We start from the raw sequence: 57,671 nt of genomic DNA, 5'->3' as shown, positions 1-57,671 counted from the left end.
TCAGCATCTAAGCAAATAATTTTTGCTTGAGTTTCTAGTAAATCTTGCAGCAAAGATTGCTGAGTTAATAATACTGGTGTTTGGGTATCTTGCAGGATAAATTGTAAGCGTTCTGATGGATAGGTTGGATCTAATGGTACATAAGCCCCACCTGCTTTGAGAATAGCAAGAATACCAATAGCCATTGATAAAGAACGCTCTACACAAATTCCTACGAATACTTCTGCTTGAACACCTAATTTATGTAGATAATGAGCTAATTGATTAGCACGTTCATTTAATTCACGGTAGGTTAATTGCTGATTGTTAACTACTACAGCAATATTATCTGGTACGCTTTCTGCTTGCGCCTCAAATAGCTGATGAATTAATTGAGAGCGATTGTAATCAACTTGGGTATTGTTAAACTCAAACAGTACTTGTTGAAGTTCGCAATCGTTTAGAATTTCTAATTCACTAATCGCAGCATCGGGATTATAAATAACACTAGACAATAGTTGCTGAAATTGTGCTGCTAAACGTTGAATATCCTCTAATGGGAATAACTTAGCATCATAATACAAGTTAACAACTAAATCATCTTGTTGACGAATACAAGATAGTTTAAGTTTGAACCTATCAATACAAGCATACTCTTTGTATAGATTAAATGTTAATGTATCGACAGATGCTTGCTGTGCTTGCTCTGTAAATTCAAAACAGTATGGCAAGAAATCAATAGCCAAATTCTTGCTATACTCTTGCCAAGAAAAGTAATCTTGCCATTGATGAGCTTGACTAACCGATTCTTGAACTTGTTGCCATAATTGCTTAAATAATAAATCTGGCTGTAAATGAGATGCAAGCGGTAAATATTTAGCAAATAATCCAATAACCGCTTGTAATTCCTGATGTTTGCGACCATCATATAATCTCCCGACAACTATGTCAGGTTTATCAAGATTTCGCCATAAAACAATTTGCCAACAAGTTAATAAAAAATCAGCTAATGAATCAGTTGGTTTTTGCAATATATTCTGAATATCAACTAAAAAATTTTTACCAAGTTCTAGTCTAAAAGTTTTTGGTTCAAATACTACAACATCTTCAGCAACTTTTTTCTCAAAAGGAGGCCTAATATCAAATAAATTAGGAAACTCTTGTTGTTTCCAGTAAGCTTTGCCTAAATTAACATCTTCTGCTGTTAGTAATTCATGTTGCCATTCAGCAATATCGGCATATTGTAACACTTCATCAGATGATTGTTGATTATTTATATTAGTTGTATAGGAGCGGCTAACTTCATGTACCCAATTACGAATACCAATTGCATCAGCAATCATGGCTGGTAAACTTACAAGTAATATATGCTGATTAGGTACTGATTTAATTAAATCTATTTGTGATAAATTGGAATTATTAAATTTATGCCGAGTCAAAAATAAGTCTATTTTATTATCTTTTTCTTCAGCATCAAAATCACTACCATCATAATAATTAATTGAAATATCCTGGCTATCAGCTATTACCTGTAACGGAATTGCCATTCCAGGTAAACATTGAAAACTCGTGCGGAGAATTTCATGTTGATTAACAACATCCTGTAAAGACTTCTTAAGAATCTCCACATCCAGTTTGCCATCAATAGAAACAGCACACTGAGCAATATAATGATTATCTTGAGTAATGGACTTTAATCTCCATAAATGCTCTTGCTGTGGCGACATTCGATAACCGACGACATTTTCTATTGGCGATGTATTGTTGAGTATTTGCATAACTATCAATTTATTCCTGATAAGTAATTGTTTGGATTTTTTGTAAAGAACCGCAGAAACGGAGAGAGAGAAGAAAGGGAGATTTTTATGAATATCTTGGTATTTTTATATTTGGATTAATGAATGGATCAGCCATTCCCACCACAACTTTACGTGAACCAAAAAATGGTGAGCGACCATGAGCAATTGACATATTATCTAACATTAATAAATCTCCTTCTTGCCAAGAAAATAAAACCATTTCTTGCTGATAGACTGTGCGTAATTCTTCTAAAACCTCTGGTTCAATGCTTGAACCATCACCATAATAAGTATTATTAGGTAAATCTTCTTCTTTAAACTCTGCTAATAAAGCCTCTCTAAATGTAGGTTCAAGAGTAGAAATATGGAAGAAAGTAGCATGATTAAACCAAATTAATTCCCCAGTTTTTGGATGTTGTGCTACAGCTTGACGTATTTGACGAGTCCGTAAGCGATCGCCTGCTTTCCATTCAAATTCAATACTGTTTCTACGACAATATTCTTCTACTACAGCTTTATCTCTAGTTTGAAAAACAGTCTGCCAAGTTAGCCCAAAACCATCATTATAGTTACGAACATATAATACTTTTTTTTCGATAAACTTTTCCCGAATTTGGGGTTGAATGCGTTGAAAAATATTACGACAGTCAGCAATGGGTGTTTCCCCGCCTTGTTGTGCTGCAATTAAACAGCCAAAGTAAATTTTAAGTGGCCAAGTTAACCAATAAGTACCCTCATTATGTAGGAAAATACTTTGCTCGGCAGGGTAGTCTGTTGATGTGTAAATTTTATCACCAACTTCATGACGTGGTGAAGAACGATCACGGTATTCTAATAACTCACCACTAGAGCTAACATTAACAAATTGATTAAATAATTCTGGCGTATTGATATGGAAGTTACGGAATAGCAACGCTCTGTACTTGAGCAAATTTTCATCAATAAACTTGCGGTGATTCTGCGCCCAAGTGATTAAATTTAAACCATCAACTGTAGGTTGAATCACTAACGGCAAAAGTTGTCCAGATTGCAAAAAATCTACTTTAACTAACTCTGCTGGTGATAGAATAATCGATTTACGGCTGATATTACTTATACTAGGTCTTTTAATAGACATTTTTACCCCGAAATAACCTTACGTTTGGCAAACTTTAATTTTTGAAGACTAGATGTTGCTAATTCTTGCTCTTTTTGCTGCTGTTGTTGTTTTTCATCTGCATCTAGTATTGCTAATAACTTGCTCAATTTAGTAGTAGGTTGTTCTATGATTTTTTGCAATAGTATTTCTAGGTGTTTAAAAAGCTTGGTAATCGTTTTAGCTTCAAAGCGATCGCCACTATAAAGAATCTGCAATAGCCACTCAGTTTCTATCCTCACTCTCAACGTTAAGGGATAGTTATTTCTCGAAACCGCAACACGCACATTTCCCAGTGTTACATCTGTGAATCCTTGACGTAAGGAAGGAGATAAAGGGTAGTTTTGGAATACCACAATACTCTCAAACAAAGGTAAGTTCTGCGGTATATCGCTCCATTTGTGGATTTTAACTAAAGAACTGTGTTCGTACTGGCGCACTTGTACTTGTTGATTTTGCACCTGCTGCAAGCAAGAGAAAAACAACTCATCAGCTTTTAGTTGTACTCTGACTGGCAAAGTATTAATAAATAGTCCGACTATCGATTCTGCACCCTCCAATGTAGTTGGACGACCGGAAACAGTAGAACCGAAAACTACATCCAATTCACCGCTATAGTGGCTTAGTAATAAAGCCCAAGTTCCTTGTATAAGGGTGTTTAAGGTGATTTGATGTCGACGTGCTAGAGTTTGGAGAGCGTTTGATGTAGTTGTTGAGAGACGGATTTCCTGCAACTTATAGCTACCATCTGGGTTGGAAGTTTGGTATTTGGGTAAAACTGGTGTAGGCGTAGTAAATCCTTGCAGCATCCCTCGCCAAAAAGCTTCTGCTGGGTGCATATCCTGCTTTTGTAACCAAGCGATGTAATTGCGGTAGGTGCGGGCTGGTTGTAAATTTATTTTTTCAGCGTGATTTATAGCCTGATACAGTTCAAAAACTTCTTTGAGCAGTAACGCCGCAGCCCATCCATCCATAAGAATGTGGTGATGGCTCCAGATAAAGTAGTGGGTATTATCAGTAACTTGAATTAGCGTCAGGCGCATCACTGGCGCAGCAGCAAGATTAAAGCCGATGTGGCGATCGCTTTCTAAAAATTTCTCTAGCTGTTGTGTTTGCTCACTAAGCGATAACTTCCGCCAATCGTACTGTTGCCAAGGTAATTCTACTTGTCGCCGGACAATTTGCACTGGTTCATCAAGACTTTGCCAATTAAACACCGTCCGCAATACAGGATGACGCTGAATCACTTGTTGCCATGCTTGCTGCAAAGCGGCTAAATTCAAATTACCATGCAAGCTGCAACTCCACTGCTCGAAATACATCTGCGACTCTGGTACATACAAGGTGTGAAATAGCAAACCTTGCTGAATCGGTGAGAGGGGATAGATATCTTCAATGCGGTGATAGTCACTACCAATTAACTGATCGAGAGTTGCTTGATTGAGTTTGACAAGGAGAAAATCGGCAGGAGTATAACCGCCTGCTGTTGGTAATTGACAGTGAGCAATGAGCGATCGCAACGCCGATAAGAATGTTTGGGCTAAATTTTCTACAGTCGATGGCTGGTGTACTGCTGTGCTGTATGCCCAACTCAACTTTAATTTCCCTTGACTGACAAAGCCATTCATTATTAATAAATGACTGCGTTTATCTCTCAAACTGCGAGTATTGCTAACCGCGTCAAGTACTAATTCAAATATCGATAATTCAGTGAGAGTTGCATCAAGTTGACCTAAATAGTTAAACAATACTTCTGCTTGCGGCAACGCAGCAAATTGGGCTTGAATTTCAGGTTCAGTGCTAAGGTAGCGCATTACCCCATAACCAATGCCATTGTTAAGTATTTGACGCAATTGCTCTTTGACTGTCTTTAAAGCCCCTCCGGGTTCCAGAGATGCACCTAAATCTAGACGCACGGGGAATAGAGATGTAAACCAACCAACAGTTCGGGACAAATCTACATCTGCAAAGAGCATTTCTCGCCCGTGTCCCTCTAAATCGAGTAACAGAGAATATTCACCAGTCCACTCACCAAAAGCTTGCACTAAGGCGGTAAGCAACACATCATTAATTTGAGTTTTGTAGACTTTAGGAACTTGCTGCAATAAAGCTTGAGTTTCTTCAACAGTTAAAGAAATAGTAGTAGTACAAGCTGAGTCCGCTGTATTATTGCCATCAGCATAATCCACTGGTAAAGGCGAGACAGGTTGCTGTAATGCTGTTAACCAGTAATTCATTTGCTGCTTAAGTTCCGATGATTGGACATATTCTTGTAAGCGATAAGCCCAATTTTGAAAAGAGGTAGTTTTAGCAGGAAGAGAGATTAATTCATCTCGGCTAAGTTGTTGATAAGCAGTTTGCAAATCTGTGAGTAAAATTTGCCAAGAAACTCCATCAACTGCTAAGTGGTGAATAATAAATAACAAGCGACTGGGCTGTTGTGCGCCACAATCAAACAACGCTACCCGCAGTATCGGCCCTTTATCCAGATTTAGACTAGCTTGCAGTTGTGTCGCTGCTTTTTCCATTGCCAATAATTGCTCACTGGCTGGTATTGCTGATAAATCTGTGTAGAAAAATGGCACAACTTCATCAGGTGCAGCGTTAACTTGTTGCCAACCAGATGCAGTGTCTTCAAATCGCAAGCGTAAAGCATCGTGATGTATTAACAATTGCTGCACTGCTTTTGCTAATAATGTAGGTTCCAGTTTTTGTCGCAACTTCAGTAATACAGCCTGGTTCCAGTGATGAGAGTCGAGTAATTCCTGGGCAAAAAACCAGTGTTGAATTGGGGTGAGAAGAACCGCACCTGTAACGGCACCTGGTTCGATTTGCTGGGTTGGGGTGGTGTTCACAACAACTGCTAATTCAGCAATGGTTGGATAATCGAATAACTGTTTGGGAGTTAGTTGAATATTAGCTTGTTTTGCTTTTGCGATCACTTGAATGCTCAAAATTGAATCGCCACCCAACTCAAAGAAATTATCGTGAATTCCTACCTGTTCTAGCCCTAATACCTGTAACCAAATTTCGGCTAAATTAGTTTCTATGGCGGTGCGAGGAGCCATAAAAGTTTCTGGTAAATCGGGACGTACTGTACCTGGTTCTGGGAGTTCTTTGCGATCTACTTTACCATTAAATGTAAGTGGTAAATCTTTTAATACTAAAAAAGCAGCCGGAACCATGTAATCAGGTAGCTTTTCTTCCAGATAACGGCGTAATTGTGGTACTAAATTAGTCGCTAATTTTCTTTGTAATGGATTATTAGCGTAAGCATCCCAAGATTTAAGAACAATAGATTTCTCAGGAGAAACAGGAATAATAGTTGGTGATTCTGCCCTACGATTTACCAGAACTACATCGTAACTGCCATCAATACTAAAATTTGACCACTGAATATTAATGATATAAGCTAATTCTTCGCCCAATGACCAAAATTCTTCTGGATTTATACCAATATGAGGATTTTTATCTAAAATCGCTTGCAACTCACCAACATTATTAAATTCTTGAGTTAGTAATTCTAAAACTTGAATATCCCCAATAACACGCGCATTCGGAACATTACGCAATCCTAATATTTTTGGTTTGCTTGTTACTAGTAATTGGCGGATATCATCTATAGTTAATTCTGCTTGCTGCCAATCTAGCCAATAAATTGCTTGTATTCCCCTTTCTAACTTTGCTTCATCAGCATGAATATACAAAGTCACATCATAGCGAAACTTGGTCATTTCGTTGCAATTCTGACCACGCTTTATTTGGATTTGTACATGACTAATTTGGGGTAAATGCTGTTGCAAAGCTATGAAAAATGCTGGCTCAATTAACAATTCTTGTTCTTGGTCAATACGATTTTGAACCCGATGTTTAAGTTCAGTGACAGATAGTGAAGCTGGAGATTGATACAGTTGTACAGATGTATGGAAAGCTTCTAAAAGCAGTAGATTCCGCACATCGCCTAGAAAAATAAAGCCACCTGGAGCTAAAGTTTCAACTGCTCCTGCAATCACCCGCAGCAGATAATCAATATTAGGGAAATATTGAACAACAGAATTTAAAACTATTGCGTTAAAAGAACCAGCTTCTATGCCTTCAAAGTTATCGGCGGTTCTTTGCTCAAGCTTCACCTGCGGTAGTTGGAGATGCTGACTAATATAATCTAAACCAGTTGATGCCAGGTCTGTACCATAATATTGCTCGGTATGAGGAGCAATTTGAAATAGTAACAAACCAGTTCCACAACCAATTTCTAATACTCGTTTTGGTTCCCAGTGCAAAATGCGCTCAACTGTTTGCTCTAACCATTCGCGCATCTGGTTGATTGGAATTGGCTGGTTTGTGTAACTGCTATTCCACCCGAGAAAATTAAATATTGATTCAAGTTCTTCAGATGTTTGATTGTATGTTTTATCAAAAACTGTTTTCCATTGCGAGACTTGATCGTTGTTAACTGTTAGTAATAGTGAGTTTAAGCTGTCAGTTTGGGAATTCGGAACTACATAAGCAACTAAACGTTGATTTTTAACCTCATCCTCTCGCGCTACTACAACGTTTTGTTGTACTGCTGGGTGCTGTGATAATACTGCTTCAATTTCTCCCAGTTCAATACGTAAGCCTCTCAGCTTGATTTGGTAGTCAATACGTCCAAGAAACTCAATAGTACCATCCGGTTGATAGCGGGCTAAATCACCAGTTTTGTATAGTTTTGCGTCTGGGCGATCGCTAAATTGATGAGGTATAAATTTTTCTGCGGTGAGTTCTGGGTGGTTAAAGTAACCCCGTGCCAAACCTACGCCACCAATGTACATTTCACCGGGTACACCCACCGGCACTAACCGCAACTGAGCATCTAATATGTAAATTTGAGTATTAGCAATTGGCGAACCGATGGGAACGATTGCTTCCCTACTATGACGTTGACAAATCCAAGCTGTAACATCAATTGCGGCTTCTGTCGGGCCATACAAATTGTACAGTTGTGCCTGCAAACGTTCAAAGAAACTTTGTTGTAAATCAAAGGGCAACGCTTCCCCACTAGAGAACACCCGTTTCAGAGAATCACACTGGTCTAATTCCTGTTCTTGTAGGAATAGTCGCAGCATCGAGGGGACAAAATGCAGTGTAGTAATTTGCTCTCTGGCAATGAGTTGAACTAAATAGTTACTATCTCTGTGACCTCCTGGTTGGGCGACTACTAAACACGCACCTGCTAACAACGGCCAGAAGAACTCCCATACAGAGACATCAAAGCTAAAAGGAGTTTTTTGTAATACCCGGTCATTAGCAGTTAATTGGTATGTATTTTGCATCCACAACAAGCGGTTACACACCCCTGCGTGAGTATTCATCGCACCTTTGGGCTGACCTGTAGAACCAGAGGTATAAATCACGTAAGCTAAGTTATCTGATGCAATATTCGTAACTAAATTATTGTTAGCTTCTTGAGCAATGATTTTCCAGTCGGTATCTAAACAGATAACTTGAGCTTGGTGTTCAGGTAGAGAAGCTGGGAATTTCTGTTGAGTTAGCAGCACAGTGGTTTGACAGTCTTGCAGCATAAAGGCTTGCCGCTGTTGTGGATACTCTGGATCTATTGGTACATAAGCACCACCAGCTTTGAGAATCCCCAGCAGTCCCACAACCATTTCTAAGGAACGCTCAACACAAATACCTACTTGTACTTCTGGTTTGACACCTAGTTTTTGTAAGTATTGTGCTAGTTGATTAGCACGGTTATTTAATTCTTGGTAAGTAAGTTTCTGATCGGCAAATACTACTGCTACTGCGTTCGGTGCCTTTTCTACTTGCGCCTCGATTAACTGATGGAGACAAAGATGTAGGGGATATTCTTTTTGGGTATTATTCCACTTTACTAAGCACAGATGTTGCTCAGTCTGGGTTAACAAAGGTATATCTTTTAACTGCTGTTCTGGATTTGCAGCCATGCCTTCTAGCAAAGTTTGCAAATGTCCTAGCATTCTAGTAATGGTAGCATCATCAAAGTAGCGGCGATCGCAAATTATCTTCAGCAGTAATTTTTCATCAGGTATTACAATGACGCTCAGAGGATAGTTAGTCCGATTAACTACGCTAAAATCCGCAATCTCTAAGGATTTGTTTCTTTTACGCAATGCTGCATCTACAGGATAGTTTTCAAAGGCAATCAAGCTATGAAATAAAGGCACGCCCTTAGGTAGTTCACTCCATCCTTGAACTTGCACCAGAGGACTATACTCATATAGACGTGCCTCGGCTTGTTGAGCTTGGAGTTTTTTTAACCAAAGGATCAGGAAATCATCCTCATTCACCTGTACCCGTACTGGCAAGCTATTAACAAATAAACCAACTCCTGATTCTACTCCTGTTAAATTTACCGGACGACCAGAAGTATTAGCCCCAAAAATAACGTCATCTTCTCCACTATAGCGGCTTAAAAGTAAAGCCCAAGCTCCTTGCACTAAGGTATTAAGAGTTAATTGATATTGCCTGGCTACAGATTTGAGTTTCTCTGTATTTGCTAGAGATAATTCAATCTGCTGCTCACTATATTCCTCAATATTAGATATATTGCTAATTAATTTATCAACTACTAACGGTGTTGGTGCTGTTACTCCTTGAAGTGACCGCTGCCAGAATGCCTCTGCTTCAGATAAATTTTGCTGCCGCAGCCAAGCAATATATTTCCGGTAAGGAAAAGCTGGTTTTAAATTAATTTGATTACCATTATTTAATGCTTGGTATATTTCTAAGACTTCGTTGAATAAAACAAACCGCGACCAGCCATCAAAGAGGATGTGATGGTTACTCCAGATAAATTGGTAAACTTCGTCAGCCATCCGAATTAAGACAAGGCGCATTAAAGGTGCTTCGGAAAGTTGATAACCACGACTTCTATCTGCTGTTAAAAAAGCCTCTAGTTTCTGTTCTTGTTCTACTGAATTTATTCCCCGCCAATCATATTTTTCTAATGGCAGTGCTACTTGTCCATACACTACTTGCATCGGTTCTTCTACTTCTTCCCAAAAGAATGAAGTACGCAAAACCGAGTGTCGCTTTGCTACTTGCTGCCAAGCTTGCTCAAAAGCTAAGGGATTGAGATTTCCTTTGAAAGCAATTCTATATTGATCGCAATATATACCCGAATCAGGAGCGTAGAGGGTATGAAAAAGTAATCCCTGCTGTGTAGGTGAGAGTTTATATATATCTTCGATGTTCTCTACTTTCATAATTTCTACCTACTCATTTGGCTAATTTTGGCAAGCAGCTTGTCAAGTTCGGGTTGGCTGAGTTCTGCTTCTGGGAAATCTGAAGGTGTATATCCCCCTGCTTCTTGTGATTGGCAATGGGCAATTAAGCGGCGCAGTTCTTGTATAAAACTTTCAGCCAAACGTTCAATAGTGGTGGAGTGATGAATGTTTTGGCTGTATGTCCAAGTCAATTGCAACTGTCCACTAGTCACCATCCCATCAATTTCAATTAAATGGCTGCGGCTTCCTTGCAAGCTACGGTTTGGGCCAGTTGTTTGGGCTGCCAGTTTAAAAATAGAAGTATCTGATAATACTTGGTCGAATTGCCCCAAATAGTTGAATTTTAACTGCGGTTGCAGTGTAGCTTGGAGGCTGCTATTTTGAATTAAGTATTTTAAAAAACCATAGTTGATGCCATTTTGAGGAATATTACGTAACTGCTCTTTAATAGTTTTTAAAGCATCTCCGGGGGACAAAGCATCGCTTAAGTTCAACAAAACTGGAAACTGGGCAGTAAACCAGCCGACTGTGCGCGATAAGTTAACATGAGGCAAAATGTCTTCTCGTCCATGTGCTTCGAGGGTAAGTAACAGTGAATTATCTCCTGTCCACTGGGCGCAAGGCTGAACTAAGGCTGTTAGCAAGACATCATTGATTTGGGTTTGATAAGCCTTTGGTACTTCTTGTAACAAAGCTTGAGTTTCTGTGCTGCTGAGAGAAATTGATACAGTTCTTGCAGATGCTACTGTATTTGCATCTTGATAATCTATTGGCAAGTTAATAACTGGTTGCTGGGTTTGATTTTGCCAGTATTTGAGTTCCGATTGTAACTCTGGAGTGTGAGCATATTCATTTAACTTTTCTGCCCATTGCTTGAAGGCTGTGGTTTTTGCAGGTAGCTGAATTTCCTGACCTTGGCTAAGTTGCTGGTAAGCTGTCTGCAAGTCTTCTAATAAAATTCGCCAAGAGACAGCATCAACTACTAAGTGGTGAATGATAATTAACAGTCTAGGTGGTTTATCTTGTCCAAGGTCAAAATAAGCAACCCGCATTAAAGGGCCATTAGAGAGGTTAAGGCTAGTTTGTAATTCAGATGCAATAGATGTAATGGCTTTTTCTTGTTCTGCGTCTGATTTATCTGATAAATCTAGTTTGGTAACTGATACTATCTCGTCAGGTGCAGCATTAACTTGTTGCCAACTATTTTTTGTTTGTTGAAAACGCAACCTTAGCGCATCGTGATGTTGTAGTAATTGCTTAATTACTTGTTCCAATATCTGAAAGTCTACATGTTGCCGTACCTCTAGCAATACTGACTGATTCCAGTGGTGAGGATTAGGTAAATTTTGGGCAAAAAACCAGTGTTGTATCGGTGTGAGGGGTACTTCTCCAATAACTAAGCCTGTTTCTGTCTTGATAGACTCAGTTGTTTGGGCTACTGCTGCTAACTCTGCGATTGTCTGATGTTCAAACAATTGCTTGGGAGTCAGTTGCAAACCTGCCTGATTCGCTTTGGATATTACCTGAATGCTGAGAATAGAATCGCCGCCTATCTCAAAAAAGTTATCGTCAATGCCTACTTGCTTTAAACCAAGAACTTCTGCCCAAATTTTTGCTAACTGTTCTTCTTGTGGTGTGCATGGTGCGATATATGTTTTTTCTAGTTCTGCCGCAAGTTTTGGCGCGGGTAATGCTTGATAGTCTACTTTGCCGTTTGCAGTCAGGGGAATGGTATTGAGGATGACAAAGGCAGTGGGAACTATGTATTCAGGTAACCTTTCTTGCATAAATTGCCGCAAGTCGCTAGTAGAAGTTGGCTGGGAAACCACATAAGCAACTAAGCGTTCCTCGCGCACAGTGGCCACAGCTTGCCTAACGGCTGGGTGTTGGCGCAAGATAGCTTCGACTTCTTCTAGTTCGATGCGGAAACCATGAATTTTTACTTGGCGATCGCAACGTCCTAAAAATTCGATGTTACCATCTGGCAGATAGCGAGCTAAATCACCAGTTTTATACAAGCGACTTTCTTGTACTTGATTAAAAGGATTGGAAATAAACCTTTCTTTAGTCAACTCAGGACGGTTGAGGTATCCCCGTCCTAAGTTTGCGCCACCAATGTACAGTTCCCCAGGTACATATATGGGAACAGGTTGCAGATATTCATCAAGTAGGTAAATTTGGGTGTTAGCAATGGGACAACCGAGAGGTACTGTTTTTGATTGAGTGGCTTCTTGTTCGACTTTATATGTCAGCACCCCAATAGTAGCTTCTGTTGGGCCATAGTGATTTAAAATCTGACAACTCGGTTTTAGCTGCTGAATTTGTGTTACCAAATCCCAGCTTGCGGCTTCACCACCAAGAATCAGTAATTGAGATGGCAAAATTTCTTCAGGGTTAGCAGTAGTTAACAGTGCATTTAAATGAGAAGGAACTATCTTGAGACAGTCGATAGGATGGCGGCGACAATATTCAGCTAACGCCACGGGGTTAGTAGCGCGTTCTTGAGAGATAATGTGCAGACATCCACCTGTATACAAAGCTGAAAAAATAACTGTGTTACCTAAATCTGCTGCAAAGGTAGAGACAGTTGCAAAACTCGCAGTATCAGGTAAATCTAGTTTTTCTAAAATGCCGTGGACATAATTGCATAGTTGGCGATGTTCAATTGCAACACCTTTTGGTGTTCCTGTAGAACCAGAGGTATAGATAACATAAGCTAAATTTTCATGGGTGACACTGCTAAGAGGATTTTCAAAGCTGTTTTGGTCGGCTTCCCAATTATCTAAACATACAACTTGCGCTGTATATGCAGACAATCTAGAAAGTAATTTTTCTTGAGTCAACAAAACTTGTACTTGGGCATCTTGCAACATTAAACCCAAGCGTTCCTCTGGAATATTTGGATCTAAAGGCAAGTATGCACCACCTGCTTTGAGAATTGCCAACATAGAAACAATTGATAAATGGGATTTTTCTAAACAAATTCCCACTAATACATCAGATTTTACACCCAAGTGTTGCAGATAATTAGCTAATTGATTAGCGTGATTGTTAAGTTCACGGTAACTAAGTTGTTCATTTTCAAAGATCACAGCAATATTATCTGGTGTCTTAGCTGCTTGTGCTGCAAATAGTTGATGAATGCACTTATTTTGTGGATAATCAGCTTGTGTTTGATTGAAATCAATTAGTAGTTGCTGTAACTGATTATCAGGAAGAATTTTCAGATGACTTATTACCAAATTTGGATTGGCGATCACACTGGCTACTAAAGTATAGAATTGTTCAGACAAAAGAGTGATCGCATTAGATGTAACCTGTTTTTTATTGTAATAAATTCTCAGGTTTATACATTTATTATTAGCAAAAGCAGAAAGCTTGATATTGAATTTATCAGCACAATTGTACTGCCTATAAACTGAAAAAATTACATTATTGAGGTAAAATTTTTCAGGTAAATCGATAAATTCAAATAATATTGGTAATCCGTCAGACAAGCTTTCTATTTCTTCATTAACAAAATATTCTTGCCACTCCTCAGCATTTTGTTTAGCTTGTCTCACCTGCTTTATAACTTCTTTAAAGCTTAAGTCTGGTGTAAGGCGGTTAGCAATTGGGAGATATTTAGAAATTAAACCAAAAGCATTTTGTAATTCTTCGTATTCTCTACCATGACAATTCTTACCGATGATAATTTCTGATTTTTTTAACAGCCCCCACAGTAAAATATTCCAGCATGAAAACAAAAATTCATCTAAAGAAAAGTCTGTTTTTATCTTATCAGTAATTTGGTCATTAATTAGAAACTCAAAATACTCCGGCTGAAATTCTCCTGGATTGTTGCATTTATCTTGAAAAGGAAAGTGTAGTTTAGATATAGCCGAAAAATCTTGCCGAAGCCAATAATCTTTAAAGTTTTTTGCTTCTGGTTCTATTAATAATTGATTTTGCCATTCTGAAAAGTGAGTATACTGTACAATTTCTGTGTCTGAGCCATTAGCATAAAAGTCGCTAATTTCTATAAACAGATTTTTCAACGTTTCACTATCAGCACATAATGCTGGTAAAGAAATCACCAAAATATGTTTGTTTACTGACAGTTTAAGTAAAGATGCTCGTAAAAGTGGTGCTTCCTCTAAATTAAAAGGCTTTTTGATTTCATCCCGACAAGCCAATTCAATTGCAACTGCTTCCGTTTCACAATTACTTAAATCTAGTTCTTGCCATGCAAAAATACAGCTATCTTTTACTACCATGATTGGCAGTTTCAAGCCAACTACTTTACAAAAACTGCTTCGTAATATTTCATGGCGCAATATAATTTTTTGTAAAGCAGCTTTTAAAGCTTCTTTGTTCAAATCACCTTCTAGCAGAATAGCTGTTTGAGCAACATAAGCACTGCTTTCTTGTTGTAACAGCCACAATCTTTTTTGCTGAGGAGAAAGTCGAAAACCATTAATAGTTTCAGTTAGCATATATTTCCTCCGTCGTTGGCTTGGCAATATTATTACTATGGATCATTTCTCCCATTGCTACTACAATTTTGCGTTGTCCGATATAGGGAGAACGTCCATGAGCGCATAACATATTATCTAGCATGAGGATATCTCCTTTGCACCACAAAAAGCTGGTCTGAGAGTGATGATAAACTTGATTAATTTCCGCAATTACATTATCTTCAATAGGAGTACCATCACCATAATAAACATTACGTGGTAATTGTTTCTCATCAAATAAAGATAATAAAGAATCTCTAGTTTTTACATCCAAATAAGCAATGTGATGTAATTGAATTTGATTAAAAAATACCGATTCGCCAGTTCTAGGATGTACTGCTAATGCTGGACGAACTTGGCGAGTGATTAAACTATCGTCTCCGTACCATTCAAAGTTAATTCCTGCTTGGCGACAGTAATCTTCTACCACACTTTTATCGGAAGTACGGAAAAAATCTTGCCAGCTAACATCTAAATTATTCATATAGTTACGAACGTACATGAATTGTTTTGCGGCTAATTTTTCTCGTAATTGCGCTGGGAGAATTTGATAGGCTTTGCGACAGTCTATAATTGGTGTCTCTCCACCTTGTTTTGCAGGTTGAACGCAGAAAAACCAGATTTTCAGAGGAAAACAATGTAAATGAGAACTTTCGTTATGAAAAAGTATGGCTTTGTCGGCTGGGTAGGGAGTAGAACCATATACTTTGTTACCTTCACCAATGCGGGGTAAATCGCCATAGTCACCAAATAAATTTGAACAAACTACGCCAGCAAAATTTTCAAATTCTGTGACTGTATTAGTTTTAAATCCTCTAAATAAAATAGTACCATGCTTTAATAATTCATTTTCTATAAATTCACAACTACTTTTAGCCCAATCTACTAAATCAACATCATCAGATGAAGGTTGAATTACTAAAGGAAAGGTATTTCCCTCTTGCAAATAGGTGGTTTTAACGAAATTTTTAGATGATAAATTGATACTTGTAGGAGCAATTTTAATAAATTTTTCTCGATTAAAAGCTTTGCGTTTGTTGTTTTGCATATCTTGTTGTTTCTTTTCAGATTCAGTCAATATTTCTAAACTATTAATTCTGCTATTAGGTTGCTGAACGATACTATTTAGTAAAGTCTCAAAATGGCTTGCCATGCGAGCGATTGCACTTTCTGTAAATAGTTCACTATTATACCGCCAAGTGCTAGTAATTCCTTGAGGAGTTTTGGTCAAAAATATGGCTAATTCAAACCTGGCTGTATCGTTTCTCCAAAACCATTCTTTTAATGTTAATCCTGGTAAATCTAAAGAGGGCATAGGAGTGTTTTGGAGAACAAATAAAACCTGAAATAATGGCGATGTATTACTTAAATTACGTTCAGGTTGGAAAGCTTTAACTAATTCTTCAAAAGGCAAATCTAGATGAGCATAAGCTGCTAAAGTGACTTGGCGTACTCTTGCCAGTAATTCTTGAAAACTAGGGTTGCCACTTAAATCTGTACGTAACACTAACAGATTCATGAAAAATCCAATTAATGATTCTGTTTCTGTCTGGTTACGATTAGCAATATCTGTACCAATAACAATATCTTCTTGTTTGGTATATTGCAACAATAATACCTGAAAAGCTGCTAATAAAGTCATAAAAAGACTAACACCTTCTTGATGACTTAATGCTTGAATTGCTTGTGCTAAGTTAGAGGGAATCACAAAAGATTGACTAACACCACGATTAGTTTTAACTTCTGTGCGCGGACGCACTGTAGATAATTGCAGTACGGGTAGATTATGACCAAGTCTTTCTTGCCAATAAGATAGTTTTTCTGCTAAAACTTTTCCTTGTAAGTACTTTCTCTGCCAAACAGCAAAGTCTGCATACTGAATTGTTAGTTTTGGTAATGGAGAAGGTTGACCATTATAAAATGCGCTATATAGGGTGTTTAATTCCCGAATCAACACTCCTATAGACCAGCCATCCCAAACAATATGGTGTACGGTGAGCAATAATATATTTTCTTGGTTGCCAAGCTGGAGAACTGTGACTCTAATTAGTGGTAATTGTGCCAGATTAAAAGGTAACTGTGCTTCTTGACGAGCAAATATTTTTGTCTTAGCTTCTCGCTCAATTTCTAATAAATTGCTGAAATCTACTACTGATACTTTAACATTTAAAGTTGGAGCAATTACTTGTGCAGGTTGACCATCTATTGCAGTAAAGGTAGTACGCAAAATTTCATGACGGCGTACAATTTCGTTGATGCTTTGTTCGAGTACTTCTAGATTGAGATAACCAAGTAAGTGCAAAGCAACTGGTTCGTTATATGTGAAACTATCAGATTGTAATTGTTCTGCAAGCCACAATCTTTGTTGAGCAAAAGATAAGGGTAGCGGTTGATTTCTTTGTACAGGATGAATTACATCATCCTGACGTAATATTTGCAAAATCTCTGCTTTATGTTCCCGTATTTGAGTTAGTAGAGTAGATGTAATTATACCTTTGGGCGCGTTATAGTGTAACTTCTCTCCTTCTCGCCAAAGTTTTACGTCTAGACTTTCAAGCTTAGATAAAAACTGTTCGATAGTTTTCATAGCACCCCTTGTTCACGATCACTTGTTTCTAAGTGATTTTCATCATTAAGTAAAACAGGGATTGGTGACTGTTTTTGACAGTATTCAGCTAATTCTGCCACAGTTGGCGCTTCAAATAATGCTGCAATTGGAATAGTTTTGCTCAATTTTTGTTGGAACTTATTAATCAAAGTGACTCCAGTTAAAGAATCTCCACCCAACTTAAAGAAATTATCGTGAATACCAACTTTTTGAACGCCGAGTAATTCTTGCCAAAGATTAACAATTTCTTGTTCTATTAGATTGCGAGGAGCAGAATAAGTATTGTTTAAATTCGATCTAAAATGCCTTGAAGATGAATTATTTTTTTGTTCTATCGAGGCAAAATTAGCCCATTCCTTAATTCTTATTTCTAAGTTTCTGGTAGAAACAACAACCTGTCCAAGTTCATCCCAAGGTAAAACTCTATTAAAGACTTCCACATCATCTTCTGGTGTCATTGTCAACTCAGGATTCAGGAAAGATATAGATTCATTTTTAGCTTCTAAAAATGGCACTCTTCCATCCCAGTTAAGACTCACCCAAGGAATAGAATTTATCTGATTATGTTGGGCAACAAAAGCATCCATGAATAGGTTTGATGCTGAGTAAGCACTATGTCCAACTCCACCGAAAATTGATGCTAAAGAAGATACTAAGAAACAAAATTCAAGCTTTTTACGCTGCAAAACTTGTTGTAATACTAACAAACCGTAGACTTTTCCTTGAAATTCGCGATCGCATTCTTCTTCGGTAATTTGCTCAATCTGTCTCATTCTCTGGGTTAAGCTAGTTGCCACGGAGTGAATTACACCATTAATTGCACCAAACTTTGTCTCTGCTTTCGCGATCACTTGTTGCATTTGCTCTAGGTTAGCGGTATCCGCCTGTACTACTATCACCTCAGCACCAAGGCTTTCCAACTCCAGCAGTTTCCGAATTTTACTACTCGTAGCGTCATCTTTCATTAGCCATTGAGGCCATTGATCGGGCTGCGGAAAATTAGAATGTCCTGTTAGAATTAGTTTGGCTTGAAAGTTCTTTGCTAGATATTCTGCTAATACTAATCCCAGGCTTCCCAACCCACCGACAATTAAATAAACTCCTTTTGTTTTGAGTTTTGGTTTTTTGGTAATTGCTGGTAAATGCTCTTTTTTAAAAGTTCGTACCCAACGATATCCACCTCTATAAGCAACTATGTGATCGCTTGATGGGGCTGTAAGTTCAATTAGCAGTTTTTCTGTGAGTTTCTCTTCTTGCCAGCTACCTGATGTCGGCAGATTGATATCAATACTACAACAGTGAATATTTTGATATTCTTGACCGATTACCTTTACTAATCCAACTATAGTAGCCTTTTGAGGACAAAGAATTTCATCCGGGCTTACCGCCTGCATATTATTAGAAATGACTTTAATTTGTAGTTGATTTGAGTTATTTTCTGCTCCCAAGCCTTTCGTAAGAAAGAGTAAACTGTAAAATCCTCGCTCTTGAGCAGCTTGCACATCTGCACTTGTTAATTCTGTCTCATTTACAGGGGTAACACTCCATAAATGCACAATTTTTGTAGGTCGGAAATTCCGAGTCCGCAGTTCTTCGATTAGCCTAGTATAGTTACTCCTGTGTCTAGGGTTAATTATATATGAGCGATCACCTTGATTTTCTGTAGAAGCAAATTCCTCTCCTAAACGAACAGTAATGATATTTTGTCCTTGCAGTTTTAATCGCTGTACGATGCGATCGCCTAAACCACAATTATCTACAAATATCAACCAGTTTTCTTGTTTTTCATCATTTATCAGTTGAGCATGAGGTGGTAAAGAACGTTGCCACAATGGAATGTAAAACCAGTCAGCTATATCTAATTTGCCATCTTTTGATTCGGTTGCTGATAGAGAAGCCTGAGCCAAAAAAATATGTTGTCCAAAAGCTTCCGTTTCGGAAAAATTTGCTATTCTAACAAACCCATGAGCGCGTAATATTTCTTGCCACTTTTGTTTGGATAAAAAAGGATTTCCTTGGCTACGTTTTTCATCCTCTAATGGAGGCATCAACAGACCATCAGTAATATCAAATTCTAACTGGGGTTGGGTAATTTCTTGAATTAGAAGAAAGCCGCCAGGTGCTAATAGTGAAAGTACACTATCAATAGTTTTACCTAAATTTTGAGTAACGTGAAAAACGTTAACAGCTATGACGATATCAAAGCTATGGGGCGTATATCCTTGTTCCGTCAAAGATTTCTCAATATCTAAAAATCGATATTCGATAAATGGATAGGCGTTAAACTTCTTCTTTGCTTCGTCAAGGAAAAAACCACCTACATCGGTGAAAGTATATTTAGTTCTGTGAGATGGCAATAAAGGTAACAATTCCGCAGTAGCAATACCAGTTCCACCGCCAATTTCGAGAAATCTTAAGTTAGTCTCTACTGGTAGCGATCGCACTAACTGTTCTACAGTTGCCTTGGTAATGCTGTTGTAATATATATCCGCAGGTGAGTTTTCTCTAGCAATTTTTCCGTCCTTAACTAAGGTAGCAAAATGCAACTCTAACGGTTCTTTTTCACCGATTAGTAAAGCTGCGAGATTGTCACCATAATTTTGAATGAGTTCAATTGCTTGCTGTGTATCTGTCCATTTGGTTTTGATTTGTGCTACTAAATTATTAACTTCTGTTTTAAATATAGGCAGAAGATTGCTAAAACGACCTGCATCCTGCTGTAGATAGCCCCGTTCTACTAAAACTGTTAGCCAACGACACAATAATTGTCGATAATAAGGTAAGATTCTGCCTTTTACTAACAATTCGTCTAAAGAATATTTCTCAGATGTGTTGCTGAAAATGCCTAAATCTTGCAAAGCAAGATTCATATAGGCACTACATAAATCTTCTAAGCGATTTTTGTTCGCTGCATAAGTTTTTTGGTCAAACGAGAAAATTCCGCGAACAGACTGGACTTGACCAGCCTCTATTAAAGATTGCCAAAAATCTGGTAATTTTAGCCCTCTGCGAGACTGTTCAACAGAACTTTGTTGACTGTGCCAATAGCGCTGGCGTTCAAAGGAATAAGTTGGTAAAGGAATACGCTGACGGCGTTCGTTAGCATAAAATCCAGACCAGTTTATTGAGACTCCTGATAGCCAAAGGCGACCTAAGTTATTCAGCAAAAAGACAACATCTGATTGCTTTTCTTGAGGATGAGCCAAAGAGGAAATTATTAGCTTATCAGATGAATGTTGCTTGGACAAAGTACACAATGTTTGCCCTGGACCAACCTCTAAAAAAATGCGATTTGCTTCTTGGACTAATTCAGAAATACCTGGAGAAAAGTAAACTATTTGACGTAAATGTTTTACCCAATAATTAGGATCTGTTGCTTCTTGATTTGTGATCCAAGTGCCTGTAATGTTGCTAATAAAAGGCATCTTTGGCGGATGCAGTTTAACTTTAGTCACTTCTTGCCGAAATGGTTCTAATATAGATTCCATCATTGACGAATGAAAAGCATGGGAAACATGGAGACGGCGACAATTTATGCCTTTTTCTAACAGCTTTTGTTTCAAGGTATTAATAGCATCATGGCTTCCCGCAACCACACAAGCAGATGGTGCATTACTAGCAGCTATAGATAATTCTTCATTGAGTAAAGCTTGTACCTGTTCCTGGGGTAAGGAAACAGCTAGCATAGAACCAGCAGGCATTTGCTGCATCAACCGTCCTCTAGCAGCGACTAATACCAAAGCATCTTCTAAAGAGAATACGCCAGCTAAACAAGCTGCTACATATTCCCCAATGCTATGACCGATCGCAGCTTGTGGACGCACACCCCAAGACATCCATAACTGAGCTAACGCATATTCAATGATAAACAATGCTGGTTGAGCAATATGAGTCTGTTTGAGTTGCTCGATTGCGACTTCACAATTTTGGGGATAAATGAGCGTTCTTAAATCTAAATCTAAGTGGAGTTTTAATATTTCACAACAGCGATCAACTTGTTCACGAAATACTGTTTCGGTCTCATATAGTTCTTTACCCATGTTTGCATATTGAGCGCCTTGTCCAGGAAACATAAAAGCGATAGATTCCTGACATGGTTCTTGGAAATGTGTCAGAACTCTTTGAGTATCTTGCTGACTCAAGGTTTTGATGGCATCTTCGATATCTTCACATACAAGGATGCGACGATAGTTGAATTCTTTACGCCCTACTTGCAGTGTATAAGCTACATCTGCCAACTTCAAATCAGGATGCTGTGTGAGGTATTGAGCGAGATTTTTAGTTGCAGTTTCTAAAGCTGAATCAGTTTTAGCTGAAAGAACTAACAACTGATAATTTCTCCCCTGCGCCCCTGCGTCTCTGCTCTCCTGCTCTCTTTCTTCAAGAATTACATGAGCATTAGTTCCTCCCATACCCAAGGAACTGACACCAGCACGGCGAGGATTTGCGCCTGTTTGCCATTCACTCAACTTAGTATTGACATAAAACGGACTACTGGCAAAATCAATTTGAGGATTGGGTTGTTCAAAATTTAAGCTGGGTGGAATTAACTGATGTTTGAGAGCTAAAGCGGTTTTAATTAGTCCAGTCACTCCCGCTGCTGCATCTAAGTGACCAATGTTAGTTTTGACTGAACCAATGGCACAGAAACCTGTTTTATCAGTAGTGCTACGAAAAACTTGTGACAGTGCAGCGATTTCAATCGGATCGCCTAAAGCTGTACCCGTACCGTGAGTTTCAATATAACTAATTGTTTCTGGCTCCACATCAGCCAGCATCATTGCTTCGGCGATCGCTTCAGCTTGACCGTCCACACTAGGTGCTGTGTAGCCAACTTTACCAGAACCATCGTTATTAATTGCTGAACCTAAGATAGTGGCATAAATGAAATCACCATCGGCGATCGCATCCTGAAGCCGTTTAAGTACAACAACTCCTACCCCATTACCAATAACTGTGCCTTTGGCTCTCGCATCAAAGGCGTAACAGTGACCGTCAGGAGATAAAGTACCGCCTTCTTGAGATATATAACCTGTTTTTTGGGGTGTATGAATCGAAACCCCTCCCGCCAAGGCCATGTCACATTGATAGTTCAGCAAACTTTGGCAAGCTAAAGAAACTGCTACTAATGAACTAGAACAAGCAGTTTGAACTGTAATACTCGGTCCTTTCAGATTTAATTTGTAAGATACACGAGTACTCAGGAAATCTTTATCATTACCAATCAATGTTTGATAGGATGTCGCTGAACCTACGTGATCGCTATTGAAATCAAAAGAACAATAATTACTAAGACTCGCTCCAGCATAAACTCCAATGCGATTGTTACATCTTTGGCTGTCATAACCAGCATTTTCCAAAGCTTCCCAAGCAGATTCTAAAAATAAACGGTGTTGGGGGTCTGTAATTTCAGCTTCTTTATGATTAAGTTCAAAAAACGCAGCATCAAACAAATCAATATCGTCTAACACACCACCAGCTTTGACATAATTGGATTCATTTAGTAAAGTCGGCTCCACTCCAGCAGAGATTAACTCTTCCTCTGAAAACCTAGAAATTGACTCGACACCATCTTTTAAATTCTGCCAAAAATGTTCTATATTTTTTGCCCCTGGAAACTGCCCAGCCATACCAATAATGGCAATTTTTTCTATTGATTCTTGTGTTTCTGTACTAGCCATAATTCTCTATTTTCTATTATTTTTTATAGAATTACTTAAAAACTCTTGTTTCCTTTTGACAGCATTTTTTTGTTTTTGAGTACGTTCGCGTATTGCTTGCCAACGCGAATCTTTCTCTGAATCTTGACTTAAATATTTTACTAAAGATTGAATAGTTGGATTTTGAAATAACTCAATAATAGATAATTCTTTATTCAATGCTGCATCTAGCTTTTGCTTTACCTGAACCATCAGCAAAGAATGACCACCCAGGTCAAAAAAATTATCATTTATACCTACTTTTTCTAATTTTAAGACTTCTTGCCAAATAATTGCGATCACTCTTTCGATTTCTGAACTCGGAGCTTTGTAACTAACTTCTATTGTTGGACGCAAATCTGTAGGAACTGACAAAGCGCTACGATTAACTTTACCATTTGGCAACAATGGCATCGCATCTAGTAGCACAAATAAACCCGGAAGCATGTAATCAGGTAAAGTTCCTTTTAAATAATTTCGCAGTTCATTACTACTGGGTGTCTTTCCATCTTTAGGAACAACAAAAGCTACGAGTTGCTTTTCTAATGTTAAAACTATAACTTCCCGTACTGCTGAATGTTCGATTAATACCTTTTCAATTTCGCCTACCTCAATCCGAAAACCTCGAATTTTAACTTGATAATCAATGCGTCCCAAATATTCTAAATTACCATCTGGTAAATACCGAGCTAAATCCCCAGTCTTATATAAACCTGTATTAATTCCATTATTAAAAGGATTAGCAATGAAGCATTCATTAGTGACTTCTAATCTGTTGAAATAGCCTCTAGCTAAACCAGCACCACCAAGATAAATTTCCCCTTTTACTCCAATTGGCACTGGTTGTAAATTGGCATCAAGTAGATAAATTTGGGTGTTGTTAATAGGGCGACCGATAGTAACAATTTTATCTTGTTTCTTGACTAAACTAAATGTGGAATAAGTTGTATCTTCGGAAGGCCCATAAAGGTTGAAAACTCTTTGAATTGCATCATTTTGGTAAATCTGTTGCACCAGCTGATGCTGAAGTGGTTCACCAGCCAGGTTTACCGTGCGTACTGAAGCAGGTAAACCATTAATTCGCAATAATTCACTTATGATACTCGGAACTGTATTTACTAAGCTTACTTCTGTAGCAGCAGGTAAGTTAGGTAGATGCAAAGCGTTCTCTACCAAAATTACCTTTCCACCCCAACTTAAAGGCACAAATATTTCAAATACCGATAAATCAAAGCAAATAGAAGTTGATGCTAATACTCCTGCAAGTTCATCATCGGTAAATACTTGTCTTGCCCAGTTTAACAAAGCAATGCAACTACAATGTTCAATCGTAACGCCTTTGGGTTTACCTGTAGAACCAGAAGTATAAATAATGTAAGCTAAGTTCTTTGATGTTACTTCAATAAGCAGATTCTCTGTATTTTGTTGTTCTATTAACTGCCAATCTCTATCCAAACAAATACTATTAATATTACCTGTAAAACATTGAGTCAAATGTGTTTGAGTCAGCAATATATGAGCTTGGCTGTCTTCTAGCATGAACGCTAAACGTTCTTGCGGATATTTAGGATCGAGTGGTATATAAGCACCACCAGCTTTGAGAATTGCTAACAAACCAATCACCATTTCTGGTGAACGTTCCATACATATTCCAACAAAAGCTTCTGGCTTGACTCCTAATTTTTGTAAGTAATGTGCTAGTTGATTAGCTTGATTGTTTAACTCACGATAGGTTAGTCTTTGATTTTCAAATACTAGTGCAACAACATTTGGTGTAAGCTCTACCTGCTGTTCAAATAATTGATGAATACATAGATGTTGTGGATAGTCTATTTGTGTCTGATTCCAATCAACTAGGATTTGTTTTCTCTCGAATGCAGTTAACAATGGGAATTCTGCAATACTCTGATCGGGATTGGCAACAATACCCTCTAGTAATGTTTGTAAATGTCCCAGCATCCGATTCATTGTATCTGCATTGAATAAAGCCGTGTTGTACTCTAAAGTTGCAATCAATCCCTGTTCTCTGTCCTCTATAAACAGAGTTAAATCAAACTTAGCCGTGTCGTTAAAACCCTCTATAATAGTTATATCCATATCTAATAAATTGGGCTTTGGTAGTGGCACATTTTGCAGAACGAACATTACCTGAAATAAAGGATTGTAGCTCAGATGGCGTTCTGGTTGTAGTGCTTCTACTAATTTTTCAAAGGGTAAATCTTGGTGAGTGTAAGCTTCTAAGGCTGTTGCTTTTACCCGTTGCAGTAACTCTCTAAAATTAGGTATCCCATCAAGCGAAGTACGCAAAACTAAAACATTTACAAAAAAGCCAATTAATGATTCTATTTCGGCTCGATTGCGGCTCGCAATTGGAGAACCTACTAGGATATCTGTTTGCCCAGTGTAGCGATATAGAAGGGTTTTGAATGCTGCCAGCAAGACCATAAATAGGGTAACACCTTCTTGCTGGCAAAGGTTTTTCAATTCAGCACTCAAGCTAGGTGAGATAACGAATTTCGCTTGAGCGCCGTTGAAGCTTGGAAAAGCCTTTCTTGGAATATCTGTAGGTAAATCTAATACTGGTAAGTTCCCGCCTAACTGTCGCTTCCAGTAGGTAATCAGAGTGTTTAATCTTTTGCCTTGCAAACATTGTCTCTGCCAATAAGTAAAATCTAGATACTGTATTGGTAATTTTGCCAGTGGTGAGAGTTTGTCATTTACAAATGCTTCATAAATTTCAGCCAGTTCACCAATGAGGATACCAATAGACCAACCATCAACAATAATGTGGTCTAGAATTAAGACTAAGTGATATTCTGTTTCTTCTAAACGCAGAAGTTTAGCACGCAAAAGAGCTTGAGAAGATAAGTCGAAGCTTTGTGTTGCTAACTCTTTATTAAAACGCTGGGCTTCTTGATCGCGCCTGTTTTCTGGGAATATTTGTAAATTTTCAACGGGTAATTTGATGTTGAGTTCTGGCTGAATAACTTGCACAGGTTGCCCTTCTATAAGAAGAAAATTTGTACGTAGTATTTCATGGCGTTTGATAATTTCGTTTAGGCTTTGTTCTAGAACTGCAATATTAACGCGTCCTTGAAAGCGGATAATTAAAGGAATACTGTATGCAGGTGTATCAGGTGCTAGCTGATGAATAAACCAGAGTCTTTGTTGAGCGAAAGATAGGGGATGAAATTCGCTATCTTTGTGGGCTGGAAGAATTGATTCTGAGGGAATTGGAGATGTGTTGAGTTGAGCAAGTATTTTACAAGAGAGCGATCGCACACTCAAGCCTGTAAAGAAGTCGGCTATAGATAAAGTAATCTCTAAATCTGTTTCAATTCGGTTTTGTAGTTCAAAGGCTTTCAAGGAATCTAGCCCCAAACTGCTGAAGGCTTGTTCTGGTGTAACTTCAGGTAATGTGATCGCTAATACCCGTGCTACTTGTTCTTGAATATATACTTCTAGTATTGACTGGCTCTCATTTTTACTTAAACTCAACAAAACTTGGTGTTGCAATCTATTTTCTTTAATTGCAACCTCAGTACTTCTTGCGATATTGCTGGCAACTATCGCTAGGTTATTTGCTATAAATGCTGCCTTAGTTGCACGGCGTTGAATTTTGCCACTAGAGGTTTTAGAAATAGTGCCGGGTTTAATCAAAACTACTGCATAGACTTGTATCTCATGTTCTTCTGCAACCGCCTGACGAATAGCGCTAATTACTTCCTCATGGTTGGGTTTGGCACGAAATTCCAATTCTTGCACTACTACCAAGCGTTCTTCATTGTCTGTTTCAATCGCAAAGGCAGCACAACTACCCAAACACAAACAAGGATGACTTCGTTCTGCTGTTAACTCAATATCTTGTGGGTAAAGGTTACGGCCACGAATAATAATTAAATCTTTAGCCCTACCTGTAATCAAAAGTTCACCATTATCTAAAAAGCCTAAATCTCCAGTTCGTAAAAATGGCCCCTCACCTGTGTCTTTAAGGTAGGCGTGGAAGGTTTGTGCTGTTTCTTCTGGCTTTTGCCAATAACCCTGAGCGACACTCGCTCCTGATACCCAAATTTCTCCAACTCGGTTAGGAGGGCACAATGTCAGCGATTCTGGATCAACAATGACAATTTTGGAATCTAGCCATGAGTGTCCACACCCTACCAAATGCCTAATATTTTGGCTATTTTCCGAGACTTTAACAATCTGGTTCTGTTCTAAAGCATCTGTTTCGATTGCACGGTAAACTGGCTCGTCTTTGACACCACCACCTGAAACCATCAAGGTAGCTTCAGCCATACCGTAACAGGGATAGAAAAAGCTGGGCTGAAAACCGCATGGCTCAAAAAAGGTTGCAAACTGCTCTAAAGTTTCTCGTCGAATTGGTTCTGCTCCACTGTAAGCGGTATGCCAACTACTTAAGTCAAGGGTTTGTCTTTGTTCTGAAGTAATCTTGTTAACACATAGCTCATAGGCAAAGTTAGGCCCTCCACAATGGGTTGCTTTATAGCGAGAAATTGCCTCAATCCAGCGAATTGGTCGCTGAATAAAGGTTCCCGGCGGCATCAATACACCAAGAAAACCTGTGTACAAGGGCTGGAGAATGCCGTCGATAAGTCCCATGTCATGGAAGCTAGGTAGCCAAGTGACTGACACACTTTCTGATGTCAGTTCAAAGGCTTGCTTGATGTATTCGCAATTGTGCATTAAGTTTCCATGACTTACCATGACTCCCTTCGGTGTACCTGTGGAACCGGAGGTGTATTGGATAAAGGCTAAAGCATCTTGCTTAATAATTGATACTTGCGAAGTCGTTTCTAGTTCCCAACTTAAGTTGTCTGTAACTAACCACTGCAAATTTCCCAGTAGGCATTGCATTTTTGGCAAGAGGTTGCTTGTCGTCAGACCAATCGCCACCTGTGCATCTGCGATAATGGCTTGAATTCTGGGGGTGTTGCGTTGGTTGTGTGGTGGGTAAGCGGGAACTGCTACCACCCCAGCGTATAAACAACCCAAAAAACCAGCTAAAAAGTCCAGCCCTGGTGGATACAGCAGTAACGCACGTTCGCCAGCCATCCCCATTGATTGTAGTTGAGATGCGATCGCCCGCGAGCGTCGATCTAGCTCTTGATATGTGAGTGTGATTACTGTATCTTCTCCATCTTGCAAAAAGCTAAAAGCCTCTGTGTGCGGCTGAGATTCAGATCTGGATTGCAGAATCTCAACCAACGTCGAACAGCCACAGCCAATATCTTTCAAGTCATTAAAAGGTTGAAGCATTTTATTCTCAAGAGCTAGATGCCAATCCTGGACTGAATTGCAAGCAAATGCGATCGCAGTCATCTGATTATTTATCAATAGCCAAATGCCACCGATTTCTATCTCAGCTATTGCTACTAATTTTTGATTACTTTAATTACACTAATGCAAGTCTTTCGATCTTACAACCCCTTATATATAATAAATACTTATATTATTTATTAGTTTTATTGATTGTTAGTTGCAAAAAATATTTATATCTTAGGATAGATGCAATTAAAATTAGAATATTTTTGCTATTACCTCTATTCATTGCCCTATATGGAAAATAGCAAAGGATTAAGAGAAATTTTTCAGTAAAGAAAAAATTTCGCCACGAGGTTAGAGTTTGCTGTATCCTAATCATTTGAGAAAGATTTGCAAAAAAAATATTTGGTATAGGGCTTTACATATTAAAAATTACTTGCAATAATATGGACAAGATTATTGATTACAACCTGCGAGTTGCGATTGGGCATGAAACTAGAGCGAATACTGCCAAGCTTATTACTGATAAGTTGTGTTGTTGTGTGGAACACCACTGCTGTTTTGAGTGCAGAAGTCTTAGAGGCAAATCAGACAATTGAAAATCTCAAATCAACTAAAAAAATCTCAAAATTGAGTGAAATTAAGCGTTCCTTGAGGTTAGCTCAGTCTTCTACCCCCACTTCGCCGCCTGTAAATCAAGTTATCGAGATTACGGGAGTCAAGATTAATGCTACAGCAACAGGGATAGATTTGATATTAGAGACTACTTTGGGCGAAAAGTTACAAATAACACCGCAAATTGACGGCAAAACTTATATTGCAAACATTTCTAATGCACAGTTACGCCTCTCTAGTGGCCAGACATTTCGCCAAGAAAAGCCAGCCGCAGGTATTGCAGAGGTAATTGTCACTAATCAAGATGCGAATAATATCCGGGTGACGTTGATAGGCGAAGAAATAGCACCCAAAATTGAACTGTTTGATAGTGATGAAGGTTTGATTTTTGGGGTAGCATCAGAGATTGCTTCTATCCAACCGCAACAGCCACAAACACAAATACTAACCCAACCAACACAGCCATCTTCCCAACAGCCTCCGAAAACACCATCAGCACAAACTGATGAACCAATTGAATTGGTGGTCACAGGCGAAGAAGACGGATATAGAGTCACAGAATCTTCAACTGGTACGAGAACAGACACACCTATCCGCGATATTCCTCAATCAATCCAGGTGGTTCCACGGCAAGTATTAGAGGATCAAAAAACTATACGCCTGGTTGATGCACTACGAAATGTGAGCGGTGTTTTTAGCAGTAATAATTTTGGCGGTACTATAGATAGTTTCAATATTCGGGGGTTTGACGATGCCAGTATCCTGCAAAATGGCTTTAGACAAACCAACACAGAAGGTAATTTCTCATTGCGAGATACAGCAAGTATTGAGCAAGTAGAGGTTTTAAAGGGGCCTGCTTCAGTTCTGTATGGCAATGTTGAGCCAGGAGGCGTGGTCAATGTAATCACTAAGCGACCTTTAGCTAATCCTTTCTATAGTGCAGATTTATCGATTGGGAGCCAGAGTTTTTATCGTGGTAGCTTAGACTTATCTGGGCCGTTAACTCCAGATAAAGCCTTTCTTTATCGGCTGAATCTGGCTTATCAAAATGCAGGTAGCTTCCGCGAGTTTGTCAACAGTGAGCGAGTTTTTGCTGCACCTGTCTTTGATATTAAGTTAGGCGATCGCACTAATTTATCTATTAACACTAGCTATCTCTACGACCAACGCACTGTTGATCGGGGGATAGTTGCGATCGGAACCGGAATTGCGGATATTCCGAATAGCCGCTTTTTAGGCGAACCTGGAGACTTTCGGCGTAGTGAGCAGTTTGGGATTGGTTATCGTTTAGAACATGAGTTTAACGACAATCTCAAATTCCGTAATGCCTTTCAATTTTTACAAAACAATGAAAAAGTATTCAACACCAGCTTCACACAACTAGATGAAGAGACTGGCACTTTATTCCGTGATTATTTTGATAGTACCAATGAGTACAAGATATATTCGATGCAAACTGACCTCATGAGTAAATTTCAAACAGGTTCAGTCAACCATCAGCTGTTATTTGGCTTTGATTTACAAAGAAATACATCAGAAGGTTTCTTTAGAACGCCATCTGATGCTTTTAATACCTCAATAGTAGATCGCCAAACACCAAGTATTAATATTTTTAATCCCATCTACAATGTACTTCTGCCAGATATTTCAACCTTCATCTTGCTCCGAGATGACAAAACTACAACTGATAGCTTAGGTTTTTTCTTGCAAGATCAAATTGCACTGACAGATAATCTTAAACTTTTAGTTGGTGGTCGATTTGATACTGTTACACAAGAGCGTGATGACAAGCTAGAAAACATTGAAAGTAGCCAATCAGATGAAGCATTTAGCCCGCGTGTAGGTATCGTATATCAACCCATTGAACCGATTTCACTCTATGCTAGCTACAGCCGATCTTTTGCTCCTAACAGTGGTGTGCGTGTTGATCGTTCATTATTGGAACCAACACGCGGAACGCAATACGAAGCAGGTATTCGATTTGAATTCAATCCTCAACTGGCTGCTAATCTGGCATTTTACGAAATTACAAAATCTAATATTGCGACTACAGATCCAATCAATCAAGCATTTAGCATTGCTGTTGGCGAACAACGTAGTCGGGGTATTGAATTTGATGTTTCAGGAAAAATTTCACCTGGGTGGAACATAATTGCTTCTTACAGCTATACCAACGCTGAAATTACAGAGGGTTTTGATGCTGCACTAACTGGTAACAAAATCCCTAACGTACCTCACAATAAAGCCAGCTTATGGACAACCTATGAGTTTCAAAACGGTGGTTTCAAAGGCTTCGGTTTAGGAATGGGATTGTTTTATGTAGATGCTCGACAGGGTGATTTAGAAAATAGCTTTGAATTACCAAGTTATATTCGTACCGATGCAGCGATTTACTACCGAGAAAACAATTGGCGAGCCGCAATTAACTTCCAAAATTTATTTGATGTTCGCTATTTTGAAACCAGCGAACTTGGTCGAACAACGGTAATTCCAGGCGCACCGCTGACTGTTATTGGCTCATTTACTATTGAGTTTTAATAGCTTGTCAGTTGTCATTGGTTATTTATTATTTCTTTGCGTCACCGCAGTCATAATATGAAACTTCGTCATCTGGCTTTCCAGTTACATCGTTATTTGGGATTAGCCGCCGGACTAATTATTATAGTTGTTGGGTTGACAGGTAGCCTGCTGGTTTTTAAGGAAGAAATTAGCCATTTTCTGTTGGAAGTTCAGTTTGGAAAAATTACACCTCAACAGCAGCAAGTTTCAATATTATCTGTTATTGATAATGTTAAAGCAGTTTATCCTGATCCCAGCCTGAGTGTGAGTTTCTTGGAATTACCCCAAAAAGCTAATGAACCTATACACGCCGAATTGCAATCCCCAAAAAAACCGACTTTAGAGGTAATTGTCAATCCATACACAGGCAAAATTATCGGCGATCGCTTGAGTGAATATACCATCATAGCTATAATCGACAATCTTCACTATTCGTTATTAGCCGGGGATACTGGGGTTGCAATTGTCGGTGTTGCGGCTCTGTTAATGTTCATCCTCAGCGTTACAGGAATTATGCTGTGGCCTGGTTGGCGAAAACTATTTACAGGTTTTAAAATTAAATGGAACGGTCATATCAAACGGACAAATTTTGATATCCATAAAGTAGCAGGGATCATTACAGCAGTATTTCTGACAATCACTGCTTTTACCGGGTTTTGTTGGAATTTTTATTCTTATCTTGAACCTGTAATTTATGGTGTGACTTTTTCCCCTAAACCGATAGATCCGCAATCCACACCCATACCTAGTAAATCGTCATTAGGTTTAGTAGAAATTTTGGAACGTGCTGATGCTGCTTTACCAGAAGCTGTTATTACTTATATCGCTTTCCCAACCAGTCCAGAGGGGGTATTTTTGGTGGGTAAACGATTTTATGAAGAAAAACAAGTTTGGCGCAGCGGAGTTTATTTAGACCAATATACAGGGAAGGTATTGCGCGTTCGTAATTCACGATCGCTTTCTATTGGTGAGGAAGTGATAGATGCTTTTAACCCCCTGCACTTTGGTACTTTTGGCGGACTACCAACGCGAATTTTATATATTTTTGTTGGTCTTGCTCCCACAATTTTGTTTATCACTGGTTTTGTGATGTGGCGTTATCGTTATCGCTCAAAATTACTGAATGGAGATCGCGTGCATCATGCAAATTTAAAAGCGTAGTAATACCTCAAAATGCAAAATGCAGCCCAAAGCCAGAGTTGAATAAATTACTTTATCTAATAAAGTAGTGATTAAACTAACTCTTTCTGTACAAAAACCAGGAATAAGAATGTAATAGTAAATCTCTCGCACAGTTATGGAAGGAGGTAGAGCATCTAATTAATCTTGGCTCAATCCTTTGGGACATTTTTTAGAGTTGCTGTCTGCTCACAAGAGGTGATGACATCGCAGTTATCCAGTTTGACCAAGGGTCTTTTCACAAAGCGAAAGCTCTCGATTGTCCAGATAACATTATCCCTATTTTTCAACCTCCTCACTCTCCTGAACTCAACCCAATTGAGCGGTTTTGGGAATTTCTCAAATCTAAACTTCAAGCTTGAAAATTGTAAAACCCTCACACAACTACAGCAGAAGTTAACTGATGTCCTTAAAGCAATTACACCTGAGATGATTGCCTCTCTGACTTCTTACGACTTTATCCTTGAAGCCTTATTTAGCGCAGCTTCATAAAGAATTGGTATAACTAATTTATCGTAGTCTCCAATAACTTTGCCTTTTTGCATGGATGTTTTTCAAGTTTGATGCTTACGAAATACGGCATCACACTCAAGTTTTTTAATAGCAACTAAGTCGGTGTAATGAATTAAATTTATCCTTGAGGATTTGTACTCGCAGGGTCACAGTAGTATTTATGATGTTTGCTTGCTCGTCTTAAAGAAAGTATTTCATGAACGAGTAAGCTTTTCCTACCTAAGAATTTTTTGGACAGCCCGCGCATCATCGCCCCATCCATGAAGCTCTGTCTGATCCAGGAGCGATCGCTCTACCTACCCACTCACTGTTCATTAATTAAAAGTTAAAATCCTTACCTCATAAAGCTTATAGCTTTTCTTCGTGCCATTCGGACAAGAGCTATTAGGGGAATTTGAATTAGTTGTGGATAGCTATGAACAGTCCAGAGAAAGACCTAGAGACAAATTGGTTAAAATTGCATGACCTCTATGAGGGTTGGCAGCTTGCGAGAGAAATTTAACAGGAAAAGTCAGGTTTAAGGACAGTTAGTAACCCAAGTTGCTAGTTATAGATTAGGCGATCGCAAGGTGTCATTTAAGCAATACAATCCCCTTCAGGAATAAAAATCGGAGGGGTATATGCTAAATGAAATAATTGCGATCTATGCGCTTCCCTGATGACTTGTTAAAGGCGATTGGACATGATGAATATTGTCGTCGTCATATGACTGATGCAGAAATTATTACAACAGCATTAGTTGCAGCATTATTCTTTAACGGCAATCACAGTAGAGTTTGCAACTATATGAAAGAAGCTAGAAGCATTTACACTTTAAGAATACTTTATAAAATAAGTTTGATTTAATACTTAACTTTTTCAAATACTGTACTTTTCCTCTTAGTCAAAGCAGTGATTGCGCCCAGCGCAATCACTACTTTGGAGTTTGCAATTGCATTCAATAGTTTATTTGTATTTGATAACCCGCAACTTGGGTTAGTAGGAGACTATTGACCTCAGAATATTTTACGTTCTTCTAGATGGGCAAAAATATCTGAGCGATCGCGCCACACAGAACGCAACTTTTTCTTGGCGGACATCTGTAACTGGTCGCTAATGTGGGGCGATCCCGGTTGAGTTGCATTGCCGTAGCTAATTATTGCCATTGCCCGTACAGGGTTGGAAAATTCAATTGCAGCCACATAGGAATCACCTCCAACGGCTTGGAACGTTTGCTCTGCTGCGGGAGAAAAATTGAGTACACGAAAAATTCCTAGCTTGCCATCCCCACCATTGGCAGCTAAATCTACATCACCCAACCGTAGCCTAAAAACCTTACCCCACGGTACATCAAGCGCCCCATAAGTCTTTTCTACTTGTGCTGCGACTGCTTGCAGAGTTACAACTGCACTTTCAGAATTAGCTAAACCATCGGGTGTAGTGCGTGGAGAATTTTCATTCCAGGGTTTACTAAACGCCTTATCTAAATCCATCTGTTGTACCCAAAAGGCAAATAATACGGCCCCGCGACTATCTGTATTGGCTTGCCGATCCCAGGCTTCCAAGACATTAGCTGCTTGCTGCCCTAAGTCCTTACCATACTTGCGTGCAGCCGGAATTAAATCATCCAAAATTCGATCAGCCAGTTCCATGCGGGTAGAGTACTTGTCTGCAACCATTTCATCAAAAGAGATTTTGTCATCCTCAGCTAACATCTTTACAGAACGTTGTGAGCGGAAATCCATGAAACGAGGAGCCATGTAAGGCGGGTAATTATCTGCTTTAATGGCGGCTGGAAATGTAGTTGTCCAAGGTGGGTCATTTGTATTTTGCAACCAGCCACTCTTAGGGTCAACTATACGCGGTAAATCTTGGTAAGGATGAATTTTTGCCCACAAGGTTTTAGATGTATTTCCTGGGATTATGCCTTGCCAATATTTAAAATCACCCCTAGAGCGCACTGGAACTTGACCGTTGAATAGGTGCATGATATGCCCTTCTCTATCTGCATACATCACCGTAAACATTGGCAGTTGCAAGCGCTTGAGTACTGTTTGAAACTGGGTAAGGTTTTTTGCTCGTGCCATATCCCACCACTGCTGGAGTACACCTGGTCGGTCAAGACCTGCAACTCTCAGCGCCAGGGTTTTACCATTTTTCTCGGCTACTATAGGTCCGTGGACAGAACTTTTCACTACTAATGGTTGCTCTTGCAAGGAGCCATCTTTCTGTTTCACCTTTAAGGAAAGAGTTTTTGTCTCGAAGGTATGAACCTTGTCATCAAAGCGATACCCATTACCTGCTAGTGTGAGTTCATAAACATCCCAACCATCATAGGTGTTAACGGTGTGAGTCCAACCTAAGTTGTTGTTAAATGCGATCGCTAATACGGGAATACCTACAAGTGTTGCCCCATAGGCATCAATCCCTGGTGCAGTGATTTGGGCTTCATACCACAAAAATAAATCTGACCAAGGTAGGTGTGGGTTTGCTAGCAACATCGCCTTCCCATTGGCAGAATGAGTTGGTGCGATCGCCCAACCATTAGATCCTGTTGGCAATTTTTGTTTGCTTAGGTCTAATACTTCCTCTGGATTGACCACAAAGGTGAAATTGAGTACCCGATGTAAGTGAGCCATAACATCTTCTGCCTTGACTGGTAGCACCGCCTCAATTTGATCGTCAATCAAGTTAGGATTTTGTTTTGCATAAGCATTGATCCCAGTAGCAAAAGCATCGAGATAACCACGAAAAGTTGGACTCTGTGCTTTGTACCAAGAACGAGCGCGTTCTGGTACTCCCGTAGTCTGTACCCAACGATCTGAATCTAGGTATTTCTCTCCCCAATATTCGGCTGCGCGTCCCCGTGCTTGACCATAGAGACGCAAAAGCAAATCTCCATGACTTTGCATTTGTGCCCAACCAAAGGCATAAAATGCACTTTGGTCATCTTTTCCGTAAATGTGCGGCACACCATAGGTATCCCATAATATCTCTGTGGATTTTGTTGGCACAGCTATAGTGCGGCTTCCTACAAACAAAACCAGTATCAAACTGAGTATTAAGGGTAAAACACGACGTATTGATTTTCTTTTGTAAACCTTGAGTAAAATATCAATCCTCATTAACACCACTATGTCCAGATATAACGCCTAGTGACTTAAACTGCTATTGGGCATTGGGGAGCCAGCGCCGTGGACGGGTTTCCCGACTTGAGGCGACTGGCGTCATTAGGAACAGACAAGGGAGTGACTTTTTCAATAATTCTCCTTTGTCCCCTTTGTTACTATGCTCTAGTAACTAGTAGAGCACGCCGTAATATCTAGCTACCATCTTAACTCTCTTTTGTCACTTTCGGCAGATAATAATCTGTAACCCTTGCCCAGATAAGATTTTACCTATAGAGCTTTGTTTAGAGGTTTCTATTAGTTTGCGATCGCTAATCTTCTCACTAAATCTAGGTTTCATCATTTAGCCTCGATTTTTCTTTCCCCAGAGTGACAAAAGAGGGTTAATCAACCAGACAAGGAGGGGTTTAAGCCCCTTGGTAAAAGTAGGAGTAGGCAAACTGACGCCACAAACTACTAGTTCCAAGTCTCCAGTCCCCAGTCCCTAATCCCCTTTTCCGTAACAATGTCGCAAGTGACTTTGACAAAGCAGATTTAAGTTCATATAATAACACCACTTTATTGATAAATAATATCGGTAGTGTTCAAGATGTAATGATACAGAAGTAGAGTTTGTTGGTGTTCTCCTTCCCATGCCTACCTGCCCCATTTGTGTATCTTCCCAAACGGTCAAGAATGGCCGCATCCATAACGGTAAACAACGGTTCAAATGCCATGACTGCCGACGATAGTTCGTCGAACAATCGACCAAAAAAGTGATCGACCAAGCCACACGGGAACTGATTGACCGATTGCTCCTGAAACGCATTTCTCTAGCTGAAATCTCTTGTGCAGCCTAGGTTTCTGAACAATGGCTGCAAACCTATGTCAATGAGAAATATGCTCTGATGCCTCGAAGCGTACAGGTGGTAGCCAAAAAAAGGGGAGACTAACGATCCAATGCGATGAATTATGGTCATTCATGGATAACAAAGGGAACAAGCTGTGGCTCTGGTTGGCTCTTGATGCAGACACTCGTGGCTTTTACTGCTGTTGAAGTGCTTTCTCAAACGGGTGCGGCGGGTGTGATGGTGGGACGCTGGGCGATTGGGAATCCTTGGCTTTTCAATCAAATTCGCCAGGCTTTGCGCTTCGAGACGATCACGCCTGTTCCTTTAGTAGAGGTACGCAACTATATTGATCGTTTATGGCAAACCCCCGCAGCAGCATCTATGCCAGAGCGGGCGCGCATCGGCTACCTAAAAATGTTCCTCAACTACATTGCCCTAAGCGTTGACGCTGAAGGTGATTTCCTGCGGCTGATGCGAAAGACCTCTACCGAAGTAGAAATGTTTAACCTCTGTGATCGCGTTCTCCTTGCCGATTTGACGAAAACTTTAGCCCTAAAACCCTCAAGGAGCCTGTAACTGTGAACAACAAATCTGAGGTAATAAAAGAGACTAGTTTAAAATAGAGATACTGCTTTACTCTTGCGCCTCGGTAAGCCTTTGCTGATATTCTTTATACTCTTTGTTTTTATGCGTTTTTATGCTGGCAATATTTCTCAACTGTTTCTGATGCTGCGATGTCTACGACGGGCTACGCTTACGCACTATCATATTCATCTCCACCTTCGCTTAATAATCGCTGTTTGGTTTGCTTTCGTAAGTCAGAGACAACTTTGCCATTAACTTTACGCGTTTTTGACCAATCTAGAATCACTTTAGGAGAGTTACTAGTTTCAATGTATTTCTCCTGTTCAATCTCTGGTAAACTATAGCCTCGTAGTGACGGTATCCAGTGGTAAATGAAGTCTCCTTGAGGATCTTTTTCGGCAATATTCTTCGATGATGTAAGACGAGAATACTCAAACAAGTCCATCCCAGATAGCGATGGCTGATTTCAAACGGATCATGGAACTTATGGCGGAATGGGGGAATAGCGGTGAGGATAATAATAAATAAAAGTGTTAACAATATACTGGATGTAACGATTGATATAGGATCGCTGGATGTAGCCATTGATAGAGGATCGCTTGGGTTTCCCAACTGCTGAAATACATCAACAATTAGCCAGAGAAAACCCCAAGTAGCACATGAGGCGTGAACCCCACCGATGTAATGAACGCCACTATTAAGATAGTATTTGCCATAAACAATTTTTACCGAAGTCCATACTGCCAAACGATACAATAAATGCAAAATCAGTTCATTACGAACTAAAACAGCTATTAGTATATTGCTGACACTAAAAATTGCTGTTGAAATGTCATTTAAATATATTGTTTCGTAAAAAATAACTAAAAGTAAAATATTGACGCTAGAAACCAAAATCCACCAAAAAATGTGCATATTAAAGTTTTGCTTGAACATAAATCTGTCTCCTGAAATCAAGTTCAAATTTTCTGATTATTAATTTCACCAATTGTCTATTAAGCCAGTATGTCACTTGAGCAACTAATAGAGACGGCAATAAAACTTCCATAAAAAATGCAAAGTTTGTGAAAGGTGGATTACTGTTGATTTTCATGTAAATACAAAAATATTTTTGCATGAAAAATGATTAAAGTTTCTCAAAAGAGAGGATTTTTTTCAAATCTATCTTTTGATAGAGGGTTTTTAGATTATTTATTCATATGCAAACTATCTAACTACAAAAAAATCAAAACAAATTCCGTACTTTTAAAATAAATTCATTGACAGCATTCTGATACTGCACTCCCCCTTGACTCAACTGGGGTATAAGTAGCATTCGCCCAGAAAACCGGGTTCAGAGATATTACATAAGTAATACAAGCATATTTAAAAGCTGAAACCCTTATTTTCTCATTCAGTAGTGACTCGATGATAAGCAGAGCGTCAATGACCTTAGTTCTGGATAAAATCCTTATTTAATAAGGCTTTCAAGCTTATCTCGGTTTTCGGTTCGCCTGCTACTCAAGTCCCGAAGGAAGAAGTTTGTTTACCATCTGGGTGATTTGGGTTGATTTTTGGAGCTAATCAATAAGCTCATCTTATCATTTCTCGCAGATGAGCAGCTTTTTTTTATTCCTCAAAAAACGGTATCAGACACTACTATTTTTAAGTGATCGCAGAAATCTTCAGTTTACTGATTTTGTTTAACGTCTTCCACAACCAAACATTCCTTGTTGCAGCACCAGAAAACCTAGTTTTTGGTTATGATTCTGAATACTGAATCGATGTTCTAGAGGGGGGGTTTGGTGATAGATTAAGGATATTCAATAACTTCTTGTTTATTTGATTGTAAACATCCGATAGGAATAGCTATATAACCCCTTCTCTGTACATCTTGATCCCAAACTATTAACACAGTCATTGGTATACCAGTTTTAGACCTGTAATATCCGACAAGATTATGCATACCAAATTTTGGCGTCGTTCTTGTTTGAATTCCAGTATCAGGACTAAAAGCCGCACAATTCCTTATAACCTTAACGTTTTTAGCCAAAGCTGGCGTAACAGAAAAACCAAAAGTTACTACACTAACAGTAGTAACAGTCAAGATAAGATTAGCAAAGTTATTAAACATTTGAACATCCCTTTTACTTTTAGTAAAAATTATCGTAAGGCTGTTTCAAACCATTTACTCACTTGAGAATAGAGAGCGGAATGATTGGCTTTAATTGGCAGGACAAAATCGGCTTTTTTGTCGATAATCTTTTTGGCAATTTCGCTTTATATCCCCATTGCATCACTGGAAATGATATATGAATCTGGTTTGATTTCTGAAATTACTTGCGTAGGGAGGGAATAGGGAAGAGAAAAGAAGGCTCTTTGAGGTGTACTGAGTTTTTTCAAAAATCAAATATGAGTTCTATAGCTCCTGTGATATCTATAGCAATCCGAATTGAAACGTGAGAAACTACGGAGATTAAAAGTACGTATGTATTTATAGGCTTTTCATAGATTTTCGTTTTCACAAATGATTTAGGATTGCTATAGTAATTCTAATAATGCAGGAATAGTCGTAATCTCGTTGGATTTATTTTCTACTTTTATTTGTGCTAACACCAGATGTTGTTCACGTAGACCTTGCACTAATGATATGAAGTGCAGATTTGCCTTGATTTCAGTCGTATGCACCTCTTACATTCTTACCATCTATACTCATTATTTTCTTTCGTGACTGCAAATGAATAAAGGTGAATTTAGATAATTGAAATCAAAATCATCAGTCTCTCGATTTGAGTCTGCAAATGATAAAACGTGACATGAACAGCTCCTGCAATGCCTTCTTATTTTGTGATTCGGCTTCTGGAGGCTACATTTATATATAAGATAGGTTTTTGCAACCTATACACTTCGGTGCGTGTCGCTTGATGCCAATAAGTAAAGTAGATTCTCAATAGATTCAAAAGCAATGTCATTAACCCTTGCTTATTGCTAAGATTTTAGGCGTAGACGTTCTGCGGCTTGCCGGAGGCATAGCTTTGGGGGTTAAAAAATAATTAGACACGAACCCTCTTGTTCTGGTCAATATTTAATTCTGTAACGCTCACAAGATATATTCTGACAACGGCGGATTTTTAAGAGCAGTTCTACCACTTCTTTAAAAGTTCTCACACGTCGCAGATTGTTGTACTCATTCCACATCGGTTTGCCGCAACTGGGACAATTCTTTTGCACGCATTCTAGTACTGAGTGAAGATGTCGCTTTTGGTTGAGGGCTTTTTCTTGCCATTCATACACCACATGTTCTATGCGTTTCCTAGTTTACCTGAATATCTGACCTTCTTTAGCAAACTTTGCGGTTCTAGTTTTTTTGAGGCTATACACTTTTGAGTAATTTGACCAATACCTTCGCCAAAACAAGAGTAAATACAGGCAAAAGCAAAATGCTCTCAAAGATAAGCACAGCCTGTCTTCTAATTTTTGCGATAGGTCGCTTGTACTAAGTTTTTTTACCATTGCTAGCTGGACGGGCAATTGACTGATTGCTTTTGCATAACCCGCACTGAGATAGGAGTGATAGTGTTGTTGATTCATCAGATACGTCTTAAAAAAAGCGACATTGAGTGCTTTAATATACTGATGTATAAGTGCAGGATTAGTCCCAACAAGGAATGGAAGAACCGGAACCGCCTCATTTGGAGAGGAAGCGAGCGCAGAAAAATGAGTTGCACCCGTCATCATGACTAGATATTTTTTAGGTGTTGTAAGCCAAGTAAAAGGTTGAATTTGTTCGGGTAAAGCGGGCGCGAGCATATCTGCACTGCTCGCAACAATCATCGTTGGCACTCTAATCTGACTCAGCCCAGCTCGCCCAAAGATTGCACTATTAAAAGAGTTGATTGCGATCGCGGCTTTAATTCGAGGATCGGACAAATGGGAGGGCAGTTGAGGGAGTTGTGCTGCCTCGCATTTCAGCAACAGCGACGGATTCAGCGAATCTTGAAACGTTTGACACCGTGCTTTGAGATTTTGCATTTGAAGCGTTGCACCTGCAAGGATTAGAGCCGTGTTTCCTCCAAATGACTGCCCAACAATCCCTACGTTTTGCAAGTCTAATCGCCCCTGAAGGTTAGGATCGATGTGAGATAACTGCTCCAACTTGTTCAGCAACTTGCTCACATCTATTGGGCGATCAACAAATTCTTGTGGCGGAATGATATCTTTCGCTTTTCCTGCTAGGAATATTGCTAGCTGATTTGAATCACTCCCAGAATGTTCTGGAACGACAACAGCGAATCTATAAGAAGCGAGATGTTCCGCTAGGTAAACAAAGCTGAAGCACCATGTGCGCTCAATCTAATTACCTCTGCTCTGTCTTTTACCTTCTGGGGTACATGTGGTGTTCTCAGGTTAAAAAGAGTCCTATCTTGCTCTATAGTCAGAAATACCCTTAAACGGCTGCCCATATCTCTGTTACCTTTATAAAAAAATTCTACGTATTTATTTATCTTTACATAGTTTGGTTTTTTCACCTCGTCGTACTTACATCTTTTATAGCAGTTTTATTATTTAAGTGGCATCATCATATCAATCAGTAAGATATAGACGAATTTTTTCAGCAAACAAGCTGCTTTTTTTTATTTTTTATTAGCAATTAATTCAGTTTTAGCTTCTTTAAAAACTTTATCTAAAGAATATTCTCTAATTAAATTAGCAATATCTTGTATATTATCAAATCCATTATTTTTTCTGTTAACTAAGGGTTATTAAGTAATTTTATAAGCCTATTTTCTAAAACCTCTAAAATTCGACACAGGACAATATCCAAAAAATTTTCTAGTTGAAAAATACGCCGTGCTTTACTCCATTCTATCCCCCAAAGTTTAGCAATATTATCTAAAGTTGCATTCTCTTGGTAATAAAGTCGCAATCCTTCTATAGCAATCCGGAATCATTTGTGAGAAAATACGTAGAAGGGTGCAGTAATGTGGATGCGATCGCTAGATGAGTTTATCGAAAATAGCCAAGATAAGCGTGAAGTTCAACGAGCGATAGCAGTTAAGATGTTGTTGTGTGGATACAAGCATGAGCAGATAATGTCGGTCTTGGGAGTGTCCAGTGGTTTTATAAGTAAGTGGAAAAAAGCATTTTTTCAAAATGGGGTAGAAGGTTTAAAACTCGCTCATCGAGGAAGTGTTGGGCTATTAAGCCCAGAGCAGCGCTTATTTATAATAGAGTGGCTGTTAACAAAAGATAGATGGACTTTGAAGGAGCTAGAGTACGAGATCAGCTACCAATACGGCGTTACTTTCTCCTCAAAGCAAAGCTATTATGATTTATTAGACTTGTCGGGAAATAAGAGAGAATAGACAGCAGTCGTAGGGAAGGATCATGCTGAATATTGAGGGTGCGCTGAAACAAGACAGACTGTTGCGGGCATTAACTGGGTTAAACCGGAAAGCATTTGATACCCTACTGCCCACTTTTAACACAATGTACCTTGATACTCAACAGACCAAGCAGCGTCAACAAGAAGGGAGTAGGGGTTCTAATAGGGAGTAGGGAGTAGGGAGTAGGGAGTAGGGAAGAAAGAAGAGGGAGCAACGCGAAAAAGTGAGATCGGGGTTTAGTTCTCAATTATACCTCTATATTCTCAACAAAACTTGGTTTTTTAGTTGCGATCGCATCCCGAAACAAGCTATATACGTCCCAGGTTGCAGCACCTCACAAAATCGCGTTGCTCCCCTTCTTTCTTCCCTACTCCCTACTCCCTACTCCCTACTCCCTATTAGAGCGATACAACGCTGCCAGTGTTATTTATCGTAATCGGATTGAAAACTTTGATGATCACTTGATGCTGACCGCAGCAGGATTATGGAACTTCTACTTGATGGCTGCTTAAGAAAATCTGGTGTCGCAAGATCACCATTGCCTCACTCATCTTTTATTTCCCGACAACTCTAATGTAAATTTTCAGTAATTTCACTATAACTTTAAGATAAATTAATTATCATATAATTCCCTTTTTCGTAGGATTAAGAGTAAGCCTAACTATAAACAGCAGTATCTTGATGATGCCAATCCACGATATAAGGAGTAAGCTTTGTGGCATTTGCGACAAATAAATTATTAAAGTTCTCAATCAAATATTTACCAGCAATTGCCACCAAACTAGCAATTACAACTCTAATAGCAGTTCTCCCATTACCAGTTAAAGCAGTACATTAGTAACTAGTCGTGCTACTTTTGGAAGCAATGACGGAATTGATTGGTTAAGTTTGGGTAAAGTCTTCAATCCCTTTGTTCCTGATCCTTCGGCTTTTTTGCCTAACTCCTTTTCAGCAGTATCCGAAGGCGGTTTAGCTCTAGGTGAACATCTCGCGACTCGTTTTCAGCACTTCTGAGTCAAATAGGGCTTTCGCCATCAACAAGGTGAGCATTATTGCAGTTCCTGAACCAAATTATCCCGTGGCTATATTAGCTTTCGGTGTTTCAGGTGCTATTTTGAGAGTCCGTCAACGCAGGTAAGAATTATTGCTTCAAAAAGCTAGGAATCAGAATATAGAACTCTTATTTAATTGCGTGAAAAGCAAAAGTGACTGAAAGCTTTCCACAGAAAAGTTTCTTTCTTAGTATACTTAGCAAAATTCAAGTAGGAGCTAACTTTCTCAGTCGAATAATTGCTGTAAGCTGTGGAAATTAACATCTGAGTAAGCATTCACAATTAAATCTGCCCTTGATAAATTCTGCTTATTATGAGATAAATTAAATTCTCGGCTGAGATATGTCCAGAATGTCTGACCATCAGAACCCCTAAATTTGTCTAGGATGTTTTCTGTTAACTCGAAGCCAATTTCACTACAAAGCTTTATTAGAAAAATATCACTTAGCGGTTCGCTATCCAGCAAAGTACCATCGATATCAAATAATACAGCGTCCATAATTTTGAAAATTCATCACTTATTTGGAATTAGGTTAAAGATTTTACCCTCCAATACAGTTCAGTTAAAGCCAAAAACCAAAACCAGGGGACGATTTATGTTTGCAGTTCGCTACATCTACCTTCAGAATATTCTTCTTGTTCTCTTATTATGTTTGCAGTTCCTTACACATAGCTACCGGGATTGGGTTTATGGCTGATCAATTGTGATCAGGTTCGTAGTGGGTTGCTTAAAGTAGTATTTAAAGGCTGGCCAGCTTTCTGACAAGGGTCGCTTGATGCCTTTGCAGAGATAAATCGGTAATGTGCTTCTGAGTCCAACAATTTTCTCATGAGTCACGATCACGACGGTTTCAACGCTGTTAAAGGTTTGACGGAGGAAGGTGAGATTGCCACCAAGACTCAGGACGACGTTGCCAGAATAGTCCCGTGGTCCCCAAAAGTAGTAGCCTGTATGGCCACTGATGGCTTTTGGCAAGTGGTAGGCTGGCCCGAAAAAGTCGATTGCGCCTGCGTTGTCGTAGCTCCAAGCCAATATGGCGCATTCAGTCCGATCTCGTGGTAAAAGTTTCTGATAAGCCTGGGCTACTTGGGCAACTGTGTCTTCCCAACCCAGCATTAACCGAAAATGCCAAGGGGCTTGGGCAGAGTTATCCTGAGCAAATTTAGAGAGGGTGGGAGGTCGGTAGATGGTATTGGAGTAGCGAATCAAGGGTTTGATCGGGAGGATGGGCAGTGCGATTGGTAACAGCACCAGTCCACTGGCAATCAGGGCAATTAGGGTGGTGTATTTCCAGGCTGGGTAGTGCTACAATCTTCGTTCTAGGAAGACGGCTCCGGCAGCGAGGAACATGGGATAGATCGGCAGTAAATAGTAGAATCGACCTTCAAATAAGAGGAACCAGCCCAGAATGATGATATAGGACCAGCCCAGGGCGCGATAGGGTTTTCCAAAACGGGTGAACAGGTAGTAGTAGAGGCCGCATCCCCAAAGGAGAACTGCACCGGGGTTGGTCAGGATGATTTGTTGTAGAATTAAGTCGATCGCGGATTGGAGCAGTCCTTTTTTCTCGTAGAGACTGGATTCACGCTGGTGTTCGAGGAAGGGCCAGTGGTGGTTGATTTGCCACAGTATAGTGGGGGTGCAAATGCTGATCGCCAGGATGCTACCGATAATGATCCAGCGATTGAACAAGAGTCTGCGGGCAGGCGTGATCAAGATCCCAAGCACTAGGCTGAGGATGAAGAAAAATATGGAGAATTTGTTCATCAACCCAATGCCAGCCACCACGCCTGCGATAGACCAAAGAGAGATGCGTTCGGTTTTGAGGATGTGGATGGTGAGATAGCCGCATAATGCCCAAAGCAATGGCTCAAAGGCATTCATTGTCAGGATGGTCTGGAGAAACAGGTATCCCGGTGCCAGGATAACGGCGATCGCGGCGATGACTTGGGCGAAGCGGCCTCCACCCAGATCACGGGCGATCAGTCCAGTGAGGATAACAGTGCAAGCTCCGGCGATGGCAGGAAAGAGACGAATGGCAAAGAGGGAGTCTCCCAGCATCCACCGACTGAGATTGGCGATCGCGGGGGTGAGGGGAGGGCCTTGGGCAAAGCCCCAGTCGAGGTGTTCGCCAGCAGCCATGTAGTAGAGTTCGTCTCCAAAGTAGCCGTATTGCTGATTGGTGCAGAAATGGAGCAAGAGTTTGAACAGACCAAAGTAGCAAAGGATGGCGATGTCGTTGCTAAACCATTGATGCTTTGCCGATTGGGGTGTTGAGGGGGCTGAAACCATATTCGTAAAACTCTAGATGGGTTAAGGATAGCGAAGCTACAACAAAGTGCGACGCGACAGCTAGAATCTTTGTAGGTAGTGTAATGGTTTTAGATACAACAAACAAGCATTTAACTAAAGAGTGCAAGGACTTTTTGCTGGGTGTGCGATAAAAAGTCTGCTTCGACATTTTATCTTAGTCAGGACTTACGCAAAATCATGATAAAACGAACCGCATACTCCGCAGGAGTTGCAAGCTACGCGCAGCGTCTCGTAGAGAAGGACGCATACTCCGCAGGAGTTGCAAGCTACGCGCAGCGTCTTGTAGAGAAGGATACAAAGGAATAAGAGTTTCAGAGAGTTCTTGCGTAAGTCCTCTTAGTTTTCTGTGCCTATACTTTTATTCTTTGGCATCAGATGACTGGGGGCTTGAGACGAAGATGGACCTCGAAACCTTTGAACACTTTTACAGAAGCAATAGATGCCTTTAGAACGGCTATGACAAGATCGATTTTTTGATTGGTTGACTGATAATCGTAACGTATTTGCTGCTTATAAAGCTAGTTTGGGCTTAATTTTTGTTTAAGTCCCGTTAACCCAAGCGTATTGTTTTACCCTCTAGCTATGTTTTTCGTTACACTACCTATCTAAAAAAGGGCACGCCCGTTAAGCCTGCCCTTTAGCTTTAATGTTCTTGTTCCGTTGGTCGGATGAGGATTTCGTTGACATTAACGCGCGATGGCTGGGTGACGGCGTAAACGATCGCAGCTGCAATGTCTTCGCTTTGCAGAGGTGTAATTGCCTTGCGTCGTTCTTCGATGCGTTGTTTGGCAATGGGATCGGTAATTTGGTTGTCAATTTCCGTATCCACCAAACCTGGTTCGATAATGGTGACGCGGATATTGTCCTTGTGGACTTCTTGGCGCAATGCTTCAGAGAGGGCATTCACACCCCATTTGGTAGCATTATAAACACCGACGCCCGCCCGCGCTGTCCGGCCAGCCACTGAGGAAATATTGACTATATGCCCGGATTTTTGCGCCTTCAACAGAGGCAAAACAGCATGAGTAGCATATAGCAGTCCTAGTACATTGAGGTCGAACGATCGCCGCCAGTCTGAGCTATTTCCAGCTTCAATGGTGCCGAGTAATGCAATCCCTGCATTGTTGACGAGGATATCGACCCTTCCCAATTCTGCATTTGCCTTTGCCACCAAGTTATTTACCTGGGTTTCATCAGTCACATCGGTGACAATGGGTAATGCCTTGCCACCACTAGCTTCGATGCGTTCTGCTAATGCCTGAATGCGATCGCCACGCCTAGCAGCGAGTACTACTGTTGCTCCAACTGAAGCTAAGGCGATCGCAGTTGCTTCTCCAATTCCCGCTGAAGCTCCAGTAATAATTGCTACTTTACCCTCTAATTTACCTGTCATTTATTTAACTCCTTAGTAATTGATAATTGAATCTTGGACATTGGAGATCGGGCAATTCAATTTTGGATAATGGAATTGATGATAGCGCAGCGTAAAGCCTGCGGCATGGCAACTCTTAGAGACGCTCTTGCGTTCGCTTAGAGCGAGTCCGCGTACTCCTACGAAGAAGCAAGCTAGCAAGAGCGTCTCCTAGAGAGCGTCTTTTGGATTAAACTTCAATTCTTTAATACCAAAATCTAAAATCTAAAATTCTTGCTCCCCTGTTCCCCCTGCCCCCTGCCTCTTACTGCTCCTCAAAACGGATGCAACTGCTGCTCCACAAAGTATTAGGGCTGCGAAGCGAAAAGTTCCTTGGAAACCCGCAACGATCGCCTCAGGAGGGGCAACAGAGACATCTGCACCCGCAGACATGCCAGCGATTAGCGCTCCAAATACTGCCCCGATTAGAGAAACTCCTACTGTGTTCCCTAAGGTACGTGACAAAGACAGCAGCCCAGAAGCAATCCCTAGCCGCTCCCTCGGTACTGCTCCCATGACAGTGCTGTTGTTGGGTGATTGGAATAAACCCAATCCAATGCCGTAAATAAAATAGCGCGACACATAGCCTAACTCAGTAATTTGAGCATCAAAGGTGCTGATCCCCAGACAGCCACCAATCATCAACCCCAGCCCAATGGAGCTGATCACTCGACCGCCAAAGCGGTCTGAAAGTGTTCCCGCTAATGGGGCAATTAACCCACTAAGTACAGGCGACACGGCTAATAGAAGCCCCACTTTTACCGTCGGATAATGCTTGACGTCCTCTAGAAAGAAAGGGACGATCAGCAGTGAACCGCCAATAACAGTGAATGCTAGCCAGCCACTTAGCAAACCCATACTCAACTGAAGATTGCGAAACAGGTGTAGCTCTAGTAGTGGCTGCTCTACGATCGCTTCAACTACCAAAAAAGTCATAAAACTCACGGCGGCGATCGCTAATAATATCAATGCATTGCTACTGCTAAAGCCCTGGCTTTGCCCTAGCGTCATACCCAGCCCAAAACTACCCAGAGTCAATAAAGCCAATATGGCTCCAAAAAAGTCAAATTTCTGTTTGCCCTGAATGCGTACAGAAGGAGGCACTACCCTAGCTATTAAGAAACTAGCTATGATCCCCAGCGGTACATTGATGAAGAATATACTATGCCAGCCTGACAAGCTTAGAAGCAATCCGCCAGCAGAAGGGCCAAAAGCAATTCCCAGTGACACTACACTACCGATGATGCCAACAGCCCGACCTCGTTCGGAAGAGGGAAAAACTTCTGTGATGATTGCCAAACCAAGCCCAGAAATGAACACAGCCCCTAGTCCTTGAAGGGCCCGAAAGCCGATCAACCACTCAATACCAGGTGCAAAACCACATAATAGCGAACTGAAAGTGAACACAACAAGTCCCCCCTGATATAAGGACTTTTTGCCCCACATATCCCCCAGGCGCGTTGCCCCCAAAACTAAACTGGAACTGACCAACTGGTAACTCAATACAGCCCATTGGGTCGTTGGGAAACTGGTATCAAAGGCTTGCACCAATGTGGGCAAAGCAACATTGATGATGCCGAGATCTAGGGTAGACATAAATATCCCAAGTCCGACACCGAGTAAGACCCAATTTTTTTGAGAGCCTGACAAAGCCAGAGGTTGTGTTTGCAATTGTGCCAACGTTTAGCCTCCACCTTTGACTTTACGGTTGTGAATAGTTTGCATACGTATATTCATTGTAGGGTGCTATCCTGACTACCAAGTTCAGGAAACTAAAGATCAGCTGCCCAAGCTTTATGAAGTATCGAGTCAATCAATTTTGGATTTTGGATTTTGGATTTTGGATTTATTCCGCCCACTCTTTTGCTGGGCATGGAGAATTTTGGATTTTGGATTTATTCCGCCCACTATGAGTACGGGGCATGAACCAAATAATTCTTTGTTCTTTAATCTAAAATCTAAAATCTAAAATTGGCAGTCAATAGCCAGGATGCCTGCTATAGATTTATTTTGAATTTTGAATTGCTTAGGCTGCCTGTGGTTGTTTTGATAACTGCACCTTAGGGGCAACCTCTTGAGCAAATAGCTTCATTGTTTGCCTTACATGCTCATTCGCCAGTCCTGGCAGATGAATCTTGATCCCCAAGCGGTCTATCTGAGTGGCTGCAACATACTCGTTAAGTTGTGCGGCAACAGTTGCGGGGGAACCGACGATATAATTGATGCGCTTCAACATATCTGCTAAGTCTTTCGGCGGCCCTACGGGGATGCGTCCTTGACGTTGTGCTTCTATGTATGCTGGTAACTTTTCTCTGACGCTGAAGAATATTTCGGCAGATGAGGCAACTGTCTTTTGAGCTTCAGCATCAGTTTGGGCAACGTACACCAGCCTAAACCCTCGCAATGCTCCAGTACCACCTGCTTGTCGATAGATATCGCTATAGATGTTTTGAGCAGCTGCTCCTTCCCCTTGTCCGACTAGTAGATTAAGACCAAGTTTAGCAGCTAAGACTATGGTTTCGCGATCGCGTACCCCTAACCAGAACAATTTTCCTAACCCTTGGCGGGGTAGTGGTGTAATTTGGGAGCCTTGTCGCTGGGGTGAAAAGTAGTCTAGTACTTCCAGAAGTTGCTGACGGAAGATTTGATGTTTTTCCTCTTGGCTGAAGCCAGTATGTTCCATATCAGCAGGACTTCCGTGACCTAGCCCAAACATCACCCTACCATTAGTTAGTAAATCCAATAAAGATACAGATTCTGCAAAACGTAGTGGACTTTCTAAGGTGAGAATTTTAATTGCTGTGCCAAGTTTAATTCGGGTTGTTTCCCCGGCTAGGCTAGCGATGAACAGTTCCGGAACTGGTAATCGACCATAAAAGGGCCGCTCTCTGATAAAATGATGTTCTCCAAAAGAGCAGGATTCAAAACCCAGTGTTTCAGCCAATTGCACATCGGCGATCGTCTGAGCAAAAAATTCCCGGTCTTCAATATTAGAAGTAGCCCACATTTGGTGGAACAGTCCAATCTGCATATGATTACCCTCTGCAAATACTTGGGTTTACCGTACTTTTGTGCTTAATACTAGATGTGCAATACAGTTTTACAAGAGACAACGCCTGTTGAGCATTTATAGTGCTAAATTAGCCGCTTCCATCCCAGACTATTTATGTATTTCATCCCTAGCGTTGGCGATTTTGTTCACAGCGATCGCAGCAGGCGTTTCGTTGATCACAAATCCTCTGGATGAATTGAAAAATTTAGGTTTATCCCAGGCATCGACTTCTCAATCGCTGGGAATCTCTTTCCTGCTTGTCATATGTTTAGTAGAGTACCTAGATACTCATAACTCCAGACTCCTTCGGGTAGATAAACGATAATATTCAATAAAATACGGTAACTTGATAGAGTTACTGTATTTTGTACTTGTTAGCAAACTATCATAGACAACTCTAAGAAGCAAGCTCTAGAGTCGTTTTTAGCCTTCAATTCATGAGGCAGTGCGTTGGGGTGCCAACACTGAATGCGAGTGCGTCTCCCTTAGGAGAAGACAGATTTCTCTTATCTGGTGACTGGCTGCCAACTTGAAGCGACTGCCGTCTCGCCGCCAAATCAAAGATTATGGGATAGCCTTCTCTGGGAACCAGGTAAAGTTATTGCCCAGACGTTCCTGGCTCAATCCGCGCTCCAAGCTGAAGAACTCGTCCGAGATCATCAGCGTTTCGCCAGGTTTCAATTATCTTGCCATCAACAATCCAATGAATGAACATAGCCGTGAACGTTTGCTCTCGACCATGACTAGGTATTCCAAAGAAACTTTCCTGAGCGCAGGTGTTGGTTGCACGCACCACAACTTTATCACCTTCAGCAATTACGTCTTCAATTGTCCATTTCTGCTCGATAGCCCCAAATGAACCAAAGAGTTTACGTACCCCATCTGGTCCTGGGGGAAGCCCAGGTAAACCACCGTGCATCTTCCAAGTTGGGGCGGTCATCTCGCAGATATCTTCAATTCGATGCTCACTAATGAGTTCGATCCATCGGCGAGCAATTATTTTTTTGTCTTCAATATCAGACATTCCTGCTCCTTTTATATTTAAATTAAAAATATTGTTTATTTATCAGTGAATAACTGGGGCTGATGCAAGTTCAGAAATAAATTTTTGCTCTGTGCATTATTGCTAATTTGTTGAGAGACAACCACCACTGCTTTAGGCAACCCCATATATTATCGCATTCTAGACAGCATCTAAGACATTCTCATTACTGGGACACTACCATGTACTTTAATCAAATGCCCAAGCGCACAGGGCATTTTTGACAGAAGCGATACCACAACACGGGTTTTGCCAATGCAGACAAACAACGGGTAATGTTTAGTATCATCCAAACTAACTAAAATCACTTCTTCCTTGACCTCAGCATAAAATCTAAAGATGTGTATATTATTAATTATTTGGGAATAATAACTTAGAAAGTAACGATAATATTATTTGCGTTACTCAGTAACTTTAAAATAAAAAGGATTTCTCAAAATGGATAATTTCGGTATTTACACCCTTGCTAATGACGTGGTATTTGACCAATTAGTAGCTTTGCTAAACAGTATTGAGGCAAATGTTAGCGCAGATATTCCGATTTGTATTATTCCCTATGATGAGCGACTAGATTTAGTTAGACAAGAAGTTAATTCTCGAAAGAATGTAATCCTGTTTGATAATTGGGACCTAATTCAACGCTGGGAAGAATTTCTTCACCAGGTTTGGGCGGCTCACCCCAGGGAAAAAGAGACAAAATTATCACGCTCTAGTTGGTACAAAAGTCATTTACAAAGAAGATTTGTTGCTTTTGAGGGTATTTTTGATAAATTTGTATTTTATGACGGTGATAGCTTGGCAATGAAGCCACTAAATAATGTAATTGACAAGCTAGAAACATTCGATTTTGTTTTTGATGATTGGGAACACGTTAAGGATAGACCTGTTGCAGCATTAAATATTTCAGTTATAGAACAAACTGGACTGTATACAGAAGCAGATATACGTTCTAATATGCATTGTTCTAGCTTTTTTGGATCTAAACGAGGGTTATTTACTGTTAAAGAAATTGAAATAATCAAAGAGCGATTAATTACCGATAGGGAAGTTGAATGGATTAATGGATATGGATGGTGGGATGATTCTTTTTTGTTTAGTTATATGACTTTGCGCTGCGATCGCCCACTTTTTAACTTTACACTTAGCCCCAATACCGAAGATAGAACAGGCAACTGTGCCAATGCAGATCCCTTCGTCAATATTAATAATGTTCTTTACAATCAAGATGGCTTAAAACCAATTCACCGCATCCATTATATGAGCTATTCTTCTGGTGATTTTGCTTATTTATGTCAAGGACAAGATATTAATATCTCTTATGCAAAGGAGTTTTTACACTATCGCTTTCTCAAACAGCCAGAACAAAGACCAAAACAGCTAAGACCACTTAGTATAATTGCAAAAAGTAATAAACTTTTCAACAAAACTATCAATAAAATTCAAAGAACTCTCCGCTAAATATAGCTTTATTAGCGATATATTAAATTAGCAATTGTTATAAACTTTATATTTTTTAGATTTTTCAATTATTAGTATATAATATGCCTAAAATTACTGTTTGTATTCCTACTTTTAATCGTATTCATCTCCTCCCTTATGCCATTGACAGTGTACTCAATCAGTCTGAGCAAGACTTTGAGCTAATTGTTTGTGATGACGGTTCTAGCGATCGCACACCTGAGTTGATGTCACAGTACACAGACCACCGGATTAAATATATCCGTCATCTGCAAAATATTGGTAAAAGTAATAATATGCGCTCTGGCTTTGATGCTGCTAGTGGTGAATATTTTATTAAATTTGATGATGATGATCGGCTAACACCTGATTTTCTTGGAAGTACCGCAGCGATTCTCACTCAAGACTCTAGCATTGATTTTGTTGGTACAGACCATTGGATAATTGATATTAACAATATTCGGGATGAGGTAAAAACTCAAGAAAATTCTCAGCGCTGGGGTAGGAAGAATTTACCAGCGGGTGTTGTAGATAATTTGTTGGAAGTTGTATTTATTCACCAAAGCTTTCAAATTGGGGCAACATTATTTCGCCGTAAAACTTTGCAAGAATTAGGATATATGCAGCCAAATCTGCAAAATTGTGAGGATAATGATTTATTTGTGCGTCTGGCTTTGGCTGGGAGAAATGGCTATTACTTACCAGAATTATTGATGGAATATCGCTCTCATGCAGAGCAGCAAGGTATCAATCGAGCCATTCCTTATTTATTTGATAAAATGCGGTACTTAGAAAATTATAAGTTTGAGTCTGAAAAAATAGAGACAATCAGGAAAAATCGTCTAACTGAAACGCAATTATTATTAGGTTTGCGTTTAATTGAAAAAGGTGAAACGCAAAAAGGCAGAGAGCTAGTTTTGGCGGGACAATCTTTTTCAACTCCTAAAGCTTGGACTGGTTTAGGATTATCGTTGTTACCACTTGGGTTGCGAGGTAAGGCGTTTAATGCACTGCGACAGGTGCGGGGTTAGAAAATAGTTATTGAAATATTTCACGTAGAGGTGCAGAGAAAATTACGCAGGGTTTTTACACTGTGAATAACTTATCCCAATACGTTTGAGTTAACCCTAAAAACTTTAAACTACGTGGGTTGAGGAACGAAACCCAACATTAAGCGTTAATTGTTTGGTTTCACTTAGTTCAACCCAACCTACGATTAGCTCAGATGTACTTAAATTTTAAATAAATAAGATCCGTGACTCACGCAGAGGCACAGAGAAAGCTATGCAGAGTTTTTTCATCGTGAAGAACTTATTTTAATAACTACTAACTTCTTGACCACTCATCAATAATAGTCAAAATTGTTTGCACACCTAATCTTTGGACAGATTTCATTACATCACGATAATCTTCAAACTCTTGCTTTGGTTTCTTTCGTCGAGCATCAAATATGCCTTTTGCAAGTTTTTCTGCACCAGGAATTCTAGCGCGTTGTAACTTTATAGATAACTCATCTTTATCCAAAGAGTTCAATAAACTGAGTGGATTACTCTGTTCACTCTTTTGGGGAATAAGCTTTTCAAGCTGCTTGAACTGATTCTCTATTCTCTGTCTTTCTTGTATGAATTCTGACTTTAACTCATTAAATTGTTTCTCAAAACGTAATTCTAGATTTACCAGACGTGGTTCTAACTTTGTTGTTTCAGGCTGTGGTGTTACTATTTTACTAGAAGAATCAATTCCTTTGAGAGATGCAACTTGCTTTACTACTAAATCCTCTAATTTTGGGGCAATGACAAAAGCATTAACCATTTCAGCTTGCCGAGGATTTTTTTCTCGTGCCCTGACAGCAGCATAATATTCAAAATGTCCATCAACTACTGTATAGTTCTCCACTCCTGTCACTTTTACAACTAATGGTCTGATAATTCCTCCGGTTTGTATAATTATGTCTGCAAGGTTTTCCAAATCAGCCTCTGAAAAATTTGAGCGAGGTTCATTAGAAGTAATACTTTTTACATCTACTAAAGAGAAATTCATCATTTATTTAACCCTATTCCTATTAACACTTCATCTGCTAAAATCTCGAATTCCATAGCAGATTTTTGAGCATCTGATTTTACTTCTTCTGCATATTTAACAACAGATTTTGGATCAGGATATTCTAAATCTCCAACTGTTATAGTCTGATTCATGCATTCGGATAGCACGGTTCTATCATAAATTACTGCTTCCATCAAAGGCAGATTGTAACGTTCTGAAATCACGCTCCTTTGTTTAGGAAAAGTATATTGTAAAAATTTAGAATTAGTAGAGATTTTGGAAGCCAGGATACCCATTAATATAATGTGTGGTTTTCCGATCATTTCTCTAAATTCATTAACTTCTATAATAAAGTTTTTGACACTTAACAATCCTTGGTTTGCAAATGGTTTTAAATCTGAAGGAATTATTAGGTAATCAGCAGCGACAAGTGCAACTTTCGCATATAAATCTCTGGATGGAGGTGTATCAATAATAACAATATCATATTCTTGCTCTACTTTTTTTAATTTTGTAACTAACCTAGTTTTACTAGCATCAATTTGATTAAGTTTATACTGTCCTTCTATTAAATTAATATGAGCAGGAATAACATCTAATTCAGGATTGTTAAAATAATGTGATTTTCGGGTAACATCGGGTATTAAGTAAAAATCACCTGATTCTAATAAATGATAGATATTAGAATCTCGTAAATCATCATCTTCATCAAATTGAAATTTGATTAATCCTGTAGCAAAAGTAGTATTTGCCTGCGAATCTATATCAATCAAAAGTACCCTTTTACCTTTTTTACTCAATGCTGCTGCAAGATTGACTGCAACAGTAGTCTTACCGACGCCGCCTTTATTATGGTAAACCGCAATCGTTTTCATTGAATGTTGCCTCTTTGTTTCAAAATTTGAATTATTTTCAGTTATTTGAACTTCTGGTTTATCTACTAACTGTCTTTCTTTCAAGCTATCTCTACCAATTAAACCTTTAATATTCTCTAACTTAGTTTCAACTTCTTTCCCAGAGCATTGAAATATTAACTGAATATTAGTCTGCAATTTTTGATAAATTCTAATCTCTTTGCCATTAGTCAGCAATCCATACATTACATTCAAACTGGTTAAATAATGCCTGAGTCGGAGGACGTGATTATTTAAGTTTTGTTTGGGATGCTTTGCTTCCATGACAACACTCAGCGGTGAGTTTGCATCTAAAACAAAGGGAATCACTTGTGCGGCAAATGCTAAGAAGTCTAAGCGGATGCTACCAAGGACAACTTCTTGATGCCAGGTGTCAGGAGTATAACCTAGCTGCGGTAGCAAATATTGCACTATGAGTTTGCTTTCAACTTCGCTTTCGTTACGGCACAGCTCAGGATTAAAAGGCAATATTTTTCTACCTCTAAATAATTATTGGACGTGGGACAAAAGCTCATATTTGCTCGATTATGGCATAGCCTTAATTATTTGGAGTGATAGAAATCACTTAGAAAAATATAAAAAATCATCATAAAATTAGTACTTTTACTGTTAAAATAACCACTTCTGAGAGTTAGCCATATTCAAAATTAACAGGCTACGTATGTATTTCCCCATTACCCTTATAAATGGCTAGAATCAAAGTGTTTACTCAACCTATTTGCACTAAAGGTTTTGGCTACTGTATCTTGTCCCCACTGCCATCAACTTGTTGATAATCAAGCTATTAGTTGTCCCTATTGCCGGACAACACTCAAAGCTTACGGTCATCCCGGTATTCCATTGCACCGCGCCACTGGGGACGGGTATCTGTGCGACACCTGCACCTATGACGCTGATGATACTTGCAATTTTCCCCAACGTCCCTATGCTAAAGAGTGTACCCTTTACCAAAATATTGAAGAGACAAAGTTAGATTTGCAACAGCAGCGTTCCACTAACAGTTTTGCAGTAACTGTGAAAAGTTGGGTAAAACGCAATCAGGCTTTGCTGTTGCTATTAGGTTTATTATTGGTCTGTTTGTTGTTCGTTATATTAAGGTCTTGATTGGTGTTTCGTGGGGAATAGGGAATATAATGCTTCTGGGTTGAGTCTCATACAGACCTAACCCCCAGCCCCTTCCCTGCAAGGGAAGGGGAGTAAGATTCCATTCCTCTCTCCTTTTAGAAGCTAGGGTGTACACACAAGTATGACCGGCATAGGTTTCAACTCTTCTAGTAGTTTCGTAGGGTGCATTATGGACACGCCAAAATAACAAATGCGATTGCCAAAATAACAAATGAGTTCGCCGAAATAACAAATGAGTTCGCCGAAATAACAAATGA

30 protein-coding genes and 5 pseudogenes (1 of these 35 running past the window's edge) are annotated in these 57,671 nt (G+C 39.6%); 12 read left to right on the top strand and 23 right to left on the bottom strand.

Annotation, left to right across the window (positions count from 1 at the left end):
• The 7 genes from Q0541_RS25595 to Q0541_RS25565 form a co-directional block, all read right to left on the bottom strand.
• Positions 1 to 1,757, bottom strand: partial view of an amino acid adenylation domain-containing protein gene (locus tag Q0541_RS25595; RefSeq protein WP_298917457.1) — the 5' end (the start) only. 1,939 nt of this gene lie to the left of the window's left edge; the window shows 1,757 of its 3,696 coding nt (coding positions 1–1,757); its start codon is at positions 1,755 to 1,757; its stop codon lies off the left edge, out of view.
• A gap of 85 nt (positions 1,758 to 1,842) precedes the next feature.
• Positions 1,843 to 2,895 (bottom strand): TauD/TfdA family dioxygenase, encoded by a 1,053-nt coding sequence (locus Q0541_RS25590; RefSeq protein ID WP_298917454.1) that lies wholly within the window; start codon positions 2,893 to 2,895, stop codon positions 1,843 to 1,845.
• A gap of 2 nt (positions 2,896 to 2,897) precedes the next feature.
• Positions 2,898 to 10,142 carry a non-ribosomal peptide synthetase gene (locus Q0541_RS25585; RefSeq protein WP_298917451.1) on the bottom strand — a complete coding sequence of 2,415 codons (7,245 nt, stop codon included), beginning with the start codon at positions 10,140 to 10,142 and terminating at the stop codon, positions 2,898 to 2,900.
• Positions 10,143 to 10,147: 5 nt separating this feature from the next.
• On the bottom strand, positions 10,148 to 14,638 hold the full coding sequence (locus Q0541_RS25580) for an amino acid adenylation domain-containing protein (RefSeq protein ID WP_298917448.1): 4,491 nt from the start codon (positions 14,636 to 14,638) through the stop codon (positions 10,148 to 10,150).
• On the bottom strand, positions 14,628 to 17,246 hold the full coding sequence (locus Q0541_RS25575) for a condensation domain-containing protein (RefSeq protein WP_298917445.1): 2,619 nt from the start codon (positions 17,244 to 17,246) through the stop codon (positions 14,628 to 14,630). The genes Q0541_RS25580 and Q0541_RS25575 overlap by 11 nt, the downstream gene beginning before the upstream one ends.
• Positions 17,243 to 22,948, bottom strand: coding sequence for a type I polyketide synthase (locus tag Q0541_RS25570; RefSeq protein WP_298917442.1), 5,706 nt, complete (start codon positions 22,946 to 22,948; stop codon positions 17,243 to 17,245). Before Q0541_RS25570 ends, Q0541_RS25575 begins: the two co-directional genes overlap by 4 nt.
• A gap of 6 nt (positions 22,949 to 22,954) precedes the next feature.
• Complete coding sequence (locus Q0541_RS25565) at positions 22,955 to 28,243, bottom strand: non-ribosomal peptide synthetase (protein WP_298917494.1); 5,289 nt, start codon at positions 28,241 to 28,243, stop codon at positions 22,955 to 22,957.
• Between the two features lie 495 nt (positions 28,244 to 28,738).
• On the opposite strand from Q0541_RS25565, the gene Q0541_RS25560 reads away from it, so the two are divergent.
• From Q0541_RS25560 to Q0541_RS34610, 3 genes are all read left to right on the top strand, one after another.
• The gene (locus Q0541_RS25560; RefSeq protein WP_298917439.1) at positions 28,739 to 31,402 is read left to right on the top strand and encodes a TonB-dependent receptor; all 2,664 of its coding nucleotides are present in this window, start codon (positions 28,739 to 28,741) and stop codon (positions 31,400 to 31,402) included.
• 57 nt (positions 31,403 to 31,459) lie between these two features.
• Positions 31,460 to 32,584, top strand: coding sequence for a PepSY domain-containing protein (locus Q0541_RS25555; RefSeq protein WP_298917436.1), 1,125 nt, complete (start codon positions 31,460 to 31,462; stop codon positions 32,582 to 32,584).
• A gap of 203 nt (positions 32,585 to 32,787) precedes the next feature.
• On the top strand, positions 32,788 to 32,964 hold the full coding sequence (locus Q0541_RS34610) for a transposase (RefSeq protein WP_366941931.1): 177 nt from the start codon (positions 32,788 to 32,790) through the stop codon (positions 32,962 to 32,964).
• A 1,146-nt stretch (positions 32,965 to 34,110) separates the two neighbouring features.
• Here Q0541_RS34610 and Q0541_RS25550 read toward each other — a convergent pair.
• Positions 34,111 to 36,219: an acylase gene (locus Q0541_RS25550; RefSeq protein ID WP_298917433.1), complete on the bottom strand. Its 2,109-nt coding sequence runs from the start codon at positions 36,217 to 36,219 to the stop codon at positions 34,111 to 34,113.
• Positions 36,220 to 36,854: 635 nt separating this feature from the next.
• Here Q0541_RS25550 and Q0541_RS34605 point away from each other — a divergent pair.
• Complete coding sequence (locus tag Q0541_RS34605) at positions 36,855 to 36,953, top strand: IS1 family transposase (protein ID WP_366941930.1); 99 nt, start codon at positions 36,855 to 36,857, stop codon at positions 36,951 to 36,953.
• Positions 36,954 to 37,247: 294 nt separating this feature from the next.
• A pseudogene (locus Q0541_RS25545) lies at positions 37,248 to 37,628 on the top strand (tRNA-dihydrouridine synthase); the annotation flags it as partial.
• 291 nt (positions 37,629 to 37,919) lie between these two features.
• Here Q0541_RS25545 and Q0541_RS34600 read toward each other — a convergent pair.
• From Q0541_RS34600 to Q0541_RS25520, 5 genes and pseudogenes are all read right to left on the bottom strand, one after another.
• Positions 37,920 to 38,573 (bottom strand): hypothetical protein, encoded by a 654-nt coding sequence (locus tag Q0541_RS34600; protein ID WP_366941929.1) that lies wholly within the window; start codon positions 38,571 to 38,573, stop codon positions 37,920 to 37,922.
• An 856-nt stretch (positions 38,574 to 39,429) separates the two neighbouring features.
• Positions 39,430 to 39,750 carry a hypothetical protein gene (locus Q0541_RS25535; protein WP_298917426.1) on the bottom strand — a complete coding sequence of 107 codons (321 nt, stop codon included), beginning with the start codon at positions 39,748 to 39,750 and terminating at the stop codon, positions 39,430 to 39,432.
• 410 nt (positions 39,751 to 40,160) lie between these two features.
• Positions 40,161 to 40,344 (bottom strand): annotated as a pseudogene (locus Q0541_RS25530) (ISAs1 family transposase); the annotation flags it as partial.
• Positions 40,345 to 40,934: 590 nt separating this feature from the next.
• Positions 40,935 to 41,783: a hypothetical protein gene (locus Q0541_RS25525; protein ID WP_298917421.1), complete on the bottom strand. Its 849-nt coding sequence runs from the start codon at positions 41,781 to 41,783 to the stop codon at positions 40,935 to 40,937.
• 179 nt (positions 41,784 to 41,962) lie between these two features.
• A pseudogene (locus tag Q0541_RS25520) lies at positions 41,963 to 42,079 on the bottom strand (IS630 family transposase); the annotation flags it as partial.
• Positions 42,080 to 42,604: 525 nt separating this feature from the next.
• On the opposite strand from Q0541_RS25520, the pseudogene Q0541_RS25515 reads away from it, so the two are divergent.
• Both Q0541_RS25515 and Q0541_RS25510 read left to right on the top strand, forming a co-directional pair.
• Positions 42,605 to 42,958 (top strand): annotated as a pseudogene (locus tag Q0541_RS25515) (helix-turn-helix domain-containing protein); the annotation flags it as partial.
• Between the two features lie 46 nt (positions 42,959 to 43,004).
• Positions 43,005 to 43,175, top strand: coding sequence for a hypothetical protein (locus tag Q0541_RS25510; RefSeq protein WP_298917418.1), 171 nt, complete (start codon positions 43,005 to 43,007; stop codon positions 43,173 to 43,175).
• 1,106 nt (positions 43,176 to 44,281) lie between these two features.
• On the opposite strand, the gene Q0541_RS25505 is transcribed toward Q0541_RS25510, so the two are convergent.
• The 3 genes from Q0541_RS25505 to Q0541_RS25495 form a co-directional block, all read right to left on the bottom strand.
• A complete protein-coding gene (locus Q0541_RS25505; RefSeq protein WP_298917415.1) occupies positions 44,282 to 44,554 on the bottom strand; it encodes an HAD hydrolase-like protein in 273 nt (90 codons plus the stop codon).
• A 189-nt stretch (positions 44,555 to 44,743) separates the two neighbouring features.
• Positions 44,744 to 45,307 carry a hypothetical protein gene (locus tag Q0541_RS25500; RefSeq protein WP_298917413.1) on the bottom strand — a complete coding sequence of 188 codons (564 nt, stop codon included), beginning with the start codon at positions 45,305 to 45,307 and terminating at the stop codon, positions 44,744 to 44,746.
• A 54-nt stretch (positions 45,308 to 45,361) separates the two neighbouring features.
• Positions 45,362 to 46,348, bottom strand: coding sequence for a glycosyltransferase family 39 protein (locus Q0541_RS25495; protein ID WP_298917410.1), 987 nt, complete (start codon positions 46,346 to 46,348; stop codon positions 45,362 to 45,364).
• 354 nt (positions 46,349 to 46,702) lie between these two features.
• On the opposite strand from Q0541_RS25495, the pseudogene Q0541_RS25490 reads away from it, so the two are divergent.
• Positions 46,703 to 46,913: pseudogene (locus tag Q0541_RS25490) on the top strand (IS701 family transposase); the annotation flags it as partial.
• A 99-nt stretch (positions 46,914 to 47,012) separates the two neighbouring features.
• On the opposite strand, the gene Q0541_RS25485 reads toward Q0541_RS25490, so the two are convergent.
• The 3 genes from Q0541_RS25485 to Q0541_RS25475 all read right to left on the bottom strand — a co-directional run bounded on the left by Q0541_RS25485 (position 47,013) and on the right by Q0541_RS25475 (position 50,811).
• Positions 47,013 to 47,762: an SDR family NAD(P)-dependent oxidoreductase gene (locus Q0541_RS25485; RefSeq protein ID WP_298917406.1), complete on the bottom strand. Its 750-nt coding sequence runs from the start codon at positions 47,760 to 47,762 to the stop codon at positions 47,013 to 47,015.
• 243 nt (positions 47,763 to 48,005) lie between these two features.
• Positions 48,006 to 49,430 (bottom strand): DHA2 family efflux MFS transporter permease subunit, encoded by a 1,425-nt coding sequence (locus Q0541_RS25480; RefSeq protein ID WP_298917491.1) that lies wholly within the window; start codon positions 49,428 to 49,430, stop codon positions 48,006 to 48,008.
• 376 nt (positions 49,431 to 49,806) lie between these two features.
• The gene (locus tag Q0541_RS25475; protein WP_298917403.1) at positions 49,807 to 50,811 is read right to left on the bottom strand and encodes an LLM class flavin-dependent oxidoreductase; all 1,005 of its coding nucleotides are present in this window, start codon (positions 50,809 to 50,811) and stop codon (positions 49,807 to 49,809) included.
• Between the two features lie 88 nt (positions 50,812 to 50,899).
• Between Q0541_RS25475 and Q0541_RS25470 the strand changes: the two genes are divergently transcribed.
• On the top strand, positions 50,900 to 51,157 hold the full coding sequence (locus Q0541_RS25470; protein ID WP_298917400.1) for a hypothetical protein: 258 nt from the start codon (positions 50,900 to 50,902) through the stop codon (positions 51,155 to 51,157).
• Between the two features lie 273 nt (positions 51,158 to 51,430).
• Here Q0541_RS25470 and Q0541_RS25465 read toward each other — a convergent pair whose 3' ends face one another.
• Positions 51,431 to 51,856, bottom strand: a complete 426-nt coding sequence (locus tag Q0541_RS25465) for a nuclear transport factor 2 family protein (protein WP_298917397.1) — start codon at positions 51,854 to 51,856, stop codon at positions 51,431 to 51,433.
• A gap of 456 nt (positions 51,857 to 52,312) precedes the next feature.
• Between Q0541_RS25465 and Q0541_RS25460 the strand changes: the two genes are divergently transcribed.
• Both Q0541_RS25460 and Q0541_RS25455 read left to right on the top strand, forming a co-directional pair.
• Positions 52,313 to 53,332, top strand: a complete 1,020-nt coding sequence (locus Q0541_RS25460; RefSeq protein WP_298917394.1) for an Npun_R2821/Npun_R2822 family protein — start codon at positions 52,313 to 52,315, stop codon at positions 53,330 to 53,332.
• An 83-nt stretch (positions 53,333 to 53,415) separates the two neighbouring features.
• Positions 53,416 to 54,363 (top strand): glycosyltransferase family 2 protein, encoded by a 948-nt coding sequence (locus tag Q0541_RS25455; RefSeq protein ID WP_298917391.1) that lies wholly within the window; start codon positions 53,416 to 53,418, stop codon positions 54,361 to 54,363.
• Positions 54,364 to 54,658: 295 nt separating this feature from the next.
• Here the strand turns inward: Q0541_RS25455 and Q0541_RS25450 are convergent, their stop codons facing one another.
• Positions 54,659 to 55,375, bottom strand: a complete 717-nt coding sequence (locus tag Q0541_RS25450; protein WP_298917388.1) for a chromosome partitioning protein ParB — start codon at positions 55,373 to 55,375, stop codon at positions 54,659 to 54,661.
• Positions 55,372 to 56,757: an AAA family ATPase gene (locus Q0541_RS25445; protein ID WP_298917385.1), complete on the bottom strand. Its 1,386-nt coding sequence runs from the start codon at positions 56,755 to 56,757 to the stop codon at positions 55,372 to 55,374. Before Q0541_RS25445 ends, Q0541_RS25450 begins: the two co-directional genes overlap by 4 nt.
• A gap of 264 nt (positions 56,758 to 57,021) precedes the next feature.
• On the opposite strand from Q0541_RS25445, the gene Q0541_RS25440 reads away from it, so the two are divergent.
• Positions 57,022 to 57,393 (top strand): zinc ribbon domain-containing protein, encoded by a 372-nt coding sequence (locus Q0541_RS25440; protein ID WP_273764473.1) that lies wholly within the window; start codon positions 57,022 to 57,024, stop codon positions 57,391 to 57,393.
• Here Q0541_RS25440 and Q0541_RS25435 read toward each other — a convergent pair.
• A partial coding sequence (locus Q0541_RS25435) for a hypothetical protein (RefSeq protein ID WP_298917377.1) occupies positions 57,377 to 57,671 on the bottom strand: 295 nt, incomplete at its 5' end. The genes Q0541_RS25440 and Q0541_RS25435 overlap by 17 nt on opposite strands.

The sequence above is a fragment of the uncultured Nostoc sp. genome, assembly GCF_937863485.1.
Lineage (GTDB): Bacteria > Cyanobacteriota > Cyanobacteriia > Cyanobacteriales > Nostocaceae > Nostoc.
The sequence above is the reverse complement of the archived record's forward strand: the minus strand, read 5'-3'. Positions and strand labels throughout refer to the sequence as shown.

Excerpts from the sequence above, each read along its gene's own strand:
- Q0541_RS25575 (WP_298917445.1), bottom strand. The coding sequence starts at position 17,246 with ATGAAAACTATCGAACAGTTTTTATCTAAGCTTGAAAGTCTAGACGTA.
- Q0541_RS25455 (WP_298917391.1), top strand. The coding sequence starts at position 53,416 with ATGCCTAAAATTACTGTTTGTATTCCTACTTTTAATCGTATTCATCTC.
- Q0541_RS25550 (WP_298917433.1), bottom strand. The coding sequence starts at position 36,219 with ATGAGGATTGATATTTTACTCAAGGTTTACAAAAGAAAATCAATACGT.
- Q0541_RS25485 (WP_298917406.1), bottom strand. The coding sequence starts at position 47,762 with ATGACAGGTAAATTAGAGGGTAAAGTAGCAATTATTACTGGAGCTTCA.
- Q0541_RS25475 (WP_298917403.1), bottom strand. The coding sequence starts at position 50,811 with ATGCAGATTGGACTGTTCCACCAAATGTGGGCTACTTCTAATATTGAA.
- Q0541_RS25450 (WP_298917388.1), bottom strand. The coding sequence starts at position 55,375 with ATGATGAATTTCTCTTTAGTAGATGTAAAAAGTATTACTTCTAATGAA.
- Q0541_RS25565 (WP_298917494.1), bottom strand. The coding sequence starts at position 28,243 with ATGCTTCAACCTTTTAATGACTTGAAAGATATTGGCTGTGGCTGTTCG.
- Q0541_RS25460 (WP_298917394.1), top strand. The coding sequence starts at position 52,313 with ATGGATAATTTCGGTATTTACACCCTTGCTAATGACGTGGTATTTGAC.
- Q0541_RS25560 (WP_298917439.1), top strand. The coding sequence starts at position 28,739 with ATGAAACTAGAGCGAATACTGCCAAGCTTATTACTGATAAGTTGTGTT.
- Q0541_RS25590 (WP_298917454.1), bottom strand. The coding sequence starts at position 2,895 with ATGTCTATTAAAAGACCTAGTATAAGTAATATCAGCCGTAAATCGATT.
- Q0541_RS25535 (WP_298917426.1), bottom strand. The coding sequence starts at position 39,750 with ATGTTTAATAACTTTGCTAATCTTATCTTGACTGTTACTACTGTTAGT.
- Q0541_RS25580 (WP_298917448.1), bottom strand. The coding sequence starts at position 14,638 with ATGCTAACTGAAACTATTAATGGTTTTCGACTTTCTCCTCAGCAAAAA.
- Q0541_RS25465 (WP_298917397.1), bottom strand. The coding sequence starts at position 51,856 with ATGTCTGATATTGAAGACAAAAAAATAATTGCTCGCCGATGGATCGAA.
- Q0541_RS25505 (WP_298917415.1), bottom strand. The coding sequence starts at position 44,554 with ATGGACGCTGTATTATTTGATATCGATGGTACTTTGCTGGATAGCGAA.
- Q0541_RS25510 (WP_298917418.1), top strand. The coding sequence starts at position 43,005 with ATGCTGAATATTGAGGGTGCGCTGAAACAAGACAGACTGTTGCGGGCA.
- Q0541_RS25585 (WP_298917451.1), bottom strand. The coding sequence starts at position 10,142 with ATGAAAGTAGAGAACATCGAAGATATATATAAACTCTCACCTACACAG.
- Q0541_RS25495 (WP_298917410.1), bottom strand. The coding sequence starts at position 46,348 with ATGGTTTCAGCCCCCTCAACACCCCAATCGGCAAAGCATCAATGGTTT.
- Q0541_RS25570 (WP_298917442.1), bottom strand. The coding sequence starts at position 22,948 with ATGGCTAGTACAGAAACACAAGAATCAATAGAAAAAATTGCCATTATT.
- Q0541_RS34605 (WP_366941930.1), top strand. The coding sequence starts at position 36,855 with ATGCCTACCTGCCCCATTTGTGTATCTTCCCAAACGGTCAAGAATGGC.
- Q0541_RS25555 (WP_298917436.1), top strand. The coding sequence starts at position 31,460 with ATGAAACTTCGTCATCTGGCTTTCCAGTTACATCGTTATTTGGGATTA.
- Q0541_RS34600 (WP_366941929.1), bottom strand. The coding sequence starts at position 38,573 with ATGTTCAAGCAAAACTTTAATATGCACATTTTTTGGTGGATTTTGGTT.